The sequence below is a fragment of the uncultured Pseudoflavonifractor sp. genome, from assembly GCF_944387275.1.
Taxonomy (GTDB): domain Bacteria; phylum Bacillota; class Clostridia; order Oscillospirales; family Oscillospiraceae; genus Pseudoflavonifractor; species Pseudoflavonifractor intestinihominis.
Window position 1 is genome coordinate 1 of record NZ_CALXEG010000007.1, and the last position, 57,671, is coordinate 57,671.

At 64.0% G+C, this 57,671-nt stretch carries 45 protein-coding genes and 1 other annotated feature (1 of these 46 running past the window's edge); of the genes, 11 read left to right on the plus strand and 34 right to left on the minus strand.

The genetic code is table 11. The features are described 5' to 3' along the window. The 7 genes from tuf to rpoB form a co-directional block, all read right to left on the minus strand. On the minus strand, nucleotides 1-1,033 hold a 1,033-nt coding region (gene tuf / locus Q0K23_RS03025; protein WP_294517711.1), incomplete at its 3' end, for an elongation factor Tu. Between the two features lie 163 nt (nucleotides 1,034-1,196). Next, a complete protein-coding gene (gene fusA, locus Q0K23_RS03030) occupies nucleotides 1,197-3,305 on the minus strand; it encodes an elongation factor G (protein ID WP_294517715.1) in 2,109 nt (702 codons plus the stop codon). Between the two features lie 12 nt (nucleotides 3,306-3,317). After that, nucleotides 3,318-3,788 carry a 30S ribosomal protein S7 gene (gene rpsG, locus Q0K23_RS03035; protein ID WP_294517717.1) on the minus strand — a complete coding sequence of 157 codons (471 nt, stop codon included), beginning with the start codon at nucleotides 3,786-3,788 and terminating at the stop codon, nucleotides 3,318-3,320. Nucleotides 3,789-3,989: 201 nt separating this feature from the next. Continuing rightward, nucleotides 3,990-4,424, minus strand: a complete 435-nt coding sequence (gene rpsL, locus Q0K23_RS03040; protein WP_294517719.1) for a 30S ribosomal protein S12 — start codon at nucleotides 4,422-4,424, stop codon at nucleotides 3,990-3,992. Between the two features lie 71 nt (nucleotides 4,425-4,495). After that, nucleotides 4,496-4,738 (minus strand): ribosomal L7Ae/L30e/S12e/Gadd45 family protein, encoded by a 243-nt coding sequence (locus tag Q0K23_RS03045; protein WP_277215823.1) that lies wholly within the window; start codon nucleotides 4,736-4,738, stop codon nucleotides 4,496-4,498. Nucleotides 4,739-5,048: 310 nt separating this feature from the next. Next, nucleotides 5,049-8,798 carry a DNA-directed RNA polymerase subunit beta' gene (gene rpoC / locus Q0K23_RS03050; protein ID WP_294517725.1) on the minus strand — a complete coding sequence of 1,250 codons (3,750 nt, stop codon included), beginning with the start codon at nucleotides 8,796-8,798 and terminating at the stop codon, nucleotides 5,049-5,051. Between the two features lie 21 nt (nucleotides 8,799-8,819). Next, nucleotides 8,820-12,536: a DNA-directed RNA polymerase subunit beta gene (rpoB, locus tag Q0K23_RS03055; RefSeq protein WP_294517842.1), complete on the minus strand. Its 3,717-nt coding sequence runs from the start codon at nucleotides 12,534-12,536 to the stop codon at nucleotides 8,820-8,822. Nucleotides 12,537-13,002: 466 nt separating this feature from the next. Between rpoB and Q0K23_RS03060 the strand changes: the two genes are divergently transcribed. The 3 genes from Q0K23_RS03060 to Q0K23_RS03070 all read left to right on the plus strand — a co-directional run bounded on the left by Q0K23_RS03060 (nucleotide 13,003) and on the right by Q0K23_RS03070 (nucleotide 16,444). Continuing rightward, entirely contained in the window at nucleotides 13,003-13,527 is a 525-nt protein-coding gene (locus Q0K23_RS03060; protein WP_294517727.1) for an RNA polymerase sigma factor, read from the plus strand. Beyond that, nucleotides 13,524-14,921 (plus strand): hypothetical protein, encoded by a 1,398-nt coding sequence (locus Q0K23_RS03065; protein ID WP_294517729.1) that lies wholly within the window; start codon nucleotides 13,524-13,526, stop codon nucleotides 14,919-14,921. Before Q0K23_RS03060 ends, Q0K23_RS03065 begins: the two co-directional genes overlap by 4 nt. Before the next feature lie 140 nt (nucleotides 14,922-15,061). Further along, entirely contained in the window at nucleotides 15,062-16,444 is a 1,383-nt protein-coding gene (locus tag Q0K23_RS03070; RefSeq protein WP_294517732.1) for a conjugal transfer protein TraL, read from the plus strand. A 3-nt stretch (nucleotides 16,445-16,447) separates the two neighbouring features. Here Q0K23_RS03070 and Q0K23_RS03075 read toward each other — a convergent pair whose 3' ends face one another. Then, a complete protein-coding gene (locus tag Q0K23_RS03075) occupies nucleotides 16,448-16,882 on the minus strand; it encodes a DUF3842 family protein (protein WP_294517735.1) in 435 nt (144 codons plus the stop codon). Between the two features lie 223 nt (nucleotides 16,883-17,105). On the opposite strand from Q0K23_RS03075, the gene Q0K23_RS03080 reads away from it, so the two are divergent. Together Q0K23_RS03080 and Q0K23_RS03085 are read left to right on the plus strand one after the other, a co-directional pair. After that, on the plus strand, nucleotides 17,106-17,396 hold the full coding sequence (locus tag Q0K23_RS03080) for a hypothetical protein (RefSeq protein ID WP_294517737.1): 291 nt from the start codon (nucleotides 17,106-17,108) through the stop codon (nucleotides 17,394-17,396). Nucleotides 17,397-17,475: 79 nt separating this feature from the next. Beyond that, nucleotides 17,476-18,387 carry an SH3 domain-containing C40 family peptidase gene (locus tag Q0K23_RS03085; protein ID WP_294517740.1) on the plus strand — a complete coding sequence of 304 codons (912 nt, stop codon included), beginning with the start codon at nucleotides 17,476-17,478 and terminating at the stop codon, nucleotides 18,385-18,387. An 81-nt stretch (nucleotides 18,388-18,468) separates the two neighbouring features. On the opposite strand, the gene Q0K23_RS03090 is transcribed toward Q0K23_RS03085, so the two are convergent. The 8 genes from Q0K23_RS03090 to Q0K23_RS03125 form a co-directional block, all read right to left on the minus strand. Further along, entirely contained in the window at nucleotides 18,469-18,837 is a 369-nt protein-coding gene (locus Q0K23_RS03090; RefSeq protein WP_294517742.1) for a serine proteinase, read from the minus strand. A 799-nt stretch (nucleotides 18,838-19,636) separates the two neighbouring features. Then, nucleotides 19,637-22,327: a translation factor GTPase family protein gene (locus Q0K23_RS03095; protein ID WP_294517743.1), complete on the minus strand. Its 2,691-nt coding sequence runs from the start codon at nucleotides 22,325-22,327 to the stop codon at nucleotides 19,637-19,639. Nucleotides 22,328-22,530: 203 nt separating this feature from the next. Then, nucleotides 22,531-25,626 (minus strand): glycoside hydrolase family 3 N-terminal domain-containing protein, encoded by a 3,096-nt coding sequence (locus tag Q0K23_RS03100; RefSeq protein WP_294517745.1) that lies wholly within the window; start codon nucleotides 25,624-25,626, stop codon nucleotides 22,531-22,533. Nucleotides 25,627-25,737: 111 nt separating this feature from the next. Then, on the minus strand, nucleotides 25,738-26,634 hold the full coding sequence (locus Q0K23_RS03105) for a glycoside hydrolase family 16 protein (protein ID WP_294517747.1): 897 nt from the start codon (nucleotides 26,632-26,634) through the stop codon (nucleotides 25,738-25,740). 166 nt (nucleotides 26,635-26,800) lie between these two features. Further along, nucleotides 26,801-28,165: an ATP-binding protein gene (locus tag Q0K23_RS03110; protein ID WP_294517749.1), complete on the minus strand. Its 1,365-nt coding sequence runs from the start codon at nucleotides 28,163-28,165 to the stop codon at nucleotides 26,801-26,803. Between the two features lie 2 nt (nucleotides 28,166-28,167). Then, nucleotides 28,168-28,884, minus strand: coding sequence for a LytTR family DNA-binding domain-containing protein (locus Q0K23_RS03115; protein ID WP_294517751.1), 717 nt, complete (start codon nucleotides 28,882-28,884; stop codon nucleotides 28,168-28,170). 87 nt (nucleotides 28,885-28,971) lie between these two features. Beyond that, nucleotides 28,972-29,934: a glycosyltransferase family 2 protein gene (locus Q0K23_RS03120; protein ID WP_294517753.1), complete on the minus strand. Its 963-nt coding sequence runs from the start codon at nucleotides 29,932-29,934 to the stop codon at nucleotides 28,972-28,974. Then, nucleotides 29,927-30,130, minus strand: a complete 204-nt coding sequence (locus Q0K23_RS03125) for a helix-turn-helix transcriptional regulator (RefSeq protein ID WP_294517756.1) — start codon at nucleotides 30,128-30,130, stop codon at nucleotides 29,927-29,929. Before Q0K23_RS03125 ends, Q0K23_RS03120 begins: the two co-directional genes overlap by 8 nt. Nucleotides 30,131-30,248: 118 nt before the next feature. Here Q0K23_RS03125 and Q0K23_RS03130 point away from each other — a divergent pair, with 118 nt between their 5' ends. Beyond that, nucleotides 30,249-30,521, plus strand: a complete 273-nt coding sequence (locus Q0K23_RS03130; RefSeq protein ID WP_294517760.1) for a DUF6809 family protein — start codon at nucleotides 30,249-30,251, stop codon at nucleotides 30,519-30,521. 4 nt (nucleotides 30,522-30,525) lie between these two features. Here Q0K23_RS03130 and Q0K23_RS03135 read toward each other — a convergent pair whose 3' ends face one another. The 5 genes from Q0K23_RS03135 to Q0K23_RS03155 form a co-directional block, all read right to left on the minus strand. Continuing rightward, nucleotides 30,526-31,233, minus strand: coding sequence for a sigma-70 family RNA polymerase sigma factor (locus tag Q0K23_RS03135; RefSeq protein ID WP_294517762.1), 708 nt, complete (start codon nucleotides 31,231-31,233; stop codon nucleotides 30,526-30,528). Next, nucleotides 31,233-31,679 carry an anti-sigma F factor gene (spoIIAB, locus tag Q0K23_RS03140; protein WP_294517765.1) on the minus strand — a complete coding sequence of 149 codons (447 nt, stop codon included), beginning with the start codon at nucleotides 31,677-31,679 and terminating at the stop codon, nucleotides 31,233-31,235. The genes Q0K23_RS03135 and spoIIAB overlap by 1 nt, the downstream gene beginning before the upstream one ends. 70 nt (nucleotides 31,680-31,749) lie before the next feature. After that, on the minus strand, nucleotides 31,750-32,055 hold the full coding sequence (locus Q0K23_RS03145) for an STAS domain-containing protein (RefSeq protein WP_294517767.1): 306 nt from the start codon (nucleotides 32,053-32,055) through the stop codon (nucleotides 31,750-31,752). Nucleotides 32,056-32,181: 126 nt separating this feature from the next. Continuing rightward, entirely contained in the window at nucleotides 32,182-33,432 is a 1,251-nt protein-coding gene (locus tag Q0K23_RS03150; protein WP_294517769.1) for a hypothetical protein, read from the minus strand. Between the two features lie 322 nt (nucleotides 33,433-33,754). Beyond that, the gene (locus Q0K23_RS03155) at nucleotides 33,755-36,388 is read right to left on the minus strand and encodes a valine--tRNA ligase (RefSeq protein ID WP_294517771.1); all 2,634 of its coding nucleotides are present in this window, start codon (nucleotides 36,386-36,388) and stop codon (nucleotides 33,755-33,757) included. A gap of 68 nt (nucleotides 36,389-36,456) precedes the next feature. Continuing rightward, nucleotides 36,457-36,671, minus strand: a binding site (T-box leader). Nucleotides 36,672-36,823: 152 nt separating this feature from the next. Between Q0K23_RS03155 and Q0K23_RS03160 the strand changes: the two genes are divergently transcribed. The 3 genes from Q0K23_RS03160 (at nucleotide 36,824) to Q0K23_RS03170 (ending at nucleotide 38,821) form a co-directional block, all read left to right on the plus strand. Beyond that, a complete protein-coding gene (locus tag Q0K23_RS03160) occupies nucleotides 36,824-37,255 on the plus strand; it encodes a hypothetical protein (protein WP_294517773.1) in 432 nt (143 codons plus the stop codon). A gap of 123 nt (nucleotides 37,256-37,378) precedes the next feature. Continuing rightward, nucleotides 37,379-37,627 (plus strand): TIGR03905 family TSCPD domain-containing protein, encoded by a 249-nt coding sequence (locus tag Q0K23_RS03165; protein ID WP_294517775.1) that lies wholly within the window; start codon nucleotides 37,379-37,381, stop codon nucleotides 37,625-37,627. Nucleotides 37,628-37,705: 78 nt separating this feature from the next. Then, nucleotides 37,706-38,821 (plus strand): SLC13 family permease, encoded by a 1,116-nt coding sequence (locus Q0K23_RS03170; RefSeq protein ID WP_294517777.1) that lies wholly within the window; start codon nucleotides 37,706-37,708, stop codon nucleotides 38,819-38,821. Nucleotides 38,822-38,889: 68 nt separating this feature from the next. Here the strand turns inward: Q0K23_RS03170 and Q0K23_RS03175 are convergent, their stop codons facing one another. The 4 genes from Q0K23_RS03175 to Q0K23_RS03190 all read right to left on the minus strand — a co-directional run bounded on the left by Q0K23_RS03175 (nucleotide 38,890) and on the right by Q0K23_RS03190 (nucleotide 43,134). After that, nucleotides 38,890-39,690: an ABC transporter ATP-binding protein gene (locus tag Q0K23_RS03175; RefSeq protein WP_294517779.1), complete on the minus strand. Its 801-nt coding sequence runs from the start codon at nucleotides 39,688-39,690 to the stop codon at nucleotides 38,890-38,892. 1 nt (nucleotide 39,691) lies between these two features. Further along, nucleotides 39,692-40,636 (minus strand): ABC transporter permease, encoded by a 945-nt coding sequence (locus Q0K23_RS03180; protein ID WP_294517781.1) that lies wholly within the window; start codon nucleotides 40,634-40,636, stop codon nucleotides 39,692-39,694. Nucleotides 40,637-40,677: 41 nt separating this feature from the next. After that, a complete protein-coding gene (locus Q0K23_RS03185; RefSeq protein ID WP_294517783.1) occupies nucleotides 40,678-41,709 on the minus strand; it encodes an ABC transporter substrate-binding protein in 1,032 nt (343 codons plus the stop codon). A gap of 501 nt (nucleotides 41,710-42,210) precedes the next feature. Beyond that, the gene (locus tag Q0K23_RS03190; protein ID WP_294517785.1) at nucleotides 42,211-43,134 is read right to left on the minus strand and encodes a DMT family transporter; all 924 of its coding nucleotides are present in this window, start codon (nucleotides 43,132-43,134) and stop codon (nucleotides 42,211-42,213) included. 59 nt (nucleotides 43,135-43,193) lie between these two features. On the opposite strand from Q0K23_RS03190, the gene Q0K23_RS03195 reads away from it, so the two are divergent. After that, nucleotides 43,194-43,823 (plus strand): HAD family phosphatase, encoded by a 630-nt coding sequence (locus Q0K23_RS03195; RefSeq protein WP_294517787.1) that lies wholly within the window; start codon nucleotides 43,194-43,196, stop codon nucleotides 43,821-43,823. Between the two features lie 86 nt (nucleotides 43,824-43,909). Here Q0K23_RS03195 and Q0K23_RS03200 read toward each other — a convergent pair whose 3' ends face one another. The 3 genes from Q0K23_RS03200 to Q0K23_RS03210 form a co-directional block, all read right to left on the minus strand. Then, complete coding sequence (locus Q0K23_RS03200) at nucleotides 43,910-46,363, minus strand: ATP-dependent helicase (RefSeq protein WP_294517789.1); 2,454 nt, start codon at nucleotides 46,361-46,363, stop codon at nucleotides 43,910-43,912. Nucleotides 46,364-46,483: 120 nt separating this feature from the next. Then, nucleotides 46,484-46,777, minus strand: a complete 294-nt coding sequence (locus tag Q0K23_RS03205; protein ID WP_294517791.1) for a hypothetical protein — start codon at nucleotides 46,775-46,777, stop codon at nucleotides 46,484-46,486. Next, nucleotides 46,753-47,712 carry a helix-turn-helix transcriptional regulator gene (locus Q0K23_RS03210; RefSeq protein WP_294517793.1) on the minus strand — a complete coding sequence of 320 codons (960 nt, stop codon included), beginning with the start codon at nucleotides 47,710-47,712 and terminating at the stop codon, nucleotides 46,753-46,755. The genes Q0K23_RS03205 and Q0K23_RS03210 overlap by 25 nt, the downstream gene beginning before the upstream one ends. 297 nt (nucleotides 47,713-48,009) lie before the next feature. On the opposite strand from Q0K23_RS03210, the gene Q0K23_RS03215 reads away from it, so the two are divergent. After that, complete coding sequence (locus Q0K23_RS03215; RefSeq protein ID WP_294517796.1) at nucleotides 48,010-49,335, plus strand: sodium-dependent transporter; 1,326 nt, start codon at nucleotides 48,010-48,012, stop codon at nucleotides 49,333-49,335. A 59-nt stretch (nucleotides 49,336-49,394) separates the two neighbouring features. On the opposite strand, the gene Q0K23_RS03220 is transcribed toward Q0K23_RS03215, so the two are convergent. From Q0K23_RS03220 to yvcK, 6 genes are all read right to left on the minus strand, one after another. Next, entirely contained in the window at nucleotides 49,395-50,837 is a 1,443-nt protein-coding gene (locus Q0K23_RS03220; RefSeq protein WP_294517798.1) for an aldehyde dehydrogenase family protein, read from the minus strand. Between the two features lie 71 nt (nucleotides 50,838-50,908). Continuing rightward, entirely contained in the window at nucleotides 50,909-52,360 is a 1,452-nt protein-coding gene (gene cls / locus Q0K23_RS03225; RefSeq protein WP_294517844.1) for a cardiolipin synthase, read from the minus strand. Nucleotides 52,361-52,474: 114 nt separating this feature from the next. Beyond that, a complete protein-coding gene (locus tag Q0K23_RS03230) occupies nucleotides 52,475-55,987 on the minus strand; it encodes a DNA polymerase III subunit alpha (RefSeq protein WP_294517800.1) in 3,513 nt (1,170 codons plus the stop codon). A 21-nt stretch (nucleotides 55,988-56,008) separates the two neighbouring features. Beyond that, on the minus strand, nucleotides 56,009-56,626 hold the full coding sequence (locus Q0K23_RS03235) for a hypothetical protein (RefSeq protein WP_294517802.1): 618 nt from the start codon (nucleotides 56,624-56,626) through the stop codon (nucleotides 56,009-56,011). Between the two features lie 83 nt (nucleotides 56,627-56,709). Then, complete coding sequence (gene whiA, locus Q0K23_RS03240) at nucleotides 56,710-57,618, minus strand: DNA-binding protein WhiA (RefSeq protein ID WP_294517804.1); 909 nt, start codon at nucleotides 57,616-57,618, stop codon at nucleotides 56,710-56,712. Between the two features lie 42 nt (nucleotides 57,619-57,660). After that, nucleotides 57,661-57,671, minus strand: partial view of a gluconeogenesis factor YvcK family protein gene (yvcK, locus tag Q0K23_RS03245; RefSeq protein ID WP_294517806.1) — the 3' end only. It continues 1,009 nt past the right edge of the window; the window shows 11 of its 1,020 coding nt (coding positions 1,010-1,020); its start codon lies off the right edge, out of view — the gene reads right to left on this strand; it ends in the stop codon at nucleotides 57,661-57,663.

Genomic DNA, 57,671 nt, shown 5'->3' on the forward strand with positions numbered 1-57,671 from the left:
TCACGTCGGTGGTACGGAAGTAGAACTGAGGACGATAGTTGTTGAAGAAGGGGGTGTGACGGCCGCCCTCGTCCTTGGTCAGGACGTAAACCTGGCCCTTGAACTTGGTGTGGGGGTGAATGGAGCCGGGCTTGCACAGCACCTGGCCGCGCTCGATGTCGGTCTTGGCGATACCACGGAGCAGGCAGCCCACGTTGTCGCCGGCCTCGACGTAGTCCAGAGTCTTGCGGAACATCTCCATGGAGGTGACGACGGTGGACTTCTTCTCGTCGGTCAGACCAACGATCTCGACGGTCTCGCCGGCCTTCAGGATACCACGCTCCACACGGCCGGTAGCAACGGTACCACGGCCGGAGATGGTGAACACGTCCTCGACGGGCATCAGGAAGGGCAGAGAGTCATCGCGGGGAGGAGTGGGGATGAAGGTATCGACAGCGTCCATCAGCTCCTTGATGCAGGCATACTCGGGAGCGTTGGGATCGGTGGACTCGGACACCAGGGCGTTCAGAGCGGAGCCCTTGATGATGGGGGTGTCGTCGCCGGGGAACTCGTACTTGTCGAGGGTCTCACGGACCTCCATCTCGACCAGCTCCAGCAGCTCGGGATCGTCAACCTGATCGCACTTGTTCAGGAAGACCACGATGGCGGGCACGCCCACCTGACGGGCCAGCAGCAGGTGCTCCTTGGTCTGAGCCATGGGGCCGTCGGTGGCGGCGATGACCAGGATGGCGCCGTCCATCTGAGCAGCACCGGTGATCATGTTCTTGATATAGTCGGCGTGGCCCGGGCAGTCAACGTGAGCATAGTGACGGGCGTCAGTCTGATACTCAACGTGGGCGGTGTTGATGGTGATGCCGCGCTCCTTCTCCTCGGGGGCCTTGTCGATGCTGGCGTAGTCCTCGAACTCGGCCTGGCCCTTCAGAGCCAGATACTTGGTGATAGCGGCGGTCAGGGTAGTCTTGCCGTGGTCAACGTGGCCGATGGTGCCAATGTTGACATGGGGCTTAGTACGCTCAAATTTTGCCTTAGCCATGTTTGGATATCCTCCTTAATTACATGTTAACATGTTTGATGTTTTACATGAATGCGTAGATATTGTATAGCATTGACGGAGAAATTGCAATACTTTCTTCCGCATCCGCAAAAACTCATCCCGCAGGCCCCTCCGGAGAGGGGCCCTTGGGCTGTTTCGCTGCTTAGTCGGCGTTGTTCCGGCCGCGCTCGGCGATGATCTTCTCGGCGATGTTCTTGGGGATCTCCACGTAGCTGTGGGGCTCCATGGAGTACTGGCCGCGGCCCTGAGTGCGGGAACGCAGGTCAGTGGCGTAGCCGAACATCTCGCTCAGGGGCACCAGAGCGTCGATGGCCTGAGCGCCGGGACGGGCTTCCATGCCCTGGATCTGGCCGCGGCGGGAGTTCAGGTCGCCGATAACGTCGCCCATATAGTCCTCGGGGACAATGACGTCCACCTTCATGATGGGCTCGAGGAGCACGGGGTTGGCCTTGCGGCAGGCCTCCTTGAAGGCCATGGAGCCGGCAATCTTAAAGGCCATCTCGGAGGAGTCGACCTCGTGATAGGAGCCGTCGTACAGGGTGACCTTCACGTCCTCAACGGGGTAGCCGGCCAGAACACCGGCCTGCATGGCGCCCTGGATACCGGCGTCAACCGCAGGGATATACTCCTTGGGGATGGCGCCGCCCACGATGGCGTTGACGAACTCGTAGCCCTTGCCGGACTCGTTGGGCTCCACGTGGATCTTGACGTGGCCGTACTGGCCCTTACCGCCGGACTGGCGGGCATACTTGGTGTCCTGATCCACAGCCTTGCGGATGGTCTCCTTGTAGGCGACCTGGGGCGCGCCCACGTTGGCCTCCACCTTGTACTCGCGGAGCAGACGGTCCACGATGATCTCCAGATGGAGCTCGCCCATGCCGGCGATGATGGTCTGACCAGTCTCCTCGTCGGTGTAGGTCTTGAAGGTGGGGTCCTCCTCAGCCAGCTTGGCGAGGGCGATGCCCATCTTCTCCTGGCCGGCCTTGGTCTTGGGCTCGATGGCCACGCGGATAACGGGGTCGGGGAACTCCATGGACTCCAGAATGATGGGAGCCTTCTCGTCGCAGAGGGTATCACCGGTGGTGGTGTTCTTCAGGCCGATGACGGCGGCGATGTCGCCGGAGTACACGGTCTCGATGTCCTCACGGTGATTGGCGTGCATCTGCAGGATACGGCCGATGCGCTCCTTCTGCTTCTTGGTGGAGTTGAGCACCGCGGTACCGGTGTTCAGGGTGCCGGAGTAGACACGGATGAAGGACAGACGGCCCACAAAGGGATCGGTGGCGATCTTGAAGGCCAGAGCGGCGAAGGGGCCGTCGTCGGTGGAGTGACGGTCCTCCTCCTCGTCGGTTTCGGGATTGATGCCCTTGATAGCGGGGATATCCACAGGAGAGGGCATGTAGTCCACGATGGCGTCCAGCAGCTTCTGCACGCCCTTGTTACGGTAAGAGGTACCGCAGGTGACGGGCACGACCTTGTTGTCGATGGTGCCCTGACGGAGCACCTTGCGGATCAGGTCCTGAGGAATGGGCTGCTCCTCCAGAGCCAGCTCCATGATCTCGTCGCTCAGGTCCGCGCAGGCGTCGATCAGCTTGGTGCGGTACTCCTGGGCCAGCTCCATCATGTCCTCGGGAATGGGCTCCACGCGCATGTCCTTGCCCATCTCATCGTAGTAGATGTCAGCGTCCATCTCCACCAGATCGATGATGCCCTTGAAGGTATCCTCGCTGCCGATGGGGAGCTGAATGGGCACGGCGTTGCACTTGAGGCGGTCGTGGATCATGTGCAGCACGTTGTAGAAATCGGCGCCCATGATGTCCATCTTGTTGACGTAGATCATGCGGGGGACCTTGTAGTGGTCCGCCTGGCGCCAAACGGTCTCGGACTGGGGCTCGACGCCGCCCTTGGCGCACATGACGGTCACAGAGCCGTCCAGCACGCGCAGGGAGCGCTCCACCTCGACGGTGAAGTCCACGTGGCCCGGGGTATCAATGATGTTGATACGGGTCTGGGGGAACTGGTTCTTGGTTCCCTTCCAGTAGCAGGTGGTGGCGGCGGAGGTGATGGTGATGCCGCGCTCCTGCTCCTGAGCCATCCAGTCCATGGTGGCGGTACCGTCGTGGGTCTCGCCGATCTTGTAGTTGACGCCGGTATAGTAGAGGATACGCTCGGTGGTGGTAGTCTTGCCCGCGTCGATGTGGGCCATGATACCAATGTTCCGGGTATTCTCCAGGCTAACTTTTCTAGGCATACTTTAACTCCTTTACCAGCGGTAGTGAGCGAACGCCTTGTTGGACTCGGCCATCTTGTGGGTATCCTCGCGCTTCTTGACGGCGGAACCCAGGTTGTTGGCGGCGTCCATGATCTCGCCGGCCAGACGCTCCTTCATGGTCTTCTCGCTGCGGGCGCGGGAGTAAGTGGTGAGCCAACGCAGACCCAGGGTCTGACGGCGCTCGGGACGGACCTCGATGGGCACCTGGTAGGTGGCGCCGCCCACACGGCGGGCCTTGACCTCCAGGGAAGGCATGATGTTCTCGATAGCGGCGGTGAACACATCCAGGGGCTCCTTGCCGGTCTTCTCCTTGATGATGTCAAACGCCCCGTAGACCACCTTCTGGGCCACGCCCTTCTTGCCGTCCAGCATGATGCTGTTGACCAGCTTGGTAACCAGTACGGAGTTATACAGCGGGTCGGGCAGAACCTCCCGCTTGGGTACGTTTCCTCTTCTGGGCACTTTGCTTCCCTCCTTCATAGTATGATTTCATAGGTACTCGAAGGCGCTCATACGCCCCCGTGTAAGACAAGTGCCTGCTTGTCCAGTGCCCTGCGGGAAACGCCCCTATATATAAGGAAGCGCTTCTGCAAGGACAACTGCCTTGCGCTCTGTGCGCATTGTGTCATTTCAGTGTTGCTGGGGTAAGTTGCGGTGCGTGAATTACTTCTTCGCGCCGCCCTTGCCGACCTTGGGCCGCTTGGCGCCGTACTTGGAACGGCCCTGCATACGGCCATTGACGCCCTGGGTGTCCAGAGTGCCGCGGATGATGTGGTAACGAACGCCGGGCAGGTCCTTGACACGGCCGCCGCGGATCATGACCACAGAGTGCTCCTGCAGGTTGTGGCCCACACCGGGGATATAGGCGGTGACCTCGTAACCGTTGGTCAGCTTCACACGGGCGATCTTACGAAGAGCCGAGTTAGGCTTCTTGGGGGTGGAGGTACGCACTGCGGTGCACACGCCGCGCTTCTGAGGAGAAGGCAGGTCGGTCTCGCGGTTGGTCAGGGTGTTCAGGCCATGCTGCATAGCGGGAGAAGTGGACTTGTAGGTCACCTTCTCGCGGCCCTTACGGACGAGCTGGTTAAACGTAGGCATGGTTTTCCTCCTTTCTTAGACGATGATAGAATATATTTTAACAGAATAACCGTGAGATTATTCCGCTAAAATCAATGGACCAGAGCCGCCACAGCGCTCCCCACGGCGATGCCGCAGGCGGCGCCCAGCTCCTTCATGGCGGGGACATGCTCCACGGCAATCCCCTTCTCCCGGCAGAGCTCCTCTACCGGTTCGGTCACGCGGGGGTCGGCATCCTCTGCCAGAAAGACGCGCACCGCTCTCCCGTCCCCAATTGCCCGCTTTGTCTGCTTGACGCCGGCCACCTTGGGGCCATTTTTCAGCTCCGAGAGCATCTGTACGCCTCCTTCTTCCCGTTTTTCCGCGCAAAAAACAGCGCATTGACACGCTTGGCGCAGACATACCTGCGCAATTTGAGATTATAGCATAGGTGCGTTGGATAGTCAAGCACAAAAATACCGGAAAACACAGTATTTTTGCGGTTTTCTTCCCTTTCGGGCACTGATAACAATTTTGTGGTAAAAAGCTGCCGCTTCTTCTGTTGAAAACGCACAGCGGAGCTCCCCTCCCCTGCCCGGCAGGGACAGAAAAAACCCTCCGCCGCCTCTGGGAGGCGGCGGAGGGCTGTATTTCTGCCGGATTTGCTTAGTAGCTGGAGCGCATGAGCTCCTGGGTGGCGTGGACCGCGGAGGCGGACTCGGCCTGAGCCTCCTCCTGCTTGTCGTACTTGCGGTAAGCGGCCAGGCCGGAACCGGCGGGGATCAGCTTACCGATGATGACGTTCTCCTTCAGGCCCAGCAGGTGGTCCACCTTGCCCTTGATGGCGGCCTCGGTCAGGACCTTGGTGGTCTCCTGGAAGGAGGCGGCGGACAAGAAGGACTCGGTGGCCAGAGAGGCCTTGGTGATACCCATCAGCAGACGGGTGCAGGTGGGCAGGCGCAGCTCCATGCCGTCGTTGGTCTCGCCGGCGGTGATGCGGTCCTGGACCGCCTTGTAGGCGTCCTTGAACTCGATGATGTCCACGGTGGAGCCGGACAGCAGGTCGGAGTCGCCGGCATCCTCCACACGGACCTTGCGCATCATCTGGCGGCAGATGACCTCGATGTGCTTGTCGTTGATATCAACGCCCTGCTGGCGGTAGGGCTTCTGCACTTCCTGGATGAGGTAGTCGTACACCGCGTGGATGCCCCGGATGCGGATGACGTCCTGGGGATAGAGGGCGCCGTCGGTGAGGGCGTCGCCCTTCTTCACGGTGTCGCCGTCCTTCACGCGGATGCCCGCGGAGTTGGGGATGGCGTAGGTGACCACCTCGCCGTCGTCGGCGGTGATGGTGACGTTGAGCAGAGTGGCGCGCTTGGCCTCCTCGATGGACACCCGGCCGGAGATCTCGGCCAGCTGGGCCATCTTCTTGGGACGGCGGGCCTCGAACAGCTCCTCAACACGGGGAAGACCCTGGGTGATATCGCCGCCGGCAACGCCGCCGGTGTGGAAGGTACGCATGGTCAGCTGGGTGCCGGGCTCGCCGATGGACTGGGCGGCGATGATACCCACCGCCTCACCGGCGCCCACAGGCTCGCCGATGGCCAGGTTGATGCCGTAGCACTTGGAGCACACGCCGCTGCGGGCCTCGCAGGTGAGCACGGAGCGGATCTTGGCCTGGTGGATGCCGTGGGCCTCCAGCAGCTTGGCGTGGTCGGCGGTCATCATGGTGTGGTGGTCGATGAGCACCTCACCGGTGACGGGATCGCAGATGTCCTCCACGGGATAGCGGCCCTTCAGGCGCTCGCCGAAGGTCTCGATGACCTGGCCGTTCTCCGAGATCTCGGAGACGATGATGCCGTCGTGGGTGCCGCAGTCCTCCTCGCGGATGATGACCTCCTGGGACACGTCCACCAGACGGCGGGTCAGGTAACCCGAGTCGGCGGTACGCAGAGCGGTATCGGCCATGCCCTTCCGGGCGCCTCGGGAGGAGATGAAGTACTCCAGCACGGACAGGCCCTCACGGAAGTTGGACTTGATGGGGATCTCGATGGTGCGGCCGGAGGTGTCGGCCATCAGGCCGCGCATGCCGGCCAGCTGACGGATCTGGGCGGAGCTACCACGGGCGCCGGAGTCGGCCATCATCCAGATGGGGTTGTACCGGTCCAGACAGGCCATCAGGGCGTCGGTCACGTCCTTGGTGGTCTTCTCCCAGGCCTCCACCACCAGGCGGTACCGCTCGTCGTTGGTCAGGAAGCCGCGCTTGTACTGGCGGTCGATCTTCACGATCTCCTTCTCGGTGGCGGCGATGAGGCCCTGCTTCTCCTCGGGCAGGGTCATGTCGTAGATGGAGACGGTCAGGGCGCCGCGGGTGGAGAACTTGTAGCCCCGGGCCTTGATGGTGTCCAGCACGCCGGCGGAGTAGTTGAAGCCGTACTTGGTGATGCACTTGTCGATGATCTTGCCCAGCTGCTTCTTGCCGGTGACGAAGTTGATCTCCGGGTCGAACATGGTCTCGGGATCGGTGCGGTCCACGAAGCCCAGGTCCTGGGGGATGCCCTCGTTGAAGATCAGGCGGCCCACGGTGGTGCGGACCAGCTTGGTCTTGGTCTCGCCGTCCACCTCGCGGCTGCGGCGGACCAGGATGGGCACATGGAGCTCCAGCTCGCCCTCGTCGTAGGCCAGGCGGGCCTCGATGTCGCTGCCGAAGGCGTGGAGCACCTCACGGGGCAGCTCGCCGTCGGGGGTCTCGGCGCAGATGCCGGCATAGGTGGGGATGTCGTCCAGCTTGCCGGGGTTCTTGACCCAGACAGAGTCGTCGGCCTGGATGGCGCCCTCGGCCAGGGCGGCCTTGACGGCGGCCACATCCTCATAGGTCTCGCCGGCGGTGTGCTCGGGGTACTTCTCGTAGGTCAGGTAGTAGGAACCCAGCACCATATCCTGAGTGGGCACGGTGACGGGGCCGCCGTCCTGGGGACGGAGCAGGTTGTTGGCGGAGAGCATCAGCAGCCGGGCCTCGGTCTGGGCCTCGGAAGACAGAGGCACGTGGACGGCCATCTGGTCGCCGTCGAAGTCGGCGTTGAAGGCAGTACACACCAGGGGGTGCAGCTTGATGGCGCGGCCCTCCACCAGCACGGGCTCAAAGGCCTGGATGCCCAGACGGTGCAGCGTAGGCGCACGGTTGAGCATGACGGGGTGCTCCTTGATGACGAACTCCAGGGCGTCCCACACCTCGGCCTTGCCCTTGTCCACCATCTTCTTGGCGGACTTGATGTTGTTGGCCAGGCCGTCCTCCACCAGCTTCTTCATGACGAAGGGGCGGAACAGCTCGATGGCCATCTCCTTGGGCAGGCCGCACTGGTAGATCTTCAGCTCGGGGCCAACCACGATAACGGAACGGCCGGAGTAGTCAACACGCTTGCCCAGCAGGTTCTGACGGAAACGGCCCTGCTTGCCCTTGAGCATGTCGCTCAGGGACTTGAGCGCCCGGTTGTTGGCGCCGGTGACGGCGCGGCCCCGGCGGCCGTTGTCGATGAGGGCGTCCACCGCCTCCTGGAGCATCCGCTTCTCGTTGCGCACGATGATGTCGGGCGCGTTGAGCTGGATGAGGCGCTTGAGGCGGTTGTTGCGGTTGATGACCCGGCGGTACAGGTCGTTCAGGTCGGAGGTGGCGAAGCGGCCGCCGTCCAGCTGCACCATGGGGCGCAGCTCGGGGGGAATGACGGGCAGCACGTCGATGATCATCCACTCGGGCTTGTTGCCGGAGAGGCGGAAGGCGTCCACCACCTCCAGGCGCTTGACGATGCGGGCCTTCTTCTGGCCGGAGGCGTCCTTCAGCTCGGCGCGCAGCTGCTCGGACAGCTCCTCCAGGTTGATGTCCTGGAGCAGCTTCTTCACGGCCTCGGCGCCCATGCCGGCCTCAAAGTCGTCCTCGTACTTCTCCCGCATGTCGCGGTACTCCTTCTCGGAGAGGATCTGGTTCTTGGCCAGAGGGGAGAAGCCGGGGTCGGTGACGATATAGCTGGCGAAGTAGAGCACCTTCTCCAGGATACGGGGGCTGATGTCCAGCAGCAGGCCCATCCGGGAGGGAATGCCCTTGAAGTACCAGATGTGGGACACAGGGGCGGCCAGCTCGATGTGGCCCATGCGCTCACGGCGCACCTTGGCCCGGGTGACCTCCACGCCGCAGCGGTCGCAGATCTTGCCCTTGTAGCGGATCTTCTTGTACTTGCCGCAGTGGCACTCCCAGTCCTTGGTGGGGCCAAAGATGCGCTCGCAGAACAGGCCGTCCCGCTCGGGCTTGAGCGTGCGGTAGTTGATGGTCTCCGGCTTCTTGACCTCGCCGTAGGACCACTCGCGGATCTGCTCCGGGGAGGCGATGCCAATGCGGATGGCGTCAAACTCAGCGTAACTCATAACTCTGTCGTCCTCCCTTTCTTATTCCTCGTCGCCGTCATCGGACAGGAAGTCCACGTCGCCGCCGTCGGAAAAATCATCGTCCTCGTCGGCGTCAGCAACGGCCAGATCGTCGTCGTCGCTGCCCTCCTTGAGGGTATAGCCAGCAGCCTGGAACTCGGCCTCGCCGCCCTGGTCGTAGCCAAAGCCGAAGTCGTCGTCGTGGCTGTGGTCGGGGGTGTAGTTGTCCTCGTCGTCGTCCTTGAGCTCGATCTCCTGGCCCTCGGCGTCCAGGACCTTGATGTCCAGGCACAGGGCCTGCAGCTCCTTGACCAGAACCTTGAAGGACTCGGGCACACCGGGCTTGGGCACGTTGTGGCCCTTGACAATGGCCTCGTAGGTGCGGACACGGCCGGTGGTATCGTCGGACTTGACGGTGAGGATCTCCTGGAGGGTGTAGGCGGCGCCGTAGGCCTCCAGAGCCCACACCTCCATCTCGCCGAAGCGCTGGCCGCCGAACTGGGCCTTGCCGCCCAGAGGCTGCTGGGTGACCAGGGAGTAGGGGCCGGTGGAACGGGCGTGGATCTTATCGTCCACCAGGTGGTGCAGCTTGAGGAAGTAGACGTAGCCCACGGTGACCCGGTTGTCGAACCGCTCGCCGGTACGGCCGTCGTACAGCCAGCTCTTGCCGTCGGGGCTCAGGCCGGCCAGCTGAAGGGTCTCGGCGATGTCCTTCTCGTCGGCGCCGTTGAAGATGGGGGTGGCCACCTTCCAGCCCAGGGTCTTGGCGGCGTAGCCAAGGTGGACCTCCAGCACCTGTCCGATGTTCATACGGGAAGGCACGCCCAGGGGGTTCAGCACGATGTCCAGGGGGGTGCCGTCGGGCAGGAAGGGCATATCCTCCTGGGGCAGGATGCGGGACACGACACCCTTGTTGCCGTGACGGCCGGCCATCTTGTCGCCCACGGAGATCTTACGCTTCTGGGCGATATACACGCGGACCACCTGGTTGACGCCGGGGGACAGCTCGTCGCCGCCCTCGCGGGTGAACACCTTCACGTCCACGATGATGCCGCTCTCGCCGTGGGGCACCTTCAGGGAGGTGTCGCGGACCTCGCGGGCCTTCTCGCCGAAGATGGCCCGGAGCAGACGCTCCTCGGCGGTCAGGTCGGTCTCGCCCTTGGGGGTGACCTTGCCCACCAGGATGTCGCCGGAGCGGACCTCGGCGCCCACGCGGATGATGCCGCGCTCGTCCAGATCCTTCAGGGCGTCCTCGCCCACGTTGGGGATGTCCCGGGTGATCTCCTCGGGGCCCAGCTTGGTGTCCCGGCTCTCGGTCTCGTACTCCTCAATATGAATAGAGGTAAAGACGTCGTCCTTCACCATGCGCTCGTTGAGCAGGATGGCGTCCTCGTAGTTGTAGCCTTCCCAGGTCATGAAGCCCATGAGGATGTTCTTGCCCAGGGCGATCTCGCCGTTGGAGGTGGAGGGGCCGTCGGCGATGACCTCCCCCTTCTCCACCCGCTGGCCCGCGTTGACGATAGGGCGCTGGTTGATGCAGGTGGTGTGGTTGGAGCGCATGAACTTGGTCAGCTTGTAGTCCACCACCCGGCCGCTGTCATAGCGGACGGTGATGTACTGGGCGGAGACCTTCAGGATCTCGCCGTCCTCCTCGGCCAGAATGGCCACGCCGGAGTCGATGCAGTTCTTGTGCTCCTGGCCGGTGGCCACGATGGGGGCCTCGGGACGCAGCAGAGGCACGGCCTGACGCTGCATGTTGGCGCCCATCAGAGCACGGTTGGCGTCGTCGTTCTCCAGGAAGGGGATCTGGGCGGTAGCGATGGAGAACATCATCTGGGGAGAGACGTCGATATAGTCCACCTGGTCCCGGTCCACCTCGATGATCTCGTTGCGGTGGCGGCAGGTGATACGGTCGTTGAGCAGGCGCTTGTTCTCGTCCACGGGCTCGGTGGCCTGGGCGATGATGAACTGGTCCTCAATGTCGGCGGTCATGTACTCCACCTGGTCGGTGAGGCAGCCGGTGGCCTTGTCCACCTTGCGGTAGGGGGCCTCGATGAAGCCGTACCGGTTGATGCGGGCGTAGGCGGCCAGGTAGGAGATCAGGCCGATGTTGGGACCTTCGGGGGTCTCGATGGGGCACAGGCGGCCGTAGTGGGAGTAGTGGACGTCTCGCACGTCGAAGGAGGCCCGGTCACGGGACAGGCCGCCGGGGCCCAGAGCGGACATACGGCGCTTGTGGGTCAGCTCGGCCAGGGGGTTGGTCTGGTCCATGAACTGGCTCAGGGGGGAGGAGCCGAAGAACTCCTTGATGGCGGCGGTGACGGGGCGGATGTTGATCAGGCTCTGGGGGGTGACGATGTCCAGGTCCTGGATGGTCATGCGCTCCCGGATGACCCGCTCCATGCGGCTGAAGCCGATGCGGAACTGGTTCTGCAGCAGCTCGCCCACGCAGCGCAGGCGGCGGTTGCCCAGGTGGTCGATGTCGTCGGCAGTGCCGGCGCCGTTGGCCAGGCAGTTGAGGTAGTTGATGGAGGCCATCATGTCGTCCACGATGATGTGCTTGGGCACCAGGTCGTCCACGTGGTCGGCCACGGCCTCCTTCAGCTCCTCGCCGGAGTACTGGTTCATCAGCTCCTGGAGCACGGAGAACCGCACCCGCTCGGTGATGCCGCACTCAGCGGGATCGAAGTCCACGAACTTGGACATGTCCACCATGTTGTTGGAGAACATCTTCACCAGGGTGCCGTTCTCCAGCTGGATGACGGCCTCGTTGACGCCGTGATCGTCCAGCTCGTGGGCCTTCTCCCGGCTGACCACCTCGCCGGCCTCGGCCAGCAGCTCGCCGGTCAGGGGGTCGGCGATGGGCAGAGCCAGCTTCTGGCCCACCAGCCGGTGCCACAGGGCCAGCTTCTTGTTGAACTTGTAGCGGCCCACGGAGGACAGGTCGTACCGGCGGGGGTCAAAGAACAGGGCGTTGAGCAGGCTCTCGGCGGAGTCCACCGTGGGGGGCTCGCCGGGACGGAGCTTGCGGTACACCTCCAGCAGGGCGTCCTCGTAGGTCTTGCAGGCGTCCTTCTCCAGGGTGGCCACGATGCGGGGGTCCTCGCCGAACATGTCGATGATCTCCGCGTCGGTCCGGGGGCCCACCGCCCGGATGAAGCAGGTGATGGGCAGCTTGCGGTTCTTGTCGATGCGGACATAGAACACGTCGCTCAGGTCGGTCTCATACTCCAGCCAGGCGCCCCGGTAGGGGATCACGGTGGTGGCGTAGGTCACGTTGCCGGCCTTGTCCTCGGTGCGGGCGTAGTACACGCCGGGGGAACGGACGATCTGGGAGACGATCACGCGCTCAGCGCCGTTGATGACAAAGGAACCGGAGTCGGTCATCAGGGGGAAGTCGCCCATGAAGATCTCCTGTTCCTTGATCTCCTCGGTCTCCTTGTTGCGCAGGCGGACCCGCACCTTGATGGGGGCGGCGTACGTGGCGTCCCGCGCCTTGCACTCCTCGATGTTGTACTTGGGCGGCTCGTCCATGGAGTAATCAATAAAGGAGAGCTCCAGGTTGCCCGCGTAGTCGGTGATGGAGGCCACGTCCTTGAACACCTCGCGGAGACCCTTGTCCAGGAACCACTGGTAGGAGTTCTTCTGAACCTCCAGCAGGTTGGGCATGCTCAGGATTTCCTCGTGACGGGCGTAGCTCTTGCGCAGGGTCTTGCCGTAGTACACGTCCTTGACCATCATCGTAGAAATAACACCTCGTTTTCTGATACTGCCGCGATTTTTCGCCTGTTTCCGCAGGCCAAAAACCGCTTTCTCTGTCCTCTTCTTCGTCAAATCCTACAAAGGGATACGCCGCAGGCACTTTGATACGCCCGCATGCGTTGAAGCGATATTTAGGTTTCCTATTGCGCTTTTCTCATCTCCGTGGTAAACTGTATCCAAGCTGGGAGAGAATCGGAACAGACCTTTCCCGGAAATAAGAGCATTTAAGTATACCATGGATATCTGTACGAGTCAATCCCCTTTGCAGGCGAAATCTGGAGAAATCCAGATTTTTATTTTGCCTTCCCGCCAGTTCTGAACGGTTCGCCCCCATCCGGGCGGGCCGTTTTCTTTTTTCGCCCCGCTGTCACAAAACCGCCTTTTCCGCCGTTATCATGGGTGAAGCCGGTCTTCAGCATGACACAGTGAAAGGAGGGACACCATGGACGAACAGCAGCTTCAGGCCGCCTTTTCCGCCGGAGACGAGGCCGCCCTCTCCGCCGCCATCGACCGGTACGGGCAGCCGCTGCTCCGCTACTGCCACCACATCCTCTGCGACTACCACGAGGCCCAGGACGCGGTGCAGGACACCTTTTTCAAAGCCTGGCGCTACCGGGAACGGCTCAAAGCCGCGCCCCTCCAGCCCTGGCTGTACCGCCTGGCCTACACCGCCTGCATCGACCAGATCCGGCGGCGGAAGCGGCAGCTCTTCGCGCCTCCGCCCACCTCCCGGTCCGATCCGGACTATATCGGCGAGGATCTGCGCCGGGCTCTGCTCACCCTCCGGCCGGAGGAGCGGGCCCTGGTCTTTGGCCGGGTCATGGAGGAGCAGCCCTTTGAGGTCCTGGCACAGCGGCACGGCATATCCGCCGCCACCGCCCGTCAGCGCTACCAGCGGGCCAAAAAGAAGCTGGCCAAGGCCCTGGCTCCATCCCATCCGCCCTGCGCAAAGGAGGATTGTCTATGAACCGAACCGCTGATGAACAGCTGATTTATGATGCGCTCTCCCAGGTGGTCACCCCTCCCTGCGAGATCGAGCCCGCCGTCCGCCTGCGGCTGGCCGCAGAGGGGGACCGCAGGCCCAGGGCCCTCCCCCGGCGCACCCTCCTGCTGGCCGCCGCCCTGGCCCTCTTTCTTATAATCGGCGCAGCAGCCGCCGGTGTATCCGGCCTGTGGCAGCACTTCTGGCCCGGCGCTGACATCCCATATCGCGCGGTCACCTCCCCCGGCGTCAGCCAGACCGCCGGAGACTACACCCTCACCCTGGAGGACGTGATGGCCGACGACAGCGGCATCATCCTGCTGCTGTCCCTCTCCCGGGCCGACGGCGGGCCCATCGATCCGGACGCCCGGCTCAGCGGCCACACCGTGCACGCCTCCCTTCTGGCCGACGGACAGTCCTTCGGCGGAGGCGGCATGGACAACCCCGTCCTCTCAGAGGACGGTACGGCCCTCTTCTTCTGCTGTCAGCTGGAGGACCACCGGCTCTCCGCCGGAGAGACGCTGTCCGGCAAGCAGCTCACCTTTACGGCAGACGGCGTGGCCATTCCGCTCTACTCCGACAACGCCCTGGGCTATCAGCCGGAGGAGGCTGTATCCCTGGCGCCCCTGGCAGAGCTGGATATCCCGGAATACGACGCCGGACAGGACGCCGCCGACCTGGCGCATACCTCCATCCCGCTGCCGCTGGACGAGAAATTCCCCCAGTACCGGATACTGGGCGCGGCGGTCACCGAAAACGGGCCGGGCATCCTCCTCAGCGGCGGCACAGCCCAGAGCGGCGACCTGGTGTGCGGCGGCGTGCTCCCGGAGGCGCTGGTGGACACCAGGACCGGCGAGACCTATTCCCTCTTTGGCGGCGACGGCGTCACCCTGTCCGACGGCACCAGAGGCGTATTTTACACCTTCCGGGACTGCCCACTTACCGCCGCCGACCTGCCCTGGCTGGAGTTGGTGATCTCCTACCAGATGGACAAGGTCCTGTCCGATGCCCCCTTCTCCCTCGCCTTTACCGCAGACCGAAGCGCCGCCCTGACGCTGGACATCCAAACCGCCGTGGACCTGAACGGCACAGCCCTCCAGCTCACCGGCCTGCGGCTCTCCGCCCTGGATGTCTCCTTTACCGCAGACAACGGCATCGGCGACCTGAGCACCCTCTCTGACCATGGTATCGCCCCGGTGCTCACCATGGCGGACGGCAGTCAGATTGCCACTGTGTGGCAGGGTGGCTCCGGCTCCACCAACGGCCCCTCCTCCGCCCACTTCCAGCCCGTGGGCGACGACGGAAACCGCATTTTCCCTGACACTGCGGACATCGTCGCTGTCTCCCTGGCCGGACAGACCGTCTGGACCGCGCCCTGACCCCATTTCCTGCGTTTGCGCCTCTCCCGCTCCGGGAGAGGCGTTTTTTTGCCCTGCCGCCCCCTTCGCCCGGTTTCCCGAGATTTTCTCCCCTTCCGATGGTAAGCTTATGGAAGATTCTTCCTGAAAGAAGGGGTTTTATGTCTGACACGCTCCGGCCCGCGCCCCGCACCTGCGGCGCCTGGCTGGCGATCCCCTGCGGGGCGGCGGGGGCCGCCCTGCTGATACTGGCCCTGGCCAAGGTCACAGGGCTGCAATACACCGGCGCCGCAGGGCGAGGGCTGGTCTTTCTGCTGATCCTTCTGCTGGCCGCCCTGGCGCTGGCCCTGCTGGCGTGGGAGGGCTGCGGCTGGCAGTTGTGCCTGCTCTGCCTGCTGCCCGTGGGAGCCGCCCTCTTCTACCGGGTGCTGTGCCTGGACTACTGCTCCTACGACTACTACGACTTCCTGGGCCCCTGGGCGGCCTATTTCCGCAATAACGGCGGCTTCGCCGCCCTGAAGGACAACATTGGGGACTACAACGTCCCCTACCTCTATTTTCTCGCCGCCCTCTCCTATTTCAATGTGCCCGACTTCTACCTCATCAAGCTCTTTTCCGTGCTCTTCGATGTGGCGCTCTCCTGGGGCGGCTTCCGGCTGTGCCGCCTGTTCTGCCCGGACGACAGCCCCCGGCCCGCCGCCGCCTTCTGCCTGCTCCTGCTGCTGCCCACCGTGGTGCTCAACGGCGCCTGCTGGTCCCAGTGCGATTCCATCTACGCCGCCCTCATCCTCCACGCCCTGGCCTGCGGCCTGGAGCGGCGGAGCGCCCCCTCCCTGGTGCTGGCGGGACTGGCCTTCTCCGTCAAGCTCCAGACCATTTTCCTCCTGCCCCTGTGGGCGGCCCTCTGGTTCACCGGCCGGGTCAGGACCAGAGACCTGCCCCTCTTCCCCGCCGCCTTTCTGGCCGCCGCCCTCCCCGCCCTGCTGGCGGGAAAGCCCCTGCCCGACATCCTAATGGTCTATGTGGGCCAGACGAAGGCCTATTCCGCCCTCGCCCTCAACGCCCCCTCGGTCTACGCCCTGCTGCCGGGAAATCTTCCGGCGGGCGCGTCCCTTCCGGGCATCGCCGCCGCCGGGCTGCTGACGGCCGGGGTGCTGTTGGCCCTCTTTCTCCGCCGGCAGCGGGTCACCGGCCGGGCCCTGCTGGCGGCCGGCGTTGTGCTGGCCATCGGGATCCCCTTTCTCCTCCCCCACATGCACGACCGGTACTTCTTCCTGGCCGACGTCCTCACCCTGCTCTGGGCCTGCACCGACAGACGGCGCATCCCCCTTGCGGCCCTGGTGCAGATCGCCTCTCTGGGGGCCTACTACGCCTACCTGAAGCTGGAGTACGCCTTTCCCATGGCTCTGGGCGCTCTCCTGATGCTCGCCGCCCTGCTGGGCGCCGTCTGGGGGCGGTTCCGGTCCCTGCGCCCCCCGCCGGAGGAGCCCCGGAACACGCAGAAACGCCCCCGCCTGCACAGCAGACAGGGGCGCGCCAGATGATGCTTACTCCCGGGTCAGCCGGTCCAGCTCCTCGCCCACCAGCTCCATGGCCCGGTCCAGGCACTGGGTCACCGTCCCGGGCTCCGCCGCCACCCGGATATGGCAGCGCTCCATGGGGACCAGGATCTTCACCGCCTCGCTCTCCCCGATGGCCAGGGCCATGGCCGGGGTGATCTCCCCCAGCAGGCCGTTGGCGGCCAGCACGGTGACCACCCCCAGGATCATCTGGGCCTTGCCCGCGTTGACCACGATGGCGTTCTCACCGGTGGCGCCGTCGTCGGCCCCTGCCTTCAGCATGCGGGCAGTCGCCCCGGAATTGGTCCCCAGGGCGCGGACATGGAGCCAGGGCCAGCTCTTCTTCAGCTTCTCCACCAGGCTCTTCCCGATTCCGCCCCCCAGCCCGTCCACTACGGCTACAATAATATCTTCCCGTCTCAATTCCTACCAACTCCGTTCGTTATCTCTTTTTCAACACATCTCCGCCATTTTAGCGCAGAGCTTCCGGAATTGCAAACAATTTTTACGAAAAAATCCCTTCGTCATTTTGATTGACATAATAATTCTCCTGGCAGGATTTTCTGCCGGAAAAAGTTTGACACAGCGACTACAATGTGTTACAATTTGGTTACAGTTTGATTTTACTTGTTACAAGGAGGGCCTCATGGCTGAAGAAAAGATTCCTCTGGTTTATAAAGGTCACCCGCTCCGCCGCAAGGACAACCTGATCTACTACGGCAGCATGGCGGATAAATACATCATCATGATGCAGATTCTGGACACCAAGAAGGTGGACGACCTGGACGTGGCCTCCCGCGTGTCCGTGCAGCTGCAGCTCACCGACCCCGACCTGAAGAGCCGGGACCGGGTGGTGAAGAAGACCGAGAAAGACAGCCTGTACAACGCCATGGACGTGGCTTCCGTCTGGCTGGAGCGCAGCCTCTCTTCCAAGTAAGAGGCGCTGTCCCCGCAACCGTACGAAAGAAAAACCTCCGGCGAAAGCCGGACCGAATCTGTTATGGAGGATGATACCAATGATACCTGCCGGAAAGTTCCTGCGCGTCGCAGTTCTCGGCGCAGCCCTCTCCGCCATCACCGTCGCCGGCGCTTCCGCCGCCAGCGTGGGTGTGGGCACCGTCACCGCCGACGCCCTCCGCCTTCGCGAGAGCGCCAGCACCGACTCCACCATCCTGGCTACCGCCCCCAGCGGCGACACCGTCGTCGTCCTGGCCGACGCGGGCAACGGCTGGTACAAGGTGGACTACAACTCCATCGAGGGCTATATGTCCGGGGAATATCTCAACGTGCAGGCAACTGCCGATGTGAAGATCGGCTACGGCAAGGTGTCCGCCGGCGGCTCCACGCTGAACATGCGCAGCGGTCCCGGCACCAGCTACGACCGGGTGGCCACCCTCAACGACGGCACTGTGGTGGACATCGTGGGCATCGACAACGGCTGGTATAAGGTTACATATAACGGCACCACCGGCTATGTCAGCAGCGACTACATGGTTACCGTGAAGGACTCCGCCGGTTCCCGCGGCGACGGCACTTCCGTCGCCTCCACCTCCAGCCTGGGCCAGCAGATCGTCGACTACGCCCAGAACTTCCTGGGCTGCGCCTATGTGTGGGGCGGCAACGGCCCCACCTCCTTTGACTGCTCCGGCTTCACCAAGTATGTGTACGCCCACTTCGGCTACACCCTGAACCGCACCGCCACCGACCAGCTGGCCAACGGCGTGGCCGTGACCAAGGACCAGCTCCAGCCCGGCGACCTGGTGTTCTTCAACAGCGGCTACACCTCCAAGCCCGTGTCCCACGTGGGTATCTACATCGGCAACGGCAAGTTCATCCACGCCTCCACCAACGCCTACATGGTCCAGATCGACGACCTGTCCAGCGGCTACTACTCCCGCGTGTATGTCTACGGCCGCCACATCATCTGAGCCCCGCTTTTCAGACCTCCATACATAACAGAACAAAAGAGCGCCGCTGTCCTGACCGGACAGCGGCGCTTTTTCCTGTCTTTAGCGTGTTTCGTCCTGGCCGTCCCCGCCAAAGGGCTCCTCAGGGGGGATATTGGTGTACATGGGCGGCTCCTCCGTGTCCTCCAGGTTGCCCTCCGCCTTCAGCTCGGCGATGCGGCTCTTGTTCTCCTCAATGGTCACCTTGGAGGCGGTGATCTTCTCGCACAGCGCCACATAGGCCGCCTCAGGGGCCATGCCGCGCTCGGCGTAGTACAGCTTGCCGATCTCAATGTAGGCCTTTTTGATCGCGTCCTCCTCGGCGGAGTTGGCCAGGTTCAGCTTGGCGATCTCGGCCAGCTGCCGGGACTTGGCCACGCCCGCCCGGCCCAGATCCATCGCTTTATCCCTCAGTTCATCAAAAAATGCCATAGGAAACGACCTCCTTATGTCTTTCCAACGTCTTCATCCGATTCAACAGGACGCTTCTTCGGAATCTGGACTTATTTTAACCTCTTTTCTCCGCCCGCGCAATAGCTCATAATATGATTTAAGGCTTTTTTAATCCCCCATTCAGAAACCATTCTCTGCCGCACCGCCCGCCCGGTGACCGCATATCCTGGGAATGGAGGTTATGCTTATGTATCATCAGAAAGGTTTCTGCGGCGCGGGCGGCTCCATTCCCGCCGAGGCGCTGTATCCCGATTGTTCCTGTCCCTCCTGTCCTCCTCCCTGCCAGACTGTACGGATCTGTCCCATTCCCGGACCCACCGGCGCCACTGGCCCCGCCGGCATGACCGGCGCCACCGGGCCCATGGGCCCCATGGGGACGCAGGGCCCCACCGGCACAACTGGCGCGACTGGTCCTACCGGCCCTTCCGGCGCAACCGGCCCCACTGGTCCCACCGGTCCTTCCGGCGCAACCGGCCCCACTGGCCCCACCGGCCCTTCCGGCGCGACTGGTCCCACTGGTCCTACCGGTCCTTCCGGCGCAACTGGCGCGACTGGTCCTACCGGGCCTTCCGGCGCGACCGGTCCCACTGGTCCTACCGGAACCCTGACGCCCGGCGCAGCTGTGGCAAATGTATCCACCAATGCCAGTCTGCCGGTGCTGATCCAATCCTACAACAGCCTGCTGGCCTCCCTGCGGTCGGCCGGCGTCATCGCCAGCTCGTAATACACAGGCACCCCGGGGTGTTTCCACTCCGGGGTGCCTCTCTCTGTCCATCCTTCAATTTTTCTGTTTCTTTGCCCTCTCCATGGCGGCGCGGACCGGTTTGGACTTCTCCTGCCGGTTGTTCCGGGACAGGATGTCGGAGATCTGGCCCTCCGCCTGCTCCACCTCCGCCTTGAAGATGCGGGCGGAGACCCGGAGGGCGCCGTGGCCCAGGATGATGAGCTGCTCGGCGCTGTCCGAGGTGGCCACCCGCACGTGGTGGTGCTTGCCCAGCTCATAGGTGGCCCGCTCGATGTAGGCGTCGGCAGTCTCCGCCTCCTTGGTGTAGACCACGTAGATGTTGTGGTATTTGCTCACATCCCCCGTGTTGCGGGGCACCTTGTAGGCGTCAAAGACCAGAATCACCACGCACTTGCGGAACCCCTGGTAGTTGCTCAGGATGTCCATCAGCAGCTGTCGGGCGGCGTCCAGGCTGGTGCGGGCCACCGCCTTCAGCTCGTCCCAGGCGAAGATGATGTTGTACCCGTCCACCAGCAGGTACTCCGGGTCGGAGTCCCGCAGCGCCACCTCCCGCCGCTCGGGCAGCTCGGCGTGCTTCTTGCGGACAGGCTCCTGGGGAAGAAAATCCCGCCGCTTGATGGGGCCGTAGGTCCGCTCAAAGATGGCCTGGAGCTCCTTGTCCTGGGCCACGCCGTCGGAATAGGAGGTGCCGGGACGGTACACCGGCGCGTCCTCCTCCGGCTCCTCCTCCTGGCCGCCAAGGCGCAGGCCGCTGTCCACGTGCATGTGCTCCCGCACCTCGTTCCACTTGACCACCACCCCCGCGCCGTGGGAACAGAACACCGAGTCCGCCGGGTTCTCCGTGTCCCGCTCGCACTGGTAGCCGATGGCCGCCACCACCTCGTCCTGGTTGTGGCAGGGCTGGTAGCCCTTCAGGGTGCAGAAGAGCCGCCCCCGGCCCTTGGTGTAGGACATGACCTCGGCGGCGTAATCCCGCAGGCCCGCCACCGGCGCGGAGCCGGTGAGCACCGTCTCCTCCCCCAGGGTCTCCGGGGTGTCCGTCTCGCCGCCCATCCGCTGCAAATCGGTCATGGCACGGCCCACGCACTCGGGGGGGATCTCCAGCCGGAAGCTGTACCAGGGCTCCAGCAGGATGCTCTTGGCCTGCATCAGGCCCTGCCGCACGGCCCGGTAGGTGGCCTGGCGGAAGTCGCCGCCCTCGGTGTGCTTCACGTGGGCCCGCCCCGCCACCAGGGTGATGCGCATATCGGTGATGGGCGAGCCGGTGAGCACGCCCAGGTGCTGCTTTTCCTCCAGATGGGTGAGGATGAGCCGCTGCCAGTTCCGGTCCAGCATGTCCTCCCCGCAGGCAGAGGCGAAGTGGAGGCCGCTGCCCCGCTCCCCCGGCTCCAGCAGGAGGTGGACCTCCGCGTAGTGCCGCAGGGGCTCGAAGTGGCCCACCCCCTCCACCGGCTCGGCGATGGTCTCCCGGTAGACGATGCTGCCCGCGTCAAAGGTGACGTCCAGCCCGAACCGCTCCCCAATGAGCCGCCGGAGCACCTCCAGCTGGACCTCCCCCATGAGCTGGATGTGGATCTCCCGCAGCTGCTCGTTCCAGACGATGTGGAGCTGGGGGTCCTCCTCGGCCAGCTCCCCCAGCTTGAGGAGGGCGGTGTGGGGGTCGCAGCCCTCGGGCAGCACCACCCGGTAGGTGAGCACCGGCTCCAGCACCGGCGTCTCCCCCTCCGCCTCCCAGCCCAGGCCCTCGCCGGGCACGGTACGGCTCAGGCCGGTGACGGCGCACACCGTCCCCGCCGGGGCCTCGTCCACGGTGGTGAATTTGGCGCCGGAGTAGATGCGGATCTGGTCCGCCTTCTCCTCCCACACCTTCTCCTCCGCCAGGGCGGCCCGGCGGTTGGTGAGCAGGGCCTTCACCTTCAGGCTGCCCCCCGTCACCTTCAGATAGGTCAGCCGGTTGCCCTGAGGGTCCCGGGCGATCTTATAGACCCGGGCGCCGAACTCGGGGGGGTAGTCCGGGCTGGTGCCGTATTTGCTCAGGCCGTCGAGCAGCTCCTCCACCCCCTCCAGCCGCAGGGCGGAGCCGAAGTAGCAGGGGAACAGCTTCCGCGCCCGGATAAGGGCGGCGATGTCCTCCTCCGCCACCTCTCCGGTCTCCAGGTAGCGCTCCAGCACGTCCTCGCCGCACACGGCCACGTTCTCCAGCCAGCTGTCCCTGTCCTGTCCGGGCCCGAAGTCCACACAGCCCTCGTCCAGCCGGGCCTTCAGCCCGGAGAGCAGGGTGTCTCTGTCAGCCCCCGCCAGGTCCATCTTGTTGACAAAGAGGAACACCGGCACGCCGTACCGCTCCAGCAGCCGCCAGAGGGTCATGGTGTGGCCCTGGACGCCGTCGGTGCCGCTGATGACCAGGATGGCGCAGTCCAGCACCTGGAGGGTGCGCTCCATCTCGGCGGAGAAGTCCACGTGTCCCGGGGTGTCCAGCAGGGTGATGGCCATGTCCTCCAGAGGCAGCACCGCCTGCTTGGAGAAGATGGTGATGCCCCGCTCCCGCTCCAGGGCGTAGGTGTCCAGGAAGGCGTCCTTGTGGTCCACCCGCCCCAAGCGCTTCAGACAGCCGCAGGTGTAGAGCAGCCCCTCGGACAGGGTGGTCTTGCCCGCGTCCACGTGGGCAAACAGGCCTGTACAGAGCCTTCTCTTCCCTTTTGATTCTTCCGCCTGTCGGCCCATAAAAAACCGCCTCTCACGGAGACACCGTCTCCGTTGTTTTCAGAATATGGCCGGGCAGGGACTGCCCGGCACGCACCATTATAGCACAAGCGCCGCCCCCAGTCGAGACGCCCTTCCCCTCTTTGACAGACAGAGCGCCCGGAGTCGGGAATTCCCGGCTCCGGGCGCTCTGCTGCGGAAGATTCGATTTACTCGGGCAGCCTTCAGGCGGCCTTCTTCTCCTTCTTCCAGCGGCGCACGATGGCTACCACGCCCCAGATGATGAGGGCCGCGGCCACCACGTTCTCCACGATGAGGATGATGTAGTAATTGGCGAAGGGCAGCGCCTCCACGGCCACGCCGTGGACGATGCCGTTCATGGCGTTGGAGTTGACGGTGGTGTAGAGGATGTGCTTGATGGCCTGGCGGGCGAAGTACTGGGTGGCGGGATTGGTCGGATCCATGGGCGCGTCCACCTCGAAGCCGGTCAGCTTCAGGTCGCCGCCGGCCCGGATGCACTGCTCGGTGTCCATGACGCCGCCGCCGTCGTAGTCGGTGATGACCGTGCCGTCAAAGCCCCACTCGTTGCGCAGCACGCCGGTGAGCAGGTTGTAGTCGCCGCCCGACCAGGTGCAGCCCACCCGGTTGAAGGAGGACATGACCGCCATGACGCAGGGGATCTCCGCCTCGGTCTGGGTGAAGGAGCCGGTGTCCTCGTCGTACTGCTGGACCATGATGGTGGTCATGGGCCGCTCCTCGATGCAGGTCTGGAAGGGCTTGAGGTAGATCTCCCGGATGGCCTGCTCGTTGGCAAAGGTGGCCACGTGGCTGCGGTGGTCCTCCTGGTCGTTGAGGGCGAAGTGCTTGATGTAGGCGTACACGCCCTTCTCGGCGCAGGCGCTGGCGGCCTGGAGGGCCAGCTCGCCGGACATGAAGCCGTCCTCGGAGTAGTACTCAAAGTTACGGCCGGCAAAGGGGGTGCGGTGGATGTTCATGGCAGGGGCGTACCAGCCGGAGATGATGCCGATGTAGGTGTGGTTGCCCCAGTTGCCGTCGGCGGCCAGGGCGTCCTCGCCCACATAGTAGCCGTGGAGATAGGAGTTCTCCCGGTCCCAGCTGGCGGCCAGGTTGGTGGCGCAGGGATAGGTGATGGAGTAGGGCTCGTGGGTGATGCCGCCCTCATTCAGGCCGGAGGGGCCGTCGTAGTCGATGGCTCTGGGCTTGCCCATGTTGACGGACATCAGGGTCTGATAGCCGCCGTTGCGGATGATGGTCTCCAGCTCGCTGACGTCCATCTGATTGATGAGGGCGTCCCAGCCGCCCTCGGCCTCCACCTCGTCAAAGTCTCTGCCCCGGAAGTCGATGAGCTCCAGGTCCCCGTCCTGGCCGTACACACCGGCCATGGAGGCGGCCTCCTCCTCGGTCATGGGGTTGAGGGAGGCGCTGGCGCCCTTGGCCTTGAGGGCGTCCCGGATGGTGTCGGACACCTCCACCTCCCAGGTGTAGCCGTTCTTCTCGCTGTACTGGCTCTTTCTCTGGCTGTCCTGGTCGCCGTGGGTGGTGGGGAAGGTGCCCACCCAGTCCTGGCGGGTCAGGTACTGGTCTCTGGGGGTCAGCTCGTCGTAGCTGGCGTGGTCAAACTGGTTGGTCACCGTCACGCCCGTCAGGGAGACGGAGTAGGTCTTGTTGTCCACGCCGTTGTTGTCCAGGTAGGTATAGGTCCACTTGCCCACAAAATCCGGGTCGGGCGTTCCGAAGAGGCCGTCGGTCTCATGGCCGGCATAGGCCAGGAAGTTGTTGTTGGCGGCGTGGGCGTTGGGGGCGGCGGTCAGCAGGTAGTCGCCCGCCTCCAGGATGTAGGTCTTGGCGTTCACATCGTCGTAAGAGATGAAGTCCTTCTGGTTTACGGTGATGGTCACGGTCTCGGATGCGCCGGGCTCCAGGTCGCCGGTCTTCTCGAAGCCCACCAGGGCCACGGAGGCCTTTTCAATGTGGTTGGCCTTGTCGTACTCGGTGTAGGGGGCGTTGAGGTAGACCTGCACCACGTCCCGGCCGGTCACGTCGCCGGTGTTGGTGACGGTGACCTGGATCTGGATGTCGCCGTTGTCGTCCATGTCGCTCATGGTGAAGTCGGACCACTCAAAGGTGGTGTAGGACAGGCCGTAGCCGAAGGGGTACTGCACCACCTGGCCGTAGTCGTAGTCCCCGGCGTTGCCCTGCTCCAGCATCTTGTCAAAATAGCGGGTCTCATAGTACTTGTAGCCCACATAGATGCCCTCGTCGTAGAACACGCCGGCCTCCACGTCCTGGCCGTTGTTCACCAGCATCATGTCGCCCATGTTCTGCATGGCGGGAGAGGAGAAGGCGTCGTAGGCGAAGGTGTCCACCAGGTGGCCGGAGGGGGTGACGTTGCCGCTGAGCACGTCGGCGATGGAGCGGCAGGTGTCGCCGCCGGCGCCGGGGGCCCACAGGACGGCGGAGATGTTCTCGTAGTCCTTGACCCAGCCCAGCTCAAAGGCGTTGTTGGTGTTGACCACCAGGATCACGTTGTCGAAGTTGTCGTTGAGGTACTGGATCACGCCCAGCTCCACGGAGTCGGGCTCCAGGTAGTGCTTGTCCTTGTCCTCGGCGATGTCGGTCCAGTCGCCCATGTACCGGCCCAGGTCGCGGCCCTCGCCGCCGGTGCGGGCGATGAAGAAGACGGGCGTGGTGCCCACAGCCTCATCCTTGGCCTCCTGGGGGATGGCGGAGATGGGGGCCTCGTTGATGGACCAGTCCTCGGCGCCGCCATACATGATGGCGCCGCCGCCACGGGTGTAGGTGCTGTGGTTGTCGCTGTAGAACTTCCACAGGGACTCGTTGACCGAGAAGCCCTGCTCGGTGAGGGCGGTGCGCATGTCGCTGGAGATGGTGCTCACGCCCGAGCCGGTACCGCCGGCCAGCAGGTCCACGGAGGACGCGGAGAACAGGCTCAGCTTGGAGCCCGCCGCCACGGGCAGGCCCTTGCCGCTCTCCGTGTTGTTGTAGAGGAGCACGAAGCCCTCGGCGCCGGCCTTGCGGGTGTAGGCCTGCTCGGCGGCCTGGAGCTCGTCGGAGTCGGTGATGTCCCGGGTGTAGTACTCCGCGTCCACGCCCTCGGGCGCGCCGCCCGTCTTGAGCTGGGTCTCGCCAAAAATGTCCCGGAGCACCAGGTCAAACGAGGACGTGGTCACCACCGAGAGCACCACGGAGAAGGCCAGCAGCACGGCCAGCAGCGGGGTGACAATGGCGGTAAACGTCTTGGCGCTCAGCTTTTTCTTGTTTTTCTTTTCCTTTGCCACGAAAATTCCCTCCATAAGCTGTGGTTTACAAGATACTCAGGTCAATGGCCGCCTCCCCTCCCGCCTGTTCCGCGGGAGAGGAGGACGGGCACGGTCGGAAGAAGAGGGAGGTCACTCGGCCTCAGCCGTGGGCACCAGCTCCTCGCCCTGGGCGGAGGTCTTGACCCACTGGTAGTCCGCCTGGCTGGTCTCAGCGCTGTAAGCGCCCATCCAGCCCTCGGCGTCGGCGGTGCCGCACCAGAAGTTCATCAGGATGCGGCCGGGGGTGGAGGGCATGGGGCCGTTGTCCTCGGTGTTCACGCTGTAGACGGCCTCGCCGTCCACAAACCAGGTGATGGAGTCCTCCTCCCAGCGGAAGCCGTACTCGTGGAACTCCTCGGAGGCGTCAAAGCCCAGCTCATACCAGTACTCGTGGCCGCCCTGGCCGTCCACATAGTAGTTGAACTGCACGCCCGTGGTGTCCTTGCCCAGGAACTCGATGTCGATCTCGTCCCAGGGGTTGGGCTCGCCGTCGGCGTTGATGTCGTAGGGGCCGGTGCAGGTGAAGAAGGTGCTGGCGGTGCCCTCGTCCTTGGAGGGCTTCATGCTGACGGAGTAGTCGCCGTAGCCGTAGTAGAGGCCGGTGCGCATCTCGCCGCCGTAGTAGTCCTGCTCCACATCGTCCCCGGCGGGGCTGATGTTCAGCTGCATCTGACCGTCGTTGTAGGTGACGTTGCTGCCGGCCCACCACACATTGAACACACTGCCGTTGGACCAGCCGTCAGAGGGGAACATGGCCTCCACGGCGCCATTGGAGAAGTCGGCCAGCATGTCGCCGCCCAGAGGCTCGGCGGCGGGAACAGAGGGAGACGCGGCAGGAGCGGACGCGGAGGGGGAGACAGCGGGGGTGGTCACGGCGGGAGACACGTCATCCGACGGAGCACCGCCGGCAGAAGGGGTTTCGCTACAGGCGGTCAGAGACAGGGTCAGCGCGACGGACAGGACCAGTGCAGGAACGTTCTTTTTCATGGGTTCTCTCTCCTTCTCAAATATGTGGCCGCGGCGTGTGTGTTCGAGCACGGACCATGGTGATTCACGCCCCCGGCTTGCTGACCATAATATAGCAAAAGGAACACCCGTTGGTAATGGGTGTTCCTTAAACTATCATATTTTTTCGTAATCTGTATTTGCTGCCCTAAAAATCGCCGGTACTGAAGAGAATATTTAGATGAAATATACCGCCGCTGGTATAGGTGTTCAGCTCTCCCTTGTACTTGTGGACGATCATACGGATGCTGCGCATGCCGAAGCCGTGGTAGTCCTTGTCCGCCTTGGTGGTCATGGGCAGGCCGTCCTGAAAGGCCAGGTCGCCGTCGAAGTAGTTCTCCTCCTGGATGATGAGCATGCCGCCCCTGGCCTTCACCGACAGGTCGATCACCCGCCGCTCCCGCTGCTCCAGATTCTTCACCGCCTCCAGGGCGTTGTCCAGCACGTTGCCGAAGAGGCAGTAGAGGTCGCTGTCCTCCATAAAGGAGAGCTTCTCCCCGTCCGCCATGCAGGAGAGCTTGATGCCGTTCTGCTCGCAGTAGAGGCTCTTCTCCGTCAGCAGCACGTCCAGCAGCCGGTTGCCCGTCTCGATCTTGGCGTCGTAGATGGCCACGCTCTTCCGGATGTCCTCCACCGCTCCGGGGGAGACCTGTCCCCCCTGGGCGGCCAGCGAGGAGAGCCGGTACCGGATGTCGTGGCACTTGACGTTGATGAGCTCGATGGTGTCCCGGGAGATCTCATACTGCCGCTGGCTCTGGCGGACGGCGTGCTGGAGATAGGCCACCTCCTGCTTGAGCTCCCGCTGCTCCACGGTGCGGGAGGCCAGAAGCAGCACGATCATGCAGCACATGACGGAGATCAGGTTGCCCGACTGCCGCAGGACAAAGTACTCCACCATGTCGAACTGGTTTTCCCGCCCCACGCTCAGGCGGGCAAAGTAGATGTCCTCCACCGAGCACAAAATGGCGGTAATGACCAGAATGAGCAGGGAGATGGCCAGCAGCTGCTGGTCCAGCTGCCAGCTGTTCACGGGCCAGACCACCCGGCGGATGAAAAACACGTACACCGCCGCCACGGCCGCCGCGAAGATAAGATAGTAGGTCAGGCGGTAGTACAGGTCAAAATGCAGGCCCCAGCTGTCGCTCACATTCACCAGCCAGCCGCACCACACCAGTAGGTACAGCTTGTAGCACAGGTTCTGGGCGGCGTAGGCCACGCTGCAGCAGAACAGGACGGCGGGGAAATACTCCGTGAAGCACAGCTTCACGTGGGCGATGGTCACCGCGAACAAAAAGAGGTACACCGCGCTCCGCCCCGCCACCGTATCCCCCCACAGCCGGTAAAACCCGGCGGCCCCAAGGGCCACGGCCAGCACCGCGCACAGGCCGCCGGCGGCTTTCAGCCAGAACCGGGGCGCCCGGTTCAGCTTCCAGGTGGTGAGCACATAGAACACATAGAGCTCAAAGAGGAACTCCAGGATGATATTTCTGTAAATCAGGAGGACCTCGTCCATCTTCACTGCCCTCCCCCGGAGCCGGCGTACCAGTTGGACAGCTCCGCCAGAAAGGCCGCCCGCCTGGGCCGGCTGATCTGGAGCTCGGAGTCCCCCACCTGCACGGTGCACCCCTTGACCCGCACCACGAACTTGGGGTTGACCAGGTAGCACTTGTTGCAGCGCAGGAAGCCGAACCCCCGCAGCTCCTGCTCCACGCCGGAGAGCACACCGGTCATCTCGATCACGTCGTCGATGAGGTGGTAGCACAGGCGGTGGTTGGAGATCTCCACGTACATCAGCTTGTCGGTGGAGATGCGGCACAGGCCGCCGGGGGCGTTCACCGTAAAGCTCCGGTCCTCGTTCATGATGTAGATGTCCAGGGCCTTTTTGAATTTCAGGGAAAAATCGTAGTAGCTCACCGGCTTGACCAGAAAGCTGACCGCGTCCACCTCGTAGCCCTTGAGGGCGTACTGGACCAGGTTGGTGATGAAAATAAGGGACACGTTCTTGTCCAGTCTGCGCAGCTCCACCGCCGCCTCCATGCCGTCCTTTTTGGGCATCTGGATGTCCATGAACACCACGGCGAAGATGCCTTTATAGTCCTTGAGGAACTCCTCTCCATTGCAAAACCGGGTCACATGGAATTCCTGCCCGGTCTCGGCGGCGTACTTTTCGATATACCCCGTCAGCCGCTGGGCAGCGGCGTCCTGGTCCTCCACAATGGCAATGTTTCTCACTTCTTCTCCTCCCCTTACATCAGCAGCAGACACACACGCCGGGCCTCACACGCTCCGGTTGAAAAAAGGGGGTCTTTGCTTTCTCTCTCAGTCCTTCTTGTCCTCGCCGTCCAGCACCTCACGGATGAGGAACCGGGGGCGCTCCTTGGTCTCCAGGTAGATTTTGCCGATATACTCGCCGATGACCCCCAGGGACAGCAGGATCAGGCCGCCGATGGCCCAGACGGAGCAGATCAGGCTGGCCCAGCCCAGGATGGTCTCCCCCATGGCCCAGCGGATGATGCTGTAGATCAGCATGAGGATGGACACCAGGAACACCAGGAAGCCCAGGCCGGTGATGTACCGGATGGGCTTGACGGACAGGCTGGTGATGCCCTCCATGGCGAAGGAGAGCATCTTTTTCAGGGGGTACTTGCTCTCGCCGGCAAAGCGCTCCCCCCGCTCATACTCCACGGTGGCGGAGGTGTAGCCGATCATGGGCACGATGCCCCGCAGGAACAGATTGACCTCCCGGAACTGCTCCAGGCCCTCCAGGGCCCGGCGGGAGAGGAGCCGGTAGTCGGCGTGGTTGAACACGGTCTCCGCCCCCAGGAAGTTCATCAGGCGGTAGAAGCCCTCGGCGGTGAAGCGCTTGAAAAAGGTGTCCTTTTTCCGGGAGGAGCGGACGCCGTAGACGATGTCGCAGCCTTCATGGAACTTGTCCACCATGGCGTCCACGGCGTCGATGTCGTCCTGGAGGTCGGCGTCCATGGAGATGGCCATGTCGCAGCGGTCCTTGGCGGTCATGAGCCCGGCCAGCAGGGCGTTCTGGTGGCCCCGGTTGCGGGACAGGTCCACCCCGGAGAACACCGGGTCGGCCCTGTGGAGGGCGGAGATAATCTCCCACGTCCGGTCCCTGGAGCCGTCGTTGACGAAGAGGATGCGGCTGTCCGGGCCGATCTTCCCCGCCCCCTTCAGGGCCTCCACCTTGGCCTTGAGCCGCTTGGAGGTCTCAGGGAGCACTTCTTCCTCGTTATAGCATGGGACGACGATATAAAGGGTGTCATTCATCTTCTTTGTCCTCACCAAACATTGAAATTTCCAGTGCGTCACAGATTTTCATGAGGAGTGCAAGGCTGGGCGTGCGCGCGCCGGACTCGATCTGATTGATGGCAGGCTGTGAGACGCCCACCAGCTTGGCCAGTGCGCTCTGACTCAATCCCTTTTTTTCCCGCTTTTCCCGGATGATTTTTCGATAGTCCTGCAAAATCCTCACCTCATTGGTATTATATAGCTGAAAGCTATATCCGTAAACTATAACATATAGCAATAGTTTTTCTTGACTTGCATATTGCTGTATGTTATAAACGTGGTGAGGTGATTTTATGACCCCCACCGTGGAACTGATGCAGAATACGGCCCGGACCCTGTGCCGCCGGGCGCTGTCCGGCGAGCCGGAGTACCGGGCCCTGCGGGAGGAAGCGGAGACCCTCCGGGCCCGATTCCGAAAAGAGCACCCGGACGCGCTGTGCGCCCGGGTGCTGCAAATTCTGGATGCCTGTCTGGCCGTCTCCGACATGGAGGGAGAGCAGCTCTTTCTGACGGGGCTCCAGATGGGCCTGGAGCTGGGCGGCCTAGACTGCCTGCCCGGGGACTGAACCGCTACTCCTCCAGCTTGCGGCGGAGATACTCCATGGCCTTCTTCTCCACCCGGGAGATCTGGACCTGGCTGACCCCCATGATCCTGGCCGTCCTGTCCTGGGTCAGGCCTCGGAAGTACCGCAGGACGATCACCTGCCGCTCCCGGTCGGGCAGGCTGCTCACCGCCGAGCGCAGGGCCTCCCGCTCCACGATGCCCTCCTCCATGCCCTCGGTGCCCAGCACGCTCTCCAGGGTGAAGCCGTCCCCCGTCTCCATCTGGAGGGAGGCCACCGGGGCGTTGGCCTCCTCGGCGGCGGCGATCTCCTCCGGCTCCAGGCCGGTCTCCCCGGCCAGCTCGCTGAGGGTGGGCTCCCGGCCCAGGTCAGCCCGCAGCCGGTCCCGGGCGCTGCGGATGCTCCCCGCCCGCTCCTTCAGCCCCCGGCTCACCTTCACCGCGCCGTCGTCCCGGAGAAAACGGCGGATCTCCCCGGCGATCTTGGGCACGGCGTAGGTGGAGAACTGGCACCCAAAGGCCGGGTCAAAGCCCCGCACCGCCTTGAGAAAGCCCATGCACCCCAGCTGGTACAGGTCCTCCGGGTCCACGCCCCGGCCGTAGTACCGGCGGACGATGCTCCAGATGAGGCCGCTGTTCTCCTCCATCATCTTGGCGCAGGCGTCGTTGTCCCCCTGGCGGGCCGCCTCCAGCAGGGACTGGGTATCCGCCGCCATCAGTGCCCGCCGCCGCTGTACCGGCGGGAGATCCGGCGCCGCATGGTGACGGTGGTGCCCTTCCCCGGGGTAGAGCGCACCCGCAGGGCGTCCATGAAGCTCTCCATGATGGTAAAGCCCATGCCGGAGCGCTCCTCGTTGCCGGTGGTGTACAGGGGCTGGCGGGCCTTCTCCACGTCCTCGATGCCCACGCCCCAGTCCTTCACCACGATCTCCAGCACCCCGTCCTCAAACAGCCGCAGCCGCAGGGCCACCTTGCCCAGCCGGTCCGGATAGGCGTGGACGATGGCGTTGGTCACCGCCTCGCTGACGGCGGTCTTGATGTCGTTGACCTCGTCCAGGGTGGGGTCCAGCTGGGCTGCAAAGCAGGCCGCCGCGGTGCGGGCAAAGCCCTCGTTGGCGGAGCGGCTGAGAAAGGAAATGGCCGCCTCGTTGATCGGTTTCATATGTAAAGACTCCTTCCGTATTGGGTTCCCCGCCGCCGGAGCGCCTGCCGCGCCCCGGCGGTCTGTTTCCCTATTCAAAGCGGATGATCCGCTCCAGCCCCGCCGCCCGCAGCACCTTGAGGGCCTGGGGCGGCACATTGGCCACCGTCAGAGCGCCCCCCAGCTCCGCCATCCGGCGGTAGGCCCGCAGCAGCACCGCGATGCCCGAGCTGTCCATAAAGGTCACGCCGCTCAGGTCCAGGGTGAGCCGCCGGGGCAGCCCCGCGTCCACCTGGCGGTCCAGCTCCTGCATGATGGCCCGGGCGCCGTGGTGGTCCACCTCCCCCGACACCGTCAGCCGCAGATTCCGGTCCTCCCCGGTACAGGTCACTGACATAGCTTGTCCCTCCTGTGCGTTGAAATACCTGTCTGTCCCAAGTTCTGGGCAGAAAAAATCGCCATATACCATTTTCTGGTATATGGCGATTATAATGCATATGGGCCGCGCTTTTGGTCGAATTCCCTATTGGGGCCACGAGAATTCCGTAAACAGCCACTTGTCCCCCACCTTTTCGTAGGGGAAGGAGACGGAAACCGCCTGGGCCGGACGGGAGCCGTCGGACCAGGTCAGGGTGCCCTCCAGGCGGCAGACCAGCCTGGTATCGCTCTCCTGCTCCACCTGGACGGCGGCATCTGCCAGGTCGGGGGCGGTCCTGGCGCTCTGGGCGCAGCAGAGCACGCCGTCCACGTCCCGGTACAGGTCCATGCTCAGCAGCTCCTCCGCGATCTCGTCGGAGAAGATGCCCTTCAGATACATCCGCAGGTCCAGCACCGTGGAGAACCGGCTGTCCGTCACCGGGTACCACTCCCTGCCGTCCGCGGCCGTCTTGGCTCCGGCATCCACGGTCAGGGGCGCGCCCTGGAACCAGCCCCAGGCCTCCAGGGCTCTGGTAAACTGGACGCGGGCCTGCACCTGGGGCTGCTGGACGTACACGCCGAAGGCGTCATCCCGCTGCATGCGGTACACGCTGCCGCTGCGCATGATGACGAACCAGCCGCCGCTCTCCTGGGTCACAGTACCGCCGGTGTAGCTGGGGTGGAGGACCCACATGTCCTCCCCGATGCCGGGGATCCCCGCGGCCCAGGCGTCAAACCAGCTCTTCAGCCGGTTCTGGTCCTCCCAGCCGCCGGTGTAGGACGCCAGATACTCCGCGCACAGGTCCAGCAGCCCGTCCCGGTCCAGTAGGGACTGGGACGCGATCTCCCAGCCCCCCTCCGGGTCGGCGGACCGGAGCATCACGTTCACCAGCTCGGCCGCCACGTCCTCAGGGGCCATGTCCCCTGTGGTGTCCTCGTAGAAATACACGTCGGGCTGGGACAGGGGCGAGCTGTCCGTCCCCTCTCCCCGGTCGTCCACCGACGTGCCGGGCACGTAGTCGGCAAACCAGTAGGCCCGGTCCAGGGCGTACCACTGGCTGTTGGACAGGCTGTCCGGGTACTTCTCCCACAGCTCCTCCGCCAGCGCCCGGCAGTCCGGCGCGCCGGTGGTCTGGGGCGGCTGGCTGTCCGTGGGCGCGGGAGAGACCGTCCCCTCCGGCGCAGGACTCACCTCCAACTCCTCCATGGGCGTGGGAGTAACCGTCTGCTCCGGCGTATCAGTGGGTTTTGCGCTGTCTGAGGGCATGGGCTGCCCCGTCTCCCCCGCCGGCTGCGTCCGGCATCCTGCGAGAAGCAGAAGAAGCAGTATGGCCAGCACAGCGGCTTGCTTTCTCATGCCGAACCCTCCCAACGGTAAATTGATTCTCCGGTTACAGTATACCCATCCGCAGCCCCTTTGCTGCCCGGCCGGAGCGGAAAACTGTATCCACCGCTATATGGTATGTAATAATACCTTTTTTCTCCGCTCCTATCAACGCTAATTTGTAAACTTTTTTGGGCGTGTGCCGCAGAAAAGCTTATTCTGCCCCACGGAAGTCCCTCATCCTCTCTTTTTCGCCCGTTTGGAACAAAATAAACATTTCTTTGCATACAGATGAAAAAATGCCGCCGGAGACGGCGCATCGTCTCCGGCGGCAGAAGAGGCTATGGGGTTGGCGTTACATATTGGAAAGCTCTTCCTCCAGCTTGGCCACCAGCTCCTTGAGCTTGACGGACCGCTCCCGCTCGGCCTCCACCACGTTGGCGGGGGCCTTGTTCACAAAGCCGGGGTTGTTCAGCTTGGTCTCCAGCTTGTCCAGCTCGGCACGGTTCTTCTTGAGCTCCTTCTCCATGCGGGCCTTCTCCTTCTCCATGTCCACCAGCTCGGCCAGAGGGATGGAGATGCGGGCGGCGTGGGTGATGACGGTGACCATGCCCTTGGCGTCCTGGTCGGCGTCGGTGACGCCGGTGATGGTCACGTCGCTGGCGTAACCCAGCCGCTTGAGGAAGGGGATGCCGGCCTCAAACACGTCCCGCTGCAGGGTGGACACGGTGACGTGGGCCTTCTTGGAGGGCGGCACGTTCATCTCGGAGCGGCGGGTACGGATGGCGCTGATGGCGTCCATGATCATCTCCATGGCCCGCTCCTCGTCGGGGAAGTCCAGGGCCACGCTGTGCTCCGGCCACTTCTGGAGCATCAGGTAATCCCCCTCGTGGGGCAGGGCCTGCCAGATCTCCTCGGTGATGAAGGGCATGAAGGGGTGGAGCAGCTTGAGGATCTGGGTGAGCACGTAGCAGAGCACCTTCTGGGCGTTGACCTTGGCGGCCTCGTCGTCGCCCTGGAGGCGGGCCTTGGTCAGCTCGATATACCAGTCGCAGTAGGAGTCCCAGATGAAGTCGTAGATCTTCTGTGCCGCCACGCCCAGCTCGTACTTGTCCATGTTCTCCGTCATCTCGGGGATCAGGGCGTTGAGCTTGGAGAGGATCCAGCGGTCCTCCATCTCCAGCTTCTCGGGCAGCTCGCACTTGTCGATGGTCAGGTTCATCATCAGGAAGCGGCTGGCGTTCCAGATCTTGTTGGCGAAATTGCGCATGGCCTCGCACCGCTCGGTGTAGAAACGCATGTCGTTTCCGGGGGAGTTGCCGGTGACCAGATTGAACCGCAGGGCGTCGGCGCCGTACTTCTCGGCGATCTCCAGGGGGTCGATGCCGTTGCCCAGGCTCTTGGACATCTTGCGGCCCTTGTCGTCCCGCACCAGGCCGTGGATGAACACGGTGTGGAAGGGGGGCTTGCCGGTGTGCTCGCAGGCGGAGAAGATCATGCGGGCCACCCAGAAGAAGATGATGTCGTAGCCGGTGACCAGCACGTCGGTGGGATAGAAGTACTTGTAGTCCTCGGTCTCCTCGGGCCAGCCCAGGGTGGAGAAGGGCCACAGGGCGGAGGAGAACCAGGTGTCCAGCACGTCCTCCTCCTGCTTGATGTTCTTGGAGTGGCAGTGCTCGCACTCGGTGGGGTCCTCCTCGGACACGGTGATGTGGCCGCAGTCCTGGCAGGTCCAGGCGGGGATCTGGTGGCCCCACCACAGCTGGCGGGAGATGCACCAGTCGTGGACGTTCTCCATCCAGTTGACATAGGTCTTGGAGAACCGGTCGGGGACGAACTTGACCTCCCCGTCGTTGACCACCCGCAGGGCCTCCTCGGCCAGGGGGGCCATCTTCACGAACCACTGGGCGGAGATGAGAGGCTCCACGTCGCTGTGGCAGCGGTAGCAGGTGCCCACGTTGTGCTGGTGGGGCTCCACCTTCACCAGGTAGCCCTGCTCCTCCAGGTCGGCCACGATGGCCTTCCGGGCCTCATAGCGGTCCATGCCGGAGTACTTGCCGTACCCCTCCACCACGCGGCCGTTGTCGTCCAGCACCCGGATGGTCTCCAGGTTCTGACGCAGGCCCACCTCGAAGTCGTTGGGGTCGTGGGCGGGGGTCATCTTCACGCAGCCGGTGCCGAACTCCATGTCCACGTAGTCGTCGGCCACGATGGGCATCTCACGGCCCACCAGGGGCAGGATGCACTTCTTGCCCACGATGTCCTTGTACCGGTCGTCGTTGGGGTTGACGGCCACGCCGGTGTCGCCCAGCATGGTCTCGGGCCGGGTGGTGGCCACGATGACATAGCGGCCCTCCTCGCCCTGGATGGGGTAGCGGATGTGCCAGAAGTAGCCGGGCTTGTCCTGGTACTCCACCTCGGCGTCGGACAGGGCGGTGACGCAGTGGGGGCACCAGTTGATGATGCGGCTGCCCTTGTAGATGAGGCCCTTCTTATACAGGGAGACGAACACGTGGCGCACGGCCTTGCTCAGGCCCTCGTCCATGGTGAACCGGGAGCGGGACCAGTCGCAGGAGGCGCCCAGCTTCTTCTGCTGCTCCACGATGCGGCCCCCGTACTTGTTCTTCCAGTCCCACACCCGCTCCAGGAACTTGTCCCGGCCCAGGTCGTAGCGGGTCAGGCCCTCGTTCTTGCGCAGCTCCTCCTCCACCTTGATCTGGGTGGCGATGCCGGCGTGGTCGGTGCCGGGCACCCACAGGGCGGCGTAGCCCTGCATCCGCTTGAAGCGGATCAGGATGTCCTGGAGGGTGGAGTCCATGGCGTGGCCCATGTGGAGCTGGCCGGTGACGTTGGGGGGCGGCATGACAATGGTGAAGGGCTTCTTGTCCGGGTCACGGTGGCCCACAAAGCAGCCGTTCTTCTCCCACATCTCGTAGATGCGGCCCTCCACCTCCTGGGGTTCATAGACCTTGGGAAGTTCTTTGTTCATTCTTTTTAACACTCCTTTTCGGGGCAAAAAACTTTATGCGCAACAAAAAAGTCCGCCCCAAGCCTTTTGCTCAGGACGAACTGATGCAGTCCGTGGTACCACCTGAATTTTCTCCCGCGGGAGAACACTCATTGTCTCGGTAACGGGAGAACCCGCCACCCCCTACTTGCTTCAGGGGCGGAGCTCCGGGACCACCTTCCGCATTCCCAACGGAGAGCCTTGCACCGGCCGGCTCCTCTCTGCACCCTGGAAAATGCGTACTCCTTCCCTTCGCGGCTTTTCACTGTGAACGCTCTTTAGTATATGCATTTCCCGGAACATTGTCAAGGAGAACAAATGGTTTCCCCGCTTTTTCGCCACCGGAAATACCCGGAACTTCTCCGGCGTCTGTGCGTCTAAAAAGTACACAACACCACAGGAACGGAGGCTGACAGGATGAAACAATCTGCTCTGTTGGGTCTGGCTCTGGCGCTGACCCTGCTGCCGGCCGGCTGCGGACAGGACGCCGTCCTGCCGTCCACTGAACTTTCTCCCACCCATGCGGAGGCGCAGGATACCGCCCCGCCGTCTGCCGAAATTCTCTCCTTCTCCTACGCCGAGGTACAGGATACCTGCGGGGAAAACGCGCCGGGCGTTCTGCTGGACGGCTTTCAAAACACCTCTCCCCTCCCAATCGGCAGCGCGGAGGAGGCCGTCCAGCAGGCCGCGGCGGAGTGTACTATTTCCTACGACTCCGTCACCTGCCGCTACGACAGCGCGGCCGACATGTGGGACGTCTGCTTCTTTACGGCGGGGATGGCCGGGGGCTGTCAGGACGTGTATCTCAACGGCAGCGGCGTCACCTGCCTGATTGTGTACGGCGAATGATCCCCCCGACGCTCTTCCCCAAAAAGTTCCATTGACCCGTTGCGTTTTTCCGCTTGGTCCTGTATAATATTTTCCGATATTTTTGCCCCTGTCTTTCGGGGCTGTATGCGGAGGCAATTTTCTATGACCATTGATTACAGAACCAGAGGCGTCTGCTCCACCCGGATGGTGATCGACGTGGAGGGCGACACGGTCCAGTCCGTGAAGATCTTCAACGGCTGCGACGGCAACCTCCAGGGCATCTCCCGGCTGGTGGAGGGCATGAAGGTCACCGACGCCATCTCCAAGCTGGAGGGCATCCACTGCGGCGGCAAGCCCACCTCCTGCCCCGACCAGCTGGCCCAGGCCCTCAAGCAGGCGGTCCAGGCCTGACCCGGTCCATACCAAAGAAAGAGCGGTCCCAACGGCCCTGGCGCCGGTGGGGCCGCTTTCCGTGAGGAGAGATCATTCATGGCTTCGTCCATTCTTTCGTTCGTCAAGCGGGAGGCCGTGGGCTGCATCGCCCTGCTGTGCGCCCTGGTCTCCATGATTTTTGTCCCGCCCTCGGCGGCCTACCTGGGGTACATCGACTTCCGGGTGCTCTCCCTGCTCTTCTGCCTGATGGCGGTGGTGGCCGGACTCCAGGACTGCGGCCTCTTCGCCGTGCTGGCCCAGAAGCTGCTCACCGGCAAGAAGCGGATGCGCTTCATCTCCCTGGTGCTGGTGCTCCTCCCCTTCTTCACCTCCATGCTCATCACCAACGACGTGTCCCTCATCACCTTTGTCCCCTTCACCCTGCTGGTGCTGGGGCTGGTGGGGCGGCTGGAGCGGGCCCTGTACCTGGTGGTGCTCCAGACCCTGGCGGCCAATCTGGGCAGCATGGCCACCCCGGTGGGCAACCCCCAGAACCTGTACCTCTACTCCGCCTTCGGCATCCCCGCCGGGGCGTTCTTCGCCGTCATGGTCCCCCTGACCCTGGTGAGCCTGGTGGGCCTGTCCGTGGCCGCACTGTGCGTCAGGCCGGAGGGCATCGAGGTCCGCTTCCCCGAGAAGCAGACCATCCGGCGGCCCCGGCAGCTGTGGCTGATGGCGGTGCTCTTCCTGCTGTGCCTGCTGTCCGTGTTCCACGTGCTCCACTACGCCGTGCTGCTGGCCATCGTGGCGGTGTGCCTGCTCCTCTTCGCCCGGCACCTCTTCCCCCGGGTGGACTACGGACTGCTCTTCACCTTTGTCTGCTTCTTCATCTTCGCGGGCAACATCGGCAACATCCCGGCGGTGAAGGACTTCCTCTCCGCCGTCATGGCAGAGAACACCTTTATTACCTCCCTGTGCGCCAGCCAGGTCATCAGCAACGTGCCCGCGGCGGTGCTCCTCTCCGGCTTCACGGAGGACTGGAAGGGCCTGCTGCTGGGCACCGACGTGGGCGGCCTGGGCACCCTCATCGCCTCCCTGGCCAGCCTGATCTCCTTCCGGCTGTACCTCAAGTCCCCCGGCGCCAAGCCCCTGCGGTACCTGGGCGTGTTCACCCTGGCCAATCTGGTGGGGCTGGTAATTCTGATCGCCGTGTCCATGCTCTTTCTGCTGTAAGATAGGTTCCGCTGACATAAAAGAGGCGGCTCACACACCGGGTGTGAGCCGCCTCTTTATGTACTTGTTCAGGAGAGCAGGATGCGGTCGTTGTCCAGGCCCTTGCCCACGTTCTCCCGGAAGCGGCGGAGCAGGTCGTCCACGGTCATGCCCCTGCGCTCCTCCCCCTTCACGTCCAGCACGATGCGGCCCGAGTCCATCATCAGGGTCCGGTTGCCCAGCTCCAGGGCCTGGTGCATGTTGTGGGTGATCATCAGGCAGGTCAGGTGGTCCCGCTCCACGATCTCCCGGGTCAGGCGGAGCACCTTCTCCGCCGTGGCCGGGTCAAGGGCGGCGGTGTGCTCGTCCAGCAGCAGCAGCTTGGGGGGCACCATGGTGGCCATCAGCAGGGTGAGGGCCTGGCGCTGGCCGCCCGAGAGCAGGCCCACCGGCTGCTTCATCCGGTCCTCCAGCCCCATGTCCAGCCGGGAGAGCTGCTCCCGGAACAGCTCCTTGTCCTTCCGGCTCACCCGGCTGAAATAGGCCCGCTGGCCCCTGCCCGCCCGCAGGTAGGCCAGGGCCATGTTCTCCTCAATGGTCATGTGGGGCGCGGTGCCCCGCATGGGGTCCTGGAACAGGCGGCCCAGTTCCCGGCTGCGGCGGTAGCCGGGCAGGTAGGTGATGTCCTTCCCGTCCAGGGTGATGTACCCCTCGTCGGGGAAGAAGTCGCCGGCGATGGCGTTGAACATGGTGGACTTGCCCGCGCCGTTGGAGCCCACGATGGCCGCAAAGTCCCCCGGCTCCAGCTTCAGGGACAGATGGTTCAGGGCCTTCTTCTCGTTGACGGTGCCCGGATTGAAGGTCTTGGACAGGTTGTTCAGCTCCAGCATGTCAGCGCGCCCCCTTTCTTGCCGCCATGGCCCGGCGCTTTTTGTTCTGCAGGGCGGCCCACTGCTTCAGGGTGGGCATGGCGATGGCCAGGGCCACCACGATGGCGGTGACCAGCTTGAGGCAGTCAATGGGGATGGGAGAGCGGAGCACCAGGGCGTACACAACGCGGTAGAGGATGCTGCCCAGGATGACGGCGACAGCCCCCCGGAACATGGCGCCCCGGCCCACGATGGTCTCGCCGATGATGAGGCAGGCCAGGCCGATGACCACAATGCCGGTGCCGCCGTTGATGTCGGCGGTCTTCTGGGCCTGGCCCACCACCGCGCCGGACAGGCCGGTGAGGGCGTTGGCCACGCACAGGCCAACGGTGATGGTAAAGGTGGGGTTGATGGAGGAGGCCCGCACCATGTCCCGGTTGTCGCCGGTGGCCCGGATGGACAGGCCCAGCCGGGTGTTCAGGAAGAGCACCAGCAGCACGCCCATCAGAATCGTGATGCCGCCGGAGAGGAGAATGGCGTACCAGTCGCCGCCGATGCCGGTGGCGCGGAAGAGGGTGAAGATGGTGTCCTGCTTGAGCAGGCTCTGGTTGGCCTTCCAGCCCATGGCCATCAGGTTGATGGTGTACAGGCCCGTGTTGGTGATGATGCCCGCCAGGATGGAGGGCACCCCCAGCTTGGTCTGGAGGAAGGCGGTGACGAATCCGGCGCAGGCCCCCGCCAGCATGGCGGCGGGGATGGCCAGGAAGGGGTGGCCGGCGGCGGTGAGGGTGACCGACACCGCGCAGCCCAGTACAAAGCAGCCGTCGGTGGTCATATCGGCGATGTCCAGCACCCGGTAGCTGAGGAACAGGGCCATGGCCACCAGCGCGTATTGAAAGCCCAGCTCCAGGGCTGTCTGTGCAACGTAGAGCACGGGAAATCCGCTCCTTTCCAAAACGCAAGCCATCCCCCGGCCTCAGCCGGGGGACAGCCTGTGTGAGATTTGATTCAGTCCTCGGTGGTGGTGACGGTGGTCACCTGGCCCATGCTGTCGAACACGGAGTAGTCGATGCCCAGGGCGTCGGCGGTCTCGGAGTTGACGGTGATGATGCCGCCGGACACCTGGTAGTAGTCCTCCATGGCGTCCATGCCCTCGGTGACGGCCTTGTAAGCCAGGTCGGCGGTCTGGGCGCCCAGGTCGGTGTAGTTCACGCCGCAGGTGGCGAAGGCGCCGTTGCGGACAAAGGAGTCGGCCCCGGTGTAGTGGGGGATGCCCGCCTCGATAAAGTCCTCATAGATGGCCAGCTCGGCGGACATAATCACATTGTCGGTGGGGGTGAACACCGCGTCCACGCCGTCGGCGATGAGGGAGCTGGCGGCGGCGATGACCTCGTCGTTGGTGTTGGCGGTGGCCTCCTCATAGGCGATGCCCTTGCCGTCCAGATATTCCTTGGCCTCGGCGATGGGCACCTGGGAGTTGGGCTCGGACAGGGAGTAGAGCAGCCCCACCTTGGACACGTTGGGGTTCTGCGCCAGCATCATGTCCATGATCAGGTTGGTGTCCAGGGCGTCGCTGGTGCCGGTGACGTAGTCGATGCCGGTCAGGTCGGCGGTGTCGGGATAGGAGATGGCGGCAAAGACCACAGGGGTCTTGGTCTCCTCGGCGCACACGGCCATCACCTGGGCGGCGGTGGTGGCGATGGGGATGATCACGTCCACCCCGTCGGCAATGGCCTGGTCGCCCAGCTGCCGCAGCACGCTCTGGTCGTTCTGGCCGGAGGACACCTCATAGTGGATGGTCACGCCCTGCTCGGCGGCGATCTCGTCCAGCCGGGCGGTGATGGCGTTGGCGATCTCGTCCAGAGAGGCGTGGTCCATCTGCTTGACCACGGCCACGTTATAGGTCTTGCCGCCGGACTGCTGCGCGGTGTTTCCCGCTCCGCCGGTGTCGCCGCCGGTCTGGGTGCAGGCGGTGAGGGACAGGGTCATGGCGGCCGCGGCGGTCAGGGCGGCGATGGACTTCAGATTCAGCTTCTTCATGGTAGTTCCTCCAAATTCTCGTCCCCGGCGGCCTCTGCCCCGGCGGACTTTAATGTGTTTGGATGGTTGATGGAGGGGCCGTCTGCCAAGCGGCCTTGATTTGAGAAACAAAAAAAGCCTTTGTCCCCACATGGGACAAAAGCTTCTGCTTCTGCGATACCACCCAAATTGACGCTTGCGCGTCCGCTCGCTTCGCGCACCATCATGCGCGCCCGATGGGTAACGGGTGGGAGCCCGTCGGCATCTACTTGGGTTTCCCCGTTCAAGCCGCCCTCCGGAGTCCATTCACGCGCCCGCCTCAGATCCCGCTCACACTGTCCGGGAATCGCTTTGCATCAGCTGCAACGGCTACTTCTCTCCGTCATAGGTTTCGCTGCTTTATTGCTTTGTTGTATTGCATTATACGCAGGAAGGGGACATTTGTCAACCCCCTGTTTCCTCTTTTTTCGCCGGGACACAGCAGCGCCCCGGCGGAGGGGTTCCGCCGGGGCGCTGGCCGGATCATTCCGCGTGGACCTTCTCCCCTCTCTCCCGGTGGAGGAAGGAGAACTTGGTCTCCGAGCAGATGACCGCCACAAAGATGAGCACAAAGCCCAGCACCATCAGGGGCGTGGGCCGCTCGTCGGCAAAGAGGATGGAGAACACCACGCCGAAGGGGGCCTCCAGGGACAACAGCACTGCCGCTGTGGCGGGGGCGGTGTACTTCTGGCCGATGTTCTGGAACAGCAGGGCCCCGCAGGAGGCGAAGATCACCAGGTAGGCCAGGGAGAGGACCAGGCCGCCGTCCATGGCCTCCACAGGCAGGACGGGCCGGGTCACCAGCACCCCCAGCCAGGAGAAGACGGCAAAGGAGGCGAACTGGATGGCGGTGAGGAGGAAGATGTCCCGGCCCTCGGAGAAGCGGGCCACGGCCACGATGTGAGCCGCGAAGAAGAAGCCGCCCACCAGGGTCAGGCCGTCGCCGATGCTGATGGCCGCGGCGTTCTCACCGGTGACCGACACCAGCCCGATGCCCGCGATGCACAGCACGGCGGCGGCGATGTTGTACCGGTCGGGCCGCTTCCGGGCCACCGCCCAGTACAGGAAGGGCACGATGACGCAGTAGACGGCGGTGAGGAAGGCGTTCTTGCCCGGCGTGGTGCCCTCCAGCCCGAAGGTCTGGAAGGCGTAGGCCAGGAAGAGGAAGAAGCCCATGATGCCGCCGCCGATGAAGTAGTGCCTGTCCACCAGCTTCCACCGCTTCCAGAAGACCAGCGCCAGCACCACGGCGGAGGCCGTGAACCGGATGGCCAGCAGCCAGAAGGTGGGCAGCACGTCCACGCTGCTCTTCATGACCACGAACGAGCTGCCCCAGATGATGGTGGCCAGGATGATGAGAGGTGTTGACAACCGGGCCAGCGCCCGGTCTCTGTTCTGTTCCTGCACGGTTGCCCCGCTCCTTTGGTTGTGATAGAATAGTTGGGAATTTCAATTTGGAGGACTCTATGAAACTCTTTGATTTTGACGGCACGCTGGTGGACTCCAACGGCGTGTGGGAGGAGATCGACGTCCGCTTTCTCCAGCGCCGGGGGCTGACCCCCACCCGGGAGTACTGCGAGACGGTGGGCCACTCCATTTTCCCCATTGCCGCCCAGTTCACCCGGGAGTACTACCACCTGGACCTGGAGCCCCAGGCCATCATGGACGAGTGGCTCTCCATGGCCCGGGACGCCTATGAGCACCAGGTGCCCCTGAAGCCGGGGGCGGCGGAGTACCTGGTGCAGTGCGCCGCCCAGGGGACGCCCATGGCCCTCTTCACCGCCTGCGTGCCCGAGCTGTGCCGGGCGGCCCTGGAGCGCCACGGCCTGAAGCAATACTTTTCCCGGGTAATCTACGTCCAGGAGATGGGCCTGGAGAAGCGCAACCCCAAATCCTTCCAGCTGGCCCTGGAGCAGCTGGGGGTGCCGGCCAGCGCCTGCACCATGTACGAGGACTCCCCCGGCGCCTGCGAGGCGGCCAAGGCCGCCGGCCTGACGGTGGTGGGGGTGTACGACCGCTTCTATGCCGCCCACGAGGAGAAAATGCGCCGGCTCTGTGACTGTTATGTTTATAGCTTTACAGAGCTTCTGGCCTGATTTCCGTGCTGTCCGTTGTGTCCCAGCCGCTGTATGGCGCACATCCTTTACATAGGGTGTGCGCCGTTTTCCTTTTTCTGAGCCGCTTACAGCTTGGTCATATGCTGGGCCGCCGACTTGAGCATCAGCTTTTTGGTGCCCACGTTGTCAAAGGCGATCTCGATGAGGGCGTCGCCGCCCATGGGCATCAGGTTGACCACCATGCCCTTGCCGAAGGCCTTGTGCTGGACCATGTCGCCCTTGTGGAAATCGGCCGGTTTGGCGGCGGAAGCGGCTCCGCCGATCTTGGGCTCCACCGCCGTGCCCTTGGGGTAGGTGGTGTAGCCGCCGCCCAGGGAGTACCCCCGCTCGGCGGGCTTGCGCCATGCGGGCGCCTTCTTCTTGGGGGACTCTCCGTCCTGGTGCTCCTCGGTCCGCTCGCTGCGGGGCAGACGGCCCGACTTCTCCACGTACTCCTCCGGGATCTCGCCCAGGAAGCGGGAGGGCCGGTTGTTGTTGGTGCGGCCGAAGAGCATGCGCTGGGAGGCGCAGGTCATGTACAGCTTCTCCTTGGCCCGGGTCATGGCCACGTAGCACAGGCGGCGCTCCTCCTCCATCTCCTCCGGCTCGCCGATGGCCCGGATGCCGGGGAAGATGCCCTCTTCCACGCCCACCACAAAGACCACCGGGAACTCCAGGCCCTTGGCCGAGTGCATGGTCATCATGACCACGCAGTCCTCCTCGGAGTCGTGGCTGTCCAGGTCGGTGTACAGGGCGATCTCGTCCAGGAAGCCGGACAGGCTGGGCTCGTCGGCGTTCTCCAGATAGCCGTTAATGGAGGTCAGCAGCTCCTGCACGTTCTCCAGCCGGGTGCGGTCCTCAATGGTGTTCTTCTGCTCCAGCATGACGGCGTACCCGGTGCGGGCCACCAGCTCCTCATAGAAGGCGGGCAGCTCCATCTCGCCGGACAGCTTGCGCAGCTCGGCCATCATGTCGGTGAAAGCGGCCAGCTTGGCCGCCGCCTTCTGGAGCTCCGGATAGGCCTGGGCGTTGGAGATGACCTCCCACAGGGAGCACCCCTCCTGGGCGGCGATGTTCTGGGCCCGGTCGATGGTGGTGGCGCCGATGCCCCGGGGCGGGTTGTTGATGATGCGCTGGAGGCGCAGGTCGTCGCCGGGGTTGTTGATGACGCACAGGTAGGCCAGCATATCCTTGACCTCGGCCCGGTCAAAGAAGCGGATGCCGCCGATGATGCGGTAGGGCACGCCGTTGCGCTTGAAGGCCTGCTCGATCTGGTTGGACTGGGCGTTCATCCGGTAGAGCACGGCGTGGTCCTTCCAGTGCCGCCCGGAGGAGTAGCTGCCCAGGATCTGGGCCGCCACATACTGGGCCTCGTCGTGCTCGTTCATGGCGGTGTAGCACTGGACCTTGTCCCCCTCGCCGTGGTCGGTCCACAGCTCCTTGCCCTTGCGGCCCTGGTTGTTGCGGATGACCGCGTTGGAGGCCTCCAGGATGTTCTTGGTGGAGCGGTAGTTCTGCTCCAGGCGGATGACCCGGGCGCCCTTGTACTGCTTCTCAAAGGAGAGGATGTTCTCAATGGTGGCGCCCCGGAAGCGGTAGATGGATTGGTCGTCGTCGCCTACCACGCAGATGTTCTCGTACCCGCCCGCCAGGGTGGCGGAGAGCTGGTACTGGAGGTTGTTGGTGTCCTGGTACTCGTCGATGAGCACATAGCGGAACTTCCGCTGGTAGTACTCCCGCACCTCGTCAAACTCCTTGAGCAGACGGACGGTGTGGAGGATGATGTCGTCAAAGTCCAGGGCGTTGGCGTCCCGCAGCCGCTTCTCGTACTCCACATACACCTTGGCGATCTTGATGAGGCGGTAGTCCCCCGCCTTCTCGCACTCGGCCAGGTAGTCCGCCCCCAGCTTCATGGCGTCCTTGGCCCGGGAGATGTACCCGGCGATGCTCTTGGCGGGGAAGGCCTTGTCGTCCAGGTTGAAGTCCTTGATGATGTCCTTGATGACCCGCTCGGCGTCGGCGGTGTCGTAGATGGTGAAGGACTTGGAGAGGCCCAGCCGGTCGATGTCCCGCCGCAGGATGCGCACGCAGGCGGAGTGGAAGGTGGAGGCCCAGATGTCGTTGGCCGCGGGGCCCAGCATCCGCTCCAGCCGCTCCTTCAGCTCCCCAGCGGCCTTGTTGGTGAAGGTGATGGCGATGATGGACCAGGGCACCGCCGGGTCCACCCGGCACAGCCGCTCCTGCTCCGCCTTCTTCTCCGGGTCGGGATGGGCCGCGTAGTCCTCCAGGAAGGCCAGGTCCTCCCCGGTGACCCACTCGGGCACCTCGTCGCAGTCGGAGCCCCGGCCGTACTTCATCAGGTTGGCGATGCGGTGGATGAGCACGGTGGTCTTGCCGCTGCCCGCGCCTGCCAGCAGCAGCAGGGGGCCCTCGGTGGCCAGCACGGCCTTGCGCTGCTCCGGATTCAGATTCTGATAGTCCAGCTCGATCGCGGCTCTGCGGGCCTTGCAGAACCGCAGTTCTTCTTCTCGATTCAGCATGTTCTTCTCCTCGGCAATACGGAAGCCGTCCACACCGTGGACGGCTTCCGCAGTTTTGTGTGTTCTATTTTATCGGAAAATGCCGGTCAGGTCAAGGCGTGACGGCGCTCTTTTTTCGCACTACTCCCATGCATCCAGGCCCCATGTGCCGTCGTCCAGCTCGCTGATCTTCAGCAGATCGGGCTCCGCCGCTCCCTCCTCCCCGATCTGGTAGTAACCCAGGATATGGGAGGTCCGGCGGCCCACGTTGTCCTCGCTGAACAGCACGATGGCCAGGGCGTCCCCCGCCTGGGCGGACACGTCTCCCAGGGGTACATTGACATAGGTGGACAGGCTCCAGTTGGGCTCCACCACTATCCCGCCTTCCTGCGTATCCACCGGTATGGTCTTCACCAGCTTCTCCCCCACGAGCACGCCCACCTCCAGCCGGACCACCTCCGGCCTGGTGCCCACGTTGTAGGATCGCTGCAGTCCACGGTCACCTCCGCCATCACCGACGCGTCTTCAGTCAGGCCGTTCTCCGACAGGCTGCCGCTGGTTACCGTGCCGCCCAGGCCCACGGAGTAGCGCTCCGCCAGCCTCATGTCGGTATAGAGCTGCTGGGTGCGGCTCACGCCTGCGGTGTCTGCCACCAGATAGATCTGGATATCGTCGCTGAGGGGGCAAATCAATTGGGCGGTAAAGACCTGCTCCTCTCTCGCTCCGGTGACTGTGACCTGCTCCCCGTCGCTGCGGGCCAGGAAGGACACGGTCGTATCCTCCCCCACCTCCTTCATGGTGACGGCGATGTCATAGGCGGCGGTATCGGCCGCCAGATCCACCGCCGACAGGATGCAGCTCCAGTCGGTGACCAGGCTGCTCTCCGCCTCCAGGGTGGCGGTGAACTTCTCCCCCACGCCGGAGACGATCTTCCACTCCAGTTCCTCCATCTCCCGGCTCATGCCCGACATCCGCCGCTCCAGCTGGGTGAGCCAGTTCCATGCCGGCAGCACCACCAGCGCCAGCACCAGAATGCCGCCCAGAATCAGCGGGCCGGGCCGGATGCGCCGCTTCCGCTGCTCCAGGTAGCGGGTCACCACCGCCTCCACCATGGCCAGCTGCTCCTCGCTGAGCTGTTCGCCGCCGGTGCGCTCCGCCCCATCCCCCAGGGTCTCCTCCACCTCCAGCAGGCCGGCCAGGGAGATGCCGAAGACCCGGCTCATGGCGATGCAGTTGTTCACGTCGGGCACGGTCTTGTCCGCCTCCCACTTGCTGACGGCCTGGCGGGACACCCCCACCAGCTCTCCCAGCCCCTCCTGTGAGAGGCCCTTCTCTTTTCTCAGGGCGGCGATCCGCTGTCCCAGTGTCATGGTCCGCTCCCTCCTTCCGCCTCCAGCATACCCGGTTTTCTTCCCCGCCGTCCACCAAATATGCCTTCCCTTTTGTCAACCGGAGCTTCCATCCGGTGTTTTTCGCCGGAATTTCCGCTTCCAGCATACCACACCCGGCCTGCGGGCGCCATTCTTTTCTCCTGCTTGTGTTTTTGCTCCAAAGCATGTATACTATTAGAGCTGACTTTTGCACTTTAAAGAGCATTCGTCTCCGCCGGGCGCGGCAGGCCAACCGAGATGCCTGTCCGGCGGCATATCTGTCTGGAGGTACTACGCATGGCGCATCACCATTCCGCTCACAGCGGAACATTCCGCAGCTCCGCCGGCTTCATCCTCGCGGCGGTGGGCTCCGCCGTGGGCATGGGCAACATCTGGCTCTTCCCCTACCGGGTGGGCCAGTACGGCGGCGGCGCGTTTCTCATCCCCTACTTCATCTTTGTGGCCCTGTTCAGCTACGCCGGACTCTCCGGCGAGTTCGCCCTGGGCCGTCTCACCGGCACGGGCACGATGGGCTCCTTCGACTACGCCCTCAAGACCCGGGGCAGGCGGGGCGGAAAGATCATCGGCATCATGCCCCTGCTGGGGGTGCTGGGCATCGCCATCGGCTACTCGGTGGTGGTGGGCTGGGTGCTGCGGTACATCGCCGGGTCGGTGACCGGCTCCGTCCTGGCCGGGGACTCCGCCGCCTTCTTCGACACCCTGGCGGTGGACTTCGGCTCGGTGCCCTGGCACCTGATCGCCGTGGCCCTGACGGTGCTCATCCTGGTTCTGGGCGTCTCCGCCGGCATCGAGAAGATCAGCAAGTTCATGATGCCCGCATTCTTTGTCCTGTTCCTGGTCATCGCCGTGCGGGTGGCCTTCCTCCCCGGCGCGGTGGACGGCTACCTCTACCTGCTCAAGCCGGACTGGACCTATCTGCTCGACCCGGAGACCTGGATCATGGCCATGGGACAGGCCTTCTTCTCCCTGTCCATCAACGGCGCGGGCATGCTCATCTACGGCAGCTACATGAAGAAGTCGGAGGACATCATCCACCACTCGGTGGTCACTGCCCTGCTGGACACCCTGGCCGCCCTGCTGGCCGGCTTTGCCATCATCCCGGCGGTGTTCGCCTTCGGCATTGAGCCCGCCTCCGGCCCCTCCCTCATGTTCGTCACCCTGCCCAAGGTGTTCCAGCTGATGCCCGGCGGACAGCTCTTCGCCCTGCTGTTCTTTGTGTCCGTGTTCTTCGCCGGCATCACCTCCCTGATGAACATGCTGGAGGCCTGCGGTGCCGCCCTGGAGTCCAACCTGAAGCTGCCCCGGTGGCTGTCCACCACCATTGTAGGCGTGGTGGTGTTCGGCGTGTCCGTGTTCCTGGAGTCCCTGTCCGGCATGGGCAGCTGGCTGGACCTCATCACCATCTATGTGGCCCCCTTCGGCGCGGTGCTGGCGGCGGTGTTCATCTACTGGGTGCTGGGTCTGGACCCCATCAAGAAGGAGCTCATGCTGGGCCGGGACAAGCCCATCGGCAAGGCCTTCGACTTCATCGCAAAATACGTCTACGTCATCCTCTCCGGCGCCGTGGTCATCTTCGGCATCATTTACGGCGGCATCGGCTGACAACCAAAAACGCGCCCCGCGGGAAGTTCCCGCGGGGCGCGTTTTGTATGTTCTGATACTCAGAAGGGCATCTTCTTGGGTTCCACCTGCATGGTCAGCCACTTGAGCTCGGTGAAGTCCTCCATGGAGTACCGGCCGCCCTCCCGGCCGAAGCCGCTGAACTTCACGCCGCCGGAGGGGGCGGTGGTGCCGCTGAGGAAGGTGGTGTCGTTGATATGTACCATGCCCGCCTCCATCCGCAGCCCCAGGGACCAGGCCAGCTCCAGGTTGTGGGTCAGCAGGGCGGCGGACAGGCCGTACTCGTTGTCGTTGCACAGCGCCAGGGCCTCCTCCGGGTCCCCCGCCCGCACCACCGACGTCACCGGGCCGAAGCTCTCCTCGTGGAAGATCCGCATCTCGGGGGTCACGCCGGCGAGCACCGTGGGCCAGTACCAGGGGCCCTCATGGCGGCCGCCGGTGAGCAGCTTTGCCCCCTTGGACAGGGCGTCCTCGATCTGCCCGTCGATGAATTTCCACTTCTCCGGCTGGATCAGGGGGCCGATGATGGTGTCCTCCTCCCTGGGGTCGCCCACCTTCAGGCCCTCGGCCCGGCGGACCAGGGCGTCGCAGAAGGGCTCATACCCCTCCCCTTCCACGATGATGCGGGAGGTGGCCATGCACACCTGTCCCTGGTGGCAGAAGGCACCGTAGGCGGCGATGTCCGCCGCCTGGACCGGGTCGAAGTCCCTCAGGACGATGAGGGGATTCTTGCCGCCCAGCTCCATGGCCACCTTCTTCAGGTCCCGGGCGGCCCGGACGGCGATGGACCGCCCCACCGCGCTGGAGCCGGTGAAGGTGACCATCCGAACCCTGGGGTCGTCCACCAGCAGGTCGCCGATGACCTCGCTGCGGCCGGGCACCACGTTGAGCACGCCGGCGGGCAGGCCTGCCGCGTCAAAGACCTCCGCGATGGCCAGGCCGGTGGCCGGGGTGATGGGGGACGGCTTGAGGATAAAGGTGTCCCCGGCGGCCAGGGCGTAGGCCAGCTTTTTGATGGCCAGAATCATGGGGTAGTTGAAGGGAGTGATGCCCAGCACCACGCCCAGGGGCGACCGGACGGCCATGGACATCTGCCCCGGCCCACCCGGCTGGAGCACCTCGCCGTGGAGCCGGCGGCACTCCCCCGCCGCCACCCGCAGGATGCCCGCGCTGCCCATGACCTCCCCCCGGGCCTTGTACCGGGCCGAGCCGCTCTCGGCGATCATCAGGTCGGTCAGCTCGGCGGCCCGGGCCTCCATCTCATCGGCGGCCCGGAGCAGCAGCCGCTCCCGGACGTCGGGGGCTGTGGCGGCCCACTTGCCCCGGGCTGCGTAAGCCGCCGCCAGGGCCCTCTCCGCGTCCTGACGGCCGCCCATGTGGACCATGGCCATCACCGACCCGTCGGCCGGGTTCCGGTCCTCCATCACCTCGCCGTCGGTCTGGGGCACCCAGGCCCCGTCGATATAGAGCAGGTATTCTCTCATCGTCTCTCCCCTTCCCGGCATAAGCGCCGTACATTGTGTTATGACCAGCGGGCCGCCGCCCGCACAGGTTATTACATCAGAGGGGCAAACACGCGCAGCACCGCCCGCAGCAGACGGCGGAGCATGGACCGCTCCCGGCACCGGGCCAGGGTGATCTCCTGGCAGACGGCCAGGGTGTCCAGGAAGTCCCGCTTCACGTCCAGCACGGCGGGCGCGCCGCACAGCCACACGCCGTCCTCAAAGTGGAGGAACATACTGCGGTAGTCCATGTTGATGGAGCCGACGGTGGCGTAGCAGTCGTCCACGGCGAAGTTCTTGCCGTGGACAAAGCCGGGGGTGTACTCAAAGATCCGCACCCCCGCCTCCAGAAGGGGCTCGTAGTGGGCCCGGGTGACCTCAAAGATGATCTTCTTGTCCGGGATATGGGGCGTCATGATGCGCACGTCCACGCCGGACTTGGCGGCGTTGCACAGGGCGGTGTTGACGCTGTCGCTGATGATGAGATAGGGCGTGGTGATATACACGTAGCGCCTGGCCTTGCTGATCAGGTTGAGGTACACCGTCTCCCCCACCGGCTCCCCGTCCAGGGGGCTGTCGGTGTAGGGCTGGACGTACCCCAGGTCCCGGTCCGCGGGAAGGGGCGGCAGAGCTGCGGGACGGTAGGCGCTGTAGTCCTCCTCGCCGCCGCAGATATACTCCCACATGGTGAGGAACATGACCGTCATGCTCCAGGCCCCCTCGCCGGTGACCCGGATGGCGCTGTCCTTCCAGTGGCCGTACCGCCGGCGCTGGTTGATATACTCGTCGGCCAGGTTGATGCCGCCGGTGAAGGCGGTATGGCCGTCCACAATGCAGAACTTCCGGTGGTCCCGGTTGTTCAGCCGCACGGACAGCACCGGGATGAACCGGTTGAACACCCGGCAGCGGATGCCCCTGGCCTCCAGCTCACGGGGGTAGTTCTTGGGCAGGGTGTAGAGGCAGCCCACGTCGTCGTAGATGACCCGCACGTCCACCCCGGCCCTGGCCTTCTCCTCCAGGATCTCCAGGATGGAGTCCCAGAACAGGCCCCGGCTGATGATGAAATACTCCAGGAAGATATACCGTTTCGCCCCACGCAGGGCCTCCAGCATGTCGGCAAACACGTCGTCCCCCAGGGGGTAGTATTCGGCGTCCGTGTTGGCGCACAGCGGACAGTGGGCAAACCGCTCCAGATAGCGGGCCTGGTTGGCGGCGTCCGTGCCGTACCGCTCCTCCAGCACGTCCGCCTTGCACTCGTCGCTGAGCACCTCGGTCAGGCGGCGGTCCATGCCCTCCATCTTCCGGCGCATCCGGGCAGAGAGCTGGTTGCCGCCTGAGAGGAGGTACACCAGCCCGCCGAACAGCGGCACCAGAAGAATGGGCACGATCCAGGCGATCTTATACCCCGGGTCGGTGCGGGCGTTGATGATCCACAGCACCACCAGGATGGAGACCGCCGTGCAGAAGAAGTAGAAGTAGACAAAGTAGTTGGCAAACTCCACCATCACCACCGCCAGGATCACCACCTGGAGCACCAGAAGGACGCCCACCAGGGCGGTGCGGTGAAAGAGGATGGAGGCCGCTTTTTTCAGAAATCCCGTAGTTTTTTCCTCCGTTCGCTATGCCTGTCTTTTGTCTGTTTTCTGCTGCCGGACCACCACGTTCTCCTCCCCCAGCATCTCGGTCAGCTCCCGCACCAGGGCGGGATGGACCACGCAGGGTATGGGGGCGGCCCACTGCTCCGTGTCCGCGAATTTGGCCTTGAAGGGCTCGTCCCCGGGGAAGAGCTCCAGGATCAGCTTGATCTTCCGCCAGCGGGGGTCGCGGGCGCTGGGCAGAAGGACAAAAATCTTCTGCCGCTGTCTCCCCTTGGGGGCTTCCGGCTCCTTGGCCGGCTCGCCGCCATCCTGCAGCAGGGGCCGCACCGAGTCCACCATCAGCTGGGGGGCCTTCTCGTCCCGGACCGAGATGCGTCCGGCAGCCAGCACGGGCATGTTCTCCTTGAGATAGCTGCCGCTCTCCCCCAGCACCCGGGAGAACACCAGCAGCTCCATGGAGCCGGTGTCGTCCTCCAGGGTGACGTAGGCCATGAGGGAGTTGCTCCGGGTGGTCTTGGTCTTGACGGCGGAGATGACGCCGGCGATGTTCACCTTCTGCCCGTCCTGGAAGTCGGTGTTGCCCTCCTCTTGGGCGAAGTCGGACAGAATGGCCCCGATGGGGGCGGCGTGGTACCGCCGTGCGGTCTCCCGGTACTCATCCATGGGGTGGCCGGTGAGGTAGAGGCCGGTGGTCTCCTTCTCCATGGTCATCAGCTCCCGGCGGGAGAACTCGGGGATGTCGGGCAGGGCCACCTCCGGGGCGGTCTGGGGCTGGTCCCCTCCGCCGCCGAACAGGTCGAACTGGCCCTCCAGGTTCTTCCGCCTGGTCTGGGCGATGGAGTCCACCACCTGGGGGAACACCTTCAGCAGCTGGGAACGGCGGGCGCCGGTGCTGTCAAAGGCCCCGCACTTGATGAGGCTCTCCAGCACCCGCTTGTTCAGGTCCGCGTCCATCATGCGGGCGCAGAAGTCGGACAGGGACCGGAAATTCCCGCCCCGCTCCCGCTCGTCCAGGACGGACTGGATAAAGCCCCAGCCCACCCCCTTCACCGCCGCCAGGCCGAAGCGGATGTTCTCCCCAGTGACGGTGAAGCTGGCCCCCGACTCGTTGATGTCCGGGGGCAGCAGGGCGATGCCGCACTCCTTGCACTCGGCGATGTACTCCGCCACCTTCTCGCTGGAGTCCAGCACGGAGGTGAGGAGAGCTGCCATATATTCTCTCGTGTAATGGCACTTAAAATACGCGGTCTGGTAGGCCACGATGGCGTAGGACACGGCGTGGGCCTTGTTGAAGGCGTAGTTGGCGAAGTCGTAGATCTCGTCGTAGATGTCCATGCCGGTCTGCTCGGGCACGCCCCGGGCGATGCAGCCCTCAATGCCCCGCTCGCTGTCGCCGTAGAGGAAGGTCTGCCGCTCCTTCTCGATCTGGGCCTTCTTCTTTTTGGAGATGGCCCGGCGCACCATGTCGGCCTGGCCCAGGGAGTAGCCGCCCAGCTCCTGGAAGATGCGGATGACCTGCTCCTGGTAGACGATACAGCCGTAGGTGACCTTCAGAATGGGCTCCAGCAGGGGGTGCTTGTACTTGACCTTGTCCGGGTTCTGCTTGCAGGCGATGAACCGGGGGATGGACTCCATGGGTCCTGGGCGGTAGAGGGCGATGATGGCGGTGATGTCCTCGATGTTCTGGGGCTTCAGGCCCACGCACACGCCGGTCATGCCCGCCGACTCCATCTGGAACACGCCGGAGGTCTTGCCGTCGGAGAGCATCTTGAACACCGCCGGGTCGTGGTCGGGGATGGCGTGGAGGTCAAAGTCCGGGATGCGGCGGCGCACCAGCTGCACCGCGTCGTCCAGCACGGTCAGGTTCCGCAGGCCCAGGAAGTCCATCTTCAGAAGGCCCAGCTCCTCCAGAGTGGTCATGACGTACTGGGTCACCACGGACTCGTCGTTTTTCGCCAGGGGCACGTACTCGTACACCGGCCGCTTGGTGATGACCACGCCGGCGGCGTGGGTGGAGGCGTGGCGGGGCATGCCCTCGATGGCCTTGGCGGTGTCGATCAGGTTGTGAATCCGCTCGTCCCCCTCATAGGATTCCCGCAGCTGCTTGGACAGCTTGAGGGACTCGTCCAGGGTGATGTGCAGCGCGCCGGGGCCGCTGGGCACCTGCTTGGCCACCGCGTCCACGTCGGCGTAGGGGATGTTCAGCGCCCGGCCCACGTCCCGGATGGCGCCCCGGGCGGCCATGGTGCCGAAGGTGACGATCTGGGCCACGTGGTCCTCGCCGTACTTCCGCTGGACGTACTCGATGACCTCCTGGCGGCGGCGGATGCAGAAGTCGATGTCGATATCGGGCATGGTGACCCGCTCCGGGTTGAGGAACCGCTCGAAGAACAGGTCGTACTTCACCGGGTCCACGTCGGTGATGTCCATGCAGTAGGACACCATGGACCCGGCGGCCGAGCCGCGGCCAGGGCCCACGGGGATATTGTGGCCCTTGGCGTAGCCGATGAAGTCGGACACGATGAGGAAGTAGTCCACAAACCCCATCTGCCGGATGACCCCCATCTCGTACTCCAGCTGGGCCTTGTTCTTCTCGCTTCCCTCCGGGTAGCGGCGGGCAAAGCCCTCCCAGCACAGGTGTTCAAAGTAGGCGTCAGGGTCGGTCCAGCCCTCGGGCAGCTTGAACTCGGGCAGGTGGTACTTGCCGAACTCAAACTCCAGGTTGCACTTCTCCGCCACTTTCGCGGTGTTCTCGATGGCCTCCGGCCAGTCGGGGAAGAGCCGGGCCATCTCCTCCTCCGACTTGATGTAGAACTCGTCGGTCTCGAACTTCATGCGGCCCGGGTCGTCCACCGTCTTGCCCATCTGGATGCACATGAGGGTGTCCTGCATGGCGGCGTCCTCCCGCCGGGTGTAGTGGGCGTCGTTGGTGGCCACCAGGGGGATGCCCGTCTCCTGGTGGATGCGCACAATGCCCCGCACCACCTCGGCGTCCACAGGCAGGCCGTGGTCCTGGATCTCCAGGTAGTAGTCCTCCCCGAAGTGCTCCTTCATCTCCAGGGCAGCCCGCTTGGCCCCCTCGTAGTTGCTGCCCATGATGAGCCGGGGCACCTCTCCCGCCAGACAGGCGGACATGGCAATGAGCCCCTCTGTATGCTGCCAGAGGAGCTCCTTGTCGATGCGGGGCTTGATATAGAACCCGTCCAGAAAGGCACGGGACACCAGATAGCACAGATTGCGGTAGCCGGTCTCGTTCTTGCACAGGAGCACCAGGTGGCGGGCCTCGGCGTCCAGCTCGTGGACCCGGTCGGTCATGCCCCGGGGCGCCACGTACACCTCGCAGCCGATGATGGGCTTGACCCCCTCGGCCTTGCAGGCCCGGTAAAAGTCCACCGCGCCGTACATCACCCCGTGGTCGGTGACGGCCACCGCACTCTGCCCCAGCTCCTTCACCCGGGCGGCCAGGGCGGGGATACGGCAGGCGCCGTCCAGCAGGCTGAATTCAGTATGGACATGCAGGTGGACAAAAGACATATAGAACCTCCTCGCGAGAAATCAAATGGAATTTTCTTGTATTTCCTCCATATGGGCGCGAAGCAGCGCCAGAATACTCCGGTCCCGGCCTTCCGCACCGTAATCCGCAAATTTGAGACGTAATACCGCTCCAAGCAAAAGGAGCAGGAGCAGCAGCAATTCCAACCGCTTCGTCTGGATGATCCACAGCATAATGACCGCAAAAAGCACAGCATAAACGGCCTTTACGAAGCCGGATACCACAAATCGTCCAGACAGAATACTTCCACCCGCTCCGTCCGGCAGGATACGCCCGGAAAATGGTCTGGGGAAATACGCCTCTGCATATGTGCCGAGGTGGAACCCGCCCACTATGTGCGCCCGCTGTTCGCCCAGGGGCCTGGGTATCTTCTCAATGGGCGCGTCAGTATACCCCCCATGCGGCTCAGAAAAGGTGTATACCCCTGTCTTTTCAGCCCGCCAGTGCTTTTCCTTTAAGATGAAGCGTCCCTTCCTGCGCCAGTGCACACGGCAGCTCCAGCGGCCATCTGTGAGGGTCTGCCGGGTCCCTTTCCAGTTCTCCGCGGCAATCCATTCCTCCAGCTTCTCTCTGAGGACTTCCGGCGAATCGGGACTGTGAAAGCAAAACAGTCGTGACATCCCCATTTCCCCTACCAGCTTTATGTACTTATTCAGCGGATGGTTCAGGCGGCGCCCGCCTGATCTTTGGCCGGATGCGGCGTTTACTGCGCCCCTTCTCCCGTCTGGGCCAGGGCCAGCAGCTTGCGCAGCCGGTGGTTCATGCAGCTCTTGGTCACCGGCGGGTCGCACAGCTCCGCCAGCTGGGACAGGGTCAGCTCCGGGTTCTCCAGCCGCAGCCGGGCGGTCTCGTACAGCTTGTCCCCCAGCTCGGTCAGGTCCATCCGCTCCTCCAGGCGGCGGATGGCCTCGATCTGCTCCATGGCCGCGTCCACCGCCTTGTCCAGGTTGGCCGCGTCGCAGTTCACCCGGCGGTTCACGCTGCCCCGCAGATTCTTCTCCAGCTTGGCGTTCATCAGCTCCATGGCCGCCACCGGCGCGCCGATGGCGGTGAGAAAGTCGGCGATGTACTCGCTCTGCTTGAAGTATGTCATGTAGTTGGACTTGCGGGTGGTCTCCTTGGGGGAGAAGCCCGCCTCCAGCAGCAGGGCGGTCAGCTCCCGGCTGACGCTGTAGTGGGAGGTGACCAGCTCCAGATGGTAGCGCTTGGCCGGGTCGGTGACCGAGCCGCCCGCCAGGAACGCGCCCCGGAAGAAGGCGGTCCGGCAGTGGTCCTCCTCCAGGACGGCGAAGTTGATGTGGTGGGCCAGGCTGTCCGCCGGGTCAAAGCCGAAGGCGGTGAAGATCCGCCGGAGCTTGTCCCCATTGGTGATGGAAAACACCCGCTTGCCCCCTTCTCCCTCAGGCAGGCTGTCAAAGTCCAGCTGAAAGGCTTTCCGGAACAGCAGGGGCAGCCGGGCGGCAAAGGCGCCGCTCTCGGTGATCACGCGGACCTCGCGGGTGGAGAAGGCGTTGCAGAAGAGAAGCACGCCGTAGGCCTCGGCCTGGGCGCAGCACTTCCGGGCCAGGGGGGCGCGGCACAGCTCCTCCTTGGTCTGGCTGGAAAAGGACATGAAAGAATCCCTCGCTTGTTGTTTGATATCCGTCCCGTCGGCTCAGAACACTT

What these genes read in the sequence shown, in the direction of transcription:
- Q0K23_RS03090 (WP_294517742.1), bottom strand. Translation starts at nt 18,837, where the DNA reads ATGGCATTTTTTGATGAACTGAGGGATAAAGCGATGGATCTGGGCCGG.
- Q0K23_RS03065 (WP_294517729.1), top strand. Translation starts at nt 13,524, where the DNA reads ATGAACCGAACCGCTGATGAACAGCTGATTTATGATGCGCTCTCCCAG.
- Q0K23_RS03165 (WP_294517775.1), top strand. Translation starts at nt 37,379, where the DNA reads ATGACCATTGATTACAGAACCAGAGGCGTCTGCTCCACCCGGATGGTG.
- Q0K23_RS03185 (WP_294517783.1), bottom strand. Translation starts at nt 41,709, where the DNA reads ATGAAGAAGCTGAATCTGAAGTCCATCGCCGCCCTGACCGCCGCGGCC.
- rpoB (WP_294517842.1), bottom strand. Translation starts at nt 12,536, where the DNA reads ATGGTCAAGGACGTGTACTACGGCAAGACCCTGCGCAAGAGCTACGCC.
- Q0K23_RS03160 (WP_294517773.1), top strand. Translation starts at nt 36,824, where the DNA reads ATGAAACAATCTGCTCTGTTGGGTCTGGCTCTGGCGCTGACCCTGCTG.
- Q0K23_RS03120 (WP_294517753.1), bottom strand. Translation starts at nt 29,934, where the DNA reads ATGAATGACACCCTTTATATCGTCGTCCCATGCTATAACGAGGAAGAA.
- cls (WP_294517844.1), bottom strand. Translation starts at nt 52,360, where the DNA reads ATGGTGGAGTTTGCCAACTACTTTGTCTACTTCTACTTCTTCTGCACG.
- Q0K23_RS03105 (WP_294517747.1), bottom strand. Translation starts at nt 26,634, where the DNA reads ATGAAAAAGAACGTTCCTGCACTGGTCCTGTCCGTCGCGCTGACCCTG.
- Q0K23_RS03215 (WP_294517796.1), top strand. Translation starts at nt 48,010, where the DNA reads ATGGCGCATCACCATTCCGCTCACAGCGGAACATTCCGCAGCTCCGCC.
- Q0K23_RS03235 (WP_294517802.1), bottom strand. Translation starts at nt 56,626, where the DNA reads ATGTCACGACTGTTTTGCTTTCACAGTCCCGATTCGCCGGAAGTCCTC.
- Q0K23_RS03150 (WP_294517769.1), bottom strand. Translation starts at nt 33,432, where the DNA reads ATGAGAAAGCAAGCCGCTGTGCTGGCCATACTGCTTCTTCTGCTTCTC.
- spoIIAB (WP_294517765.1), bottom strand. Translation starts at nt 31,679, where the DNA reads ATGAAACCGATCAACGAGGCGGCCATTTCCTTTCTCAGCCGCTCCGCC.
- Q0K23_RS03080 (WP_294517737.1), top strand. Translation starts at nt 17,106, where the DNA reads ATGGCTGAAGAAAAGATTCCTCTGGTTTATAAAGGTCACCCGCTCCGC.
- Q0K23_RS03145 (WP_294517767.1), bottom strand. Translation starts at nt 32,055, where the DNA reads ATGTCAGTGACCTGTACCGGGGAGGACCGGAATCTGCGGCTGACGGTG.
- Q0K23_RS03155 (WP_294517771.1), bottom strand. Translation starts at nt 36,388, where the DNA reads ATGAACAAAGAACTTCCCAAGGTCTATGAACCCCAGGAGGTGGAGGGC.
- Q0K23_RS03045 (WP_277215823.1), bottom strand. Translation starts at nt 4,738, where the DNA reads ATGCTCTCGGAGCTGAAAAATGGCCCCAAGGTGGCCGGCGTCAAGCAG.
- Q0K23_RS03085 (WP_294517740.1), top strand. Translation starts at nt 17,476, where the DNA reads ATGATACCTGCCGGAAAGTTCCTGCGCGTCGCAGTTCTCGGCGCAGCC.
- Q0K23_RS03195 (WP_294517787.1), top strand. Translation starts at nt 43,194, where the DNA reads ATGAAACTCTTTGATTTTGACGGCACGCTGGTGGACTCCAACGGCGTG.
- Q0K23_RS03180 (WP_294517781.1), bottom strand. Translation starts at nt 40,636, where the DNA reads ATGGCTTGCGTTTTGGAAAGGAGCGGATTTCCCGTGCTCTACGTTGCA.
- Q0K23_RS03130 (WP_294517760.1), top strand. Translation starts at nt 30,249, where the DNA reads ATGACCCCCACCGTGGAACTGATGCAGAATACGGCCCGGACCCTGTGC.
- Q0K23_RS03110 (WP_294517749.1), bottom strand. Translation starts at nt 28,165, where the DNA reads ATGGACGAGGTCCTCCTGATTTACAGAAATATCATCCTGGAGTTCCTC.
- Q0K23_RS03230 (WP_294517800.1), bottom strand. Translation starts at nt 55,987, where the DNA reads ATGTCTTTTGTCCACCTGCATGTCCATACTGAATTCAGCCTGCTGGAC.
- Q0K23_RS03220 (WP_294517798.1), bottom strand. Translation starts at nt 50,837, where the DNA reads ATGAGAGAATACCTGCTCTATATCGACGGGGCCTGGGTGCCCCAGACC.
- Q0K23_RS03175 (WP_294517779.1), bottom strand. Translation starts at nt 39,690, where the DNA reads ATGCTGGAGCTGAACAACCTGTCCAAGACCTTCAATCCGGGCACCGTC.
- Q0K23_RS03210 (WP_294517793.1), bottom strand. Translation starts at nt 47,712, where the DNA reads ATGACACTGGGACAGCGGATCGCCGCCCTGAGAAAAGAGAAGGGCCTC.
- Q0K23_RS03060 (WP_294517727.1), top strand. Translation starts at nt 13,003, where the DNA reads ATGGACGAACAGCAGCTTCAGGCCGCCTTTTCCGCCGGAGACGAGGCC.
- Q0K23_RS03200 (WP_294517789.1), bottom strand. Translation starts at nt 46,363, where the DNA reads ATGCTGAATCGAGAAGAAGAACTGCGGTTCTGCAAGGCCCGCAGAGCC.
- rpoC (WP_294517725.1), bottom strand. Translation starts at nt 8,798, where the DNA reads ATGAGTTACGCTGAGTTTGACGCCATCCGCATTGGCATCGCCTCCCCG.
- Q0K23_RS03135 (WP_294517762.1), bottom strand. Translation starts at nt 31,233, where the DNA reads ATGGCGGCGGATACCCAGTCCCTGCTGGAGGCGGCCCGCCAGGGGGAC.
- Q0K23_RS03170 (WP_294517777.1), top strand. Translation starts at nt 37,706, where the DNA reads ATGGCTTCGTCCATTCTTTCGTTCGTCAAGCGGGAGGCCGTGGGCTGC.
- fusA (WP_294517715.1), bottom strand. Translation starts at nt 3,305, where the DNA reads ATGCCTAGAAAAGTTAGCCTGGAGAATACCCGGAACATTGGTATCATG.
- Q0K23_RS03070 (WP_294517732.1), top strand. Translation starts at nt 15,062, where the DNA reads ATGTCTGACACGCTCCGGCCCGCGCCCCGCACCTGCGGCGCCTGGCTG.
- whiA (WP_294517804.1), bottom strand. Translation starts at nt 57,618, where the DNA reads ATGTCCTTTTCCAGCCAGACCAAGGAGGAGCTGTGCCGCGCCCCCCTG.
- rpsL (WP_294517719.1), bottom strand. Translation starts at nt 4,424, where the DNA reads ATGCCTACGTTTAACCAGCTCGTCCGTAAGGGCCGCGAGAAGGTGACC.
- Q0K23_RS03095 (WP_294517743.1), bottom strand. Translation starts at nt 22,327, where the DNA reads ATGGGCCGACAGGCGGAAGAATCAAAAGGGAAGAGAAGGCTCTGTACA.